Origin of the sequence: Methanosarcina sp. KYL-1, from assembly GCF_024372725.1 — an archaeon.
Classification (GTDB): Archaea; Halobacteriota; Methanosarcinia; order Methanosarcinales; family Methanosarcinaceae; genus Methanosarcina.
On the sequence record NZ_VOUA01000007.1, the window covers coordinates 1 to 57,671 of the forward strand.

A 57,671-nucleotide genomic window follows, 5' to 3' on the forward strand; every position below is an offset into this window, starting at 1 on the left:
TTGCTTATGGCGGCCATAGCGGCAGGGCAACTCCTGTTACCCATCCCGAACACAGCAGATAAGCCTGCCCGCGTTCCTTACTGTACTGAAGTGCGCGAGCCTTCGGGAACTCTGGATCGCTGCCATATTCCCTTTCATTTCTTTAATTCTGTTTTTCTCTTTGTTTTTTCCTTTTTCTGATCCTTATTTCCCTTTTAGTCCGCTTGAGCTTAGCCTCGGCCGATAAATGAACTGCCTGCTTTGCGATTATGTCGCAGCTCCCCTAAATCTCCTTTTTTGCTAACGATGTCCAACTCCGGTTGGTTAAGCGAAGCTTTTTGAAAATAAACAGGGTCCGGTGTCTAACCGCAATTTGTCAGTTCATCCCGGTTCCGGTCCCTGCCCCGCAAGGGGCGCGCCAACCCGCCCGCTGCGGCGGGCGGCTTTAAGCTGGCAAGTGGAATATTAAAAAAATCCAATTCGCAGATAATTAGCAGATTATTTTGTTAAATTTTTGAGGAAATTGGGAATCCTGGATTATAATAGTACCTGAAATCAGTAATTCAAAAAACGCACATGAAACTCATCGAGTAACAGGCACAAATAAATGAAAGCACTTTAAAGCACTTTCATGCCAAAGAAAAGATTGGCTTCAGGCTTAATTTGCTGAAGCCTCAAATTATTTGTTTTCCATCTTTCTGTCTTTTCAAGCAAGCAGCTTTAAAATAACATCCTTCCAGCCCATAACAAATACGACCAGGATGATCAGGGGGAGGAAGTATGCAACATAAGGTTTGATCCATTTAGGGAACTTTATTCCCTCTCCGGTATCCGCTTCTTTTATGAAGTTGCTCCAGCCCCAGCCCAGGTCATTGGTACAGAAAAGTACGAAGACCAGTGCGCCCAGGGGAAGCAGGTTGTTGCTCAGGATGAAATCTTCAAGGTCCAGCACAACGGTGCCTTCTCCCAGGGGGGCAAAGCTGTTCCAGGGGCCGAAGCCAAGCGCACAGGGCAGGGAGAGGGCAAATATTCCTATCCCGTTTATCAGGGCGGCTTTCTTCCGGTTCCAGCCCCATTCGTCAATAGTGAAAGCCATTATGTTTTCAAAGACAGCGATCACGGTTGTCATGGTAGCAAATGTAAGGAACATAAAGAATAGGCTGCCCCATAGCTGCCCACCGAGCATCTGGTTGAAGATGTTAGGGAGAGTTACGAAGACCAGGCCCGGGCCGGTTCCTACGTTCACACCGAAGGCAAAGGCTGTGGGAAAGATCACCATGCCTGCCAGCAGGGCAACCAGCGTGTCCAGTGCCATAACATGCAGGGACTCGCCTGTAAGGGAACGCTCCTTTCCAATGTAGCTCCCGAAAATTGCCATGCCACCTAAGCCGAGGCTCAGGGTAAAGAATGCCTGTCCCATGGCGGCATATATTCCTTCCCATCCGAAGTTTGAAAAGTCCGGTTTCAGGTAGAAGCTAAGTCCTGCATCGGCTCCTGGCAGGGTAACGGCTTTGAAGACCAGTATCAAGAGCATGATAAACATGCCTGACATCATGAATTTTCCTACCCTTTCTACACCTTTCTGAAGCCCCAGGGAACAGACGAAAAAGCCCAGGACCACCACGATGGCCATCCAGAAGATCAGTTCTCCGGTACTGCCAAGGAAGGCTCCGAAAGCGGTTCCTATTTCTTCAGGGGCAAGTCCGGAAAAAGCGCCTGTCAGCTCCCTGTAAAAATAGGCAAAGCCCCACCCTGCGACAGTTGTGTAAAACATCATGAGGATGACGTTTCCTATGATTCCCAGGTAGCCGAAGATGTGCCATTTGCTTTTTGCAGGTTCAAGTGCCCGCATGGCTCCTGCTATGTTCTTACGGCCTGCCCTACCTATCGAAAACTCCATTACCATGATCGGAAGGCCGAGTAATAGCAGGAATGCCAAATACACTAAAACGAAAGCAGCTCCTCCGTATTTACCAGTGATGAAGGGAAAACGCCAGACGTTCCCAAGCCCTATTGCACACCCGGCAGAGATTAGCAGGAAGCCTAACCTGCTTCCTAGCTGCTCACGTTCACCCGTTTTTCTTTCTGACATCTTTTTTCTCCTGAATGCTGTATTTTCTCATTCATTCAGTATTTTCGTGGATGTTAGAGGGGATGCTGGATGAATTCTTAATTTTGGTTTAATTTATTAGTGTTACACAGTTTTATGACGATTGTTACATGGACATTATCTATCCAATAATATATTGAATGGTGTTACGCCATGTCCTACGATTACATGTTATGCAAAATCATGCCACACCGTGCCCAGCAATGTAAATTAATCAGCATATTCGCTTAAAAATATATCTTTTTTATATTGACAGATTCCTGCTGAAAATTGCTGATAAACGAACGCTATTTCCTGATATGTAAAGAGGTTTCTATGCAGGAATATGGACTTGAATCTTGAAATTTTTCATTTCTTTTAATGAATGAGTCTTGAATATAATGAGTCTTAAATGAGATGAGAGTATCATAAGTAATTCTTAAAGCTTCAAAATAATCCTTAAGGTTCCCAAATTGGGCTTCTTTTTAGAAGAGTATAAAATGAAATGGAATCAGGCAGAGGAGAGTGCCACGATGGCTTCTGCCAGATCTCCGTTTGAATTCTTAAGGGCTTCTCGAGCTTCCTCTTCGGAAACGCCGGTCTGCTCCATAACCAGTTTGATATCTTCTGTGGGGATTTCCAGTTCTTTCGGGACTTCCTTTGCATCGCCGACGATCTGGTATGTATCGGAACCCTGGACTCTCATGATGGTTACATTTGCATTTTCGATGATTATCCTGGAGTCCGCGGTGTTAATGATTACTTCCTCAACATTATTGAGTTCCTTGACATCTATCCCCATCTGTTTCATCATCTGTTTCATTTTGGCCGGGTTCATTCCCCGGCCTCCCATTCCTGGAATCATAAGATCCCCTTCTCCTTTGTATTTAGTTTCCCCGTGCTTTTTTCTATTCTGGCAGCTTCATAAGCCGCTGCGCGATTTTTGTGTTATCGATTAGTGGCAGCCACCGCAGGTGCCGCATCCGCCTGCACTGGGGTTGCGGATCAGGAATCCTTTCCCGTTTTCATCCTCTATGTAATCGATGCTGCCCTCAGAGAAGCTTTTCTCAATGTCCTTTGCCATGACGAGTTTGATTCCGTTGCTTTCCACTGTAACGTCATCTTCCCCTACTTCATCGTCAAGGGCCAGCCCGTACTGGACTCCGCTGCAGGCTACACCGGCAACAAATATCCTCAGTGCAAGTTCGGGTTTGCCTTCCTGTTCCAGCAGTGTTTTCAGTTCAGCAGCAGCTTTTTCTGTTACTTCGATCATTGTATGTACCTCTTTTATAGTTTTTTAAAATACTTCATCAGTTGAAGACTATAATCCTGTGGAATAAGCCATCCGTTACAGCTTACTGATAACTTCCAAACGTTAAATAGTCTTGCATTATTTTATAACGCTTATAAACAGTCGGTGCCTGTTTTCTCACCTGAAAATAGCCTGTTTTCAAATAAATCCTTTGTGTGAAGCGTGGATTTCTTTTAGCAGGAATCAGGTTGTTCTACGTAAATACATTAATATATCTTCTATATTATATAATTTTCCCTCTATATTTAATCTAAGGACCGCCCTTTACAGGGTATTCACACAAATTCGGCGTCTTCATCCACCGGCTCTTCCAGCACTTCGGCATTGTAAGCATTTATTTCCAGAGAGTTTCGCTTTCCTTTAACTTCCCAGACCGGAATGTACACAAGTTCTACCTCCAGTTCTATCTCATCGGGTTTAGGGCTGATACTCCTTTGTTCGTAGATGATTGCCTGCCCTTCGGTATTGTTGAAGCGCATTTCCCGCGTGTTTTCTTCTACTATTGAATCCAGAAGAATTTTTTCTGCCTGCTTCCTGTCAACGTTGTGCCTCTTAACTTCATACTGCACTGCAGGGATCCGGGTTGGCGTTCCGAGGCCTTCAAGCTCCAGGTCTTCTTTTGTTTTGTTCAGTGCATTCAGGAAACCTTTCCCCTCTCCCGTAATGGTCAGAATTTTGGACCTGACACGCTTTTCAGCTTCTACGGTGTAGGTGTATTTCCAGAATGGCACAAACTTCAGGACCGCATCTTTGGGGCTGCTCAGGTAAGGTTTGGCAATGATGATTGCCTGCTCCTTGGAAATCCTGGGTTCCACCGATTTTATGTTCAGCACATCGTATGAATCTACCCTGGGAATTTCAACGTGTTCCGGCTTCTTTACAGGTTTTCTGTTTTCATAAGCTCCTTCCGACGGCCTGGGCACAAAAGAGGGTTTTTCCTCCTCTTTTTTCAGTTCCTGCAGAGGCACTAGCCCGGCGTTGAACTCCATTTCTTTTCCTGTATACTTTTCTTCGATTTTTTCAATTTCTTCATGTGCTTTTACAGGGAGTTCGGGGGATGTCCAGGTTTCTTTTTCCGGGATTTCGGGTTCCTGAGGAGGAGCTTTAGCTTTCCTTTCCATGTTTGCAAGAACCGCTCTTCCAATCTGCAGGGCCAGCTCGTCCCTGTCCCATACATAGATCCCGAGTTCGGCCGCGTACTCGTTGAACTCTCCTGTGGTTTTCTGGGTCATCACATAGATTCCGGTGCTACCCTTTATCTCTTCGGAAAATGTTTTTATTTCCTCATAGTCAGGCTGTATCGTACACCTGACGTAAGCCTGATGCCTGTTTTTCTCCACAAGGATCTCACAGGAGCCGGATATTGTGACACTGTATCCGGATGATTTGAAGATGTCCACGAGGATTTCTAAAAGGTCTTGCTTCATGATTCTCATTTGCTTTATATCTTGCACAGCTAAAATAGTTTATGTTTACAATTGAAATATAATAATTTCCAGCTTCATGGAACTGCCGGATTTCTACAGGATATCCATTTTTCCCCGGATTTTCCCTGGAACTACAGCTATATAAGAAATCAAAACCTAATCAGGTAGATATGAGCGGGATAAGGCTTGGGGCCGATTCTTTTTCAAGCTACGAAGCCGGCATAAAGAAGGAGTGGGTCATAGGAAACGGGCTTGGAGGATATGCCTCGTCCACGGTTATAGGGGCAGGGGCAAGGACTTATCATGGGCTGCTGGTTGCGGCTCCCAGGGATTCTCCGGGCAGGGTCCTGCTGCTCTCTTCCCTTGATGAAGAGCTTTCCCGTAAAGAAGATTCCCGCAAAGAAGAAGCCTACAGGCTTGCAACCCATAAATATCCGGGTACGGTCTCTCCCACAGGTTTCAACTACCTTAGCAGGTTTGTCCTTGATCCTTTTCCTATCTGGGTGTTTCGGGCCGGGGACTTTACGGTGAAAAAAAAGGTTTTCATGGTCTACGGCAGGAATACAACTGTCATCCTGTATGAGGTCAGTTGCCGGAAGGAGGGGGGTTTTCTGAGGCTCTATCCCCTTGTGAATTCCCGAAGTTTCCACGGGACCACCCGTTCTCAAAACATGTCTTTTTCCCAGGAAGCGGAGAGGAAAGGAATCAGGATAGAAAGTTCGAATGGCTCTGTTTTCTGGCTTTCATCCAATCTTCACTACCGTCCTGACCCCAGGTGGTACTACAATTTTGAGTATGATACTGAAAAGCAAAGAGGGCTTGCCTTCCAGGAAGACAATTTCAACCCCGGGTGCTTTGAAAGCCAGCTGGACCAGGGAACATCCCGCTTCTTTGTTGCCGCTTCTACTGAGGATATCTCATCCTTGACCCTCGAAGTTGCCGAAGAACTCTATACCAGGGCGGTATACCGCCAGAACCTCCTCGCCTTCAATTCAAGGCTTACCGAACCTTTCGCCCTGAAACTCCTCAGGGCAACTGATGCCTTCATTGTGAAGCAGCCTGCTACAGGTGAAAAGACGGTTATTGCCGGCTATCCCTGGTTTTCAGACTGGGGGCGGGATGCCATGATATCTCTCCCCGGACTGGCCCTCATTACCCGCCGTTTTGAGGATGCCAGGTCTATCCTTGAAAACTTTGCCAGGCACTGCCGGAAGGGCCTTATTCCCAATAGCTTCCCGGCTTTCGGAGGAGAAGCCATCTATAACACCGTAGATGCCTCCCTGTGGTTTATTCATGTCCTGGGACGCTATTTTGCATACACGAAGGACCTCGTTTTTCTATCCGATGTCTGGAGCACCGTGGATGATATCATCGAAAACTACTGGAAGGGCACGGATTTCGGGATTGGAATGGATTCTGATTACCTTATCCGCCAGGGTCCCCAGCTTACCTGGATGGACGCAAAAATCGGAGACTTTGAGGTGACCCCGAGGGAGGGAAAGGCATGTGAAATTAATGCCCTCTGGTACAACGCCCTGAAAACTGCTTCTCAAATCGGAAACCTCCTCGGAAAGGATGTTGCTCCTTACGAGACCCTGGCAGCAGGGGCAGCTTCGAACTTTGAAGAGCTTTTCTGGAACCCGGATAAAAACTGCCTCTTTGATCTCGTATCCCTGGACAAAGGCGGAAATCAGGTCAGGGACCCGGCAGTCCGCCCTAACCAGATCCTTGCAGTTGCCCTTCCTTACACAATGCTCTCCTCCGAAAAAGAAAAGGCAATTGTGGACCGGGTCGAACAGGACCTTTTGACCCCCTTCGGGCTCAGGACCCTCTCAAGAGACCACCCCTCCTATATAGGGCGCTATCAGGGTGACCCCAGGAGCAGGGACCTTGCCTACCACAACGGCACGGTCTGGCCCTGGCTCGTTGGGGCTTACGTGAAAGCCTACCGCAAGGTCCACAATTATTCAAAAGAAAGCCTGGAAAACATGCGGGCTCTCATCAAGGGCTTTGACATGAACCTCGAGTCAGGTGGTATCGGTACCATCTCCGAAGTTTTTGACGGGGATTACCCCTATACTCCGGGTGGCTGCATCGCCCAGGCCTGGAGCGTTGCGGAAGTTTTGAGGGCTTATGTGGAAGACGTGCTCGGGATCAAACCCTGAGGCAATTCTGGGATTTCATAATTTTAAAACTCACTCAGAATCTCATTTTGCGTTTGCTTTTCTATCGTCTACAAAGGCTCTTAATTTGAAGGCGTGCCATTTTCCCTGCTGGCTGCCAAAAAGTGTTAATTGATGTTCTTACAAAATTTGATTTACTCATAACGCTGGTTTACTTCTAAAATCATGTAATTTTCTGTCCCCTTTACTCGCAGAAAAGGTTCTATAATTTTTATTATTTATGTTGAAGTTTTACTTATATATTGGAACTTTTTTAAGGTATATCTGGAGATTTTCAGGGTATAAAGCCTTATTAATTTCCTGAAAAGTCGATTATATAATTCTTCTTGAACTACTCTTTTACATCTTTTTTATAAATAGTATGCAAAGTTTTATAACTTACTTACTCAATGTTTTTATGCTTTATTTATATAATATAACTTATTAATGTCTAAAAAAATTTACTATCTATTCTACTACACATTCTTTTCCAAAGGGGAATTTCTGGTGATTGATCATCGAATTATAAGGATTCTAGGAGTAGTTTTTGTACTCTTGCTGCTGGTTTCCAGCCTTACGGCGGCAAAAAGTTCCGCTTCCGAAGGTTCGGGTAGTGTAAGCGCAACGCCAGGGAACGCAGGTGCCAGAATCAGTCAGGCACCTCTGAGTCCCGAATTTGTGGAGTACCAGATGATGAAAAATAAAGGCCTTGAGATTGCCAGGGAAAAAGCTGTTAACGGCCGTGGATTAGGTCTGGTGCCTTCTCCTGTTTCCCTCTCTTATCCCGGAGTTTTGGCAGGTGATTCAGGTGCAGACCTGTCGGAAGATACGGTACAGCTTCTTTTTTCAGATTCCTCAGATGGCCTGCCAGCCTACTATGACCTGCGTGAGCTCGGAAGGGTAACTCCTGTCAAAAATCAGGGGCCTCTGGGCACCTGTTGGGCATTTGCCACTTACGGTTCTCTGGAATCATACCTGGTTTCCGAGCCTGTGCCTGAAGCAAGGGACTTTTCCGAGAACAACATGAATAATTTGCTTTCAAGTGCTGCTCCCGAAGGTTTTGATTTTGCCGAAGGCGGCAACCAGTTCATGTCAACCGCTTATTTAGCACGGTGGAGCGGGCCTGTTGCTGAGAATGACGATCCTTATCTTTCTTCCTCATACTACGCCGGATATCCGGATTATCCTGAACAGAAGCATGTTCAGGAGGTACTTTTCCTTCCCGGGGCCCAGGGGCCTTCTGCCGATGAGTATATCAAGCAGGCAATTATGGACCGCGGTGCCGTGTATTCAACAATGTACATTTCCAGCAGCTACCTAAATTCGATAACAGATGCCTATTACTACAGCGGTAGCGTATCTTCTAACCATGCAATAACAATTGTAGGGTGGGACGACACCTTTTCCAGGGATAACTTCCTGAGTTCTCCTCCCGGAGACGGGGCTTTTATCGTCAAGAACAGCTGGGGAACTTCCTGGGGTGAAAACGGTTATTTCTACATTTCCTACTATGATTCTCGAATAGGGACTTCCAATGCGGTATTCACTGCTGAGGCAGTCGATAACTATGACTGTATTTATCAGTATGATCCGCTTGGCTGGACTACGAATGTAGGTTATGGGACCGGTACGGCCTGGGGTGCCAACGTATTTACCGCTAATAGTGATGAAGAAATTAAGGCAGTAAGCTTTTACACCACAGACTCTAACACTGCTTATGTACTCTATATCTACACAGATCCTGAAAACGGTCCCCTTAATCCCTCTGGCCCTGTTTGCTCCGCATCCGGCACAATTTCCGGCCCCGGATACCACACAGTACCGGTAAACGGAGTTCAGGTCAGGAATGGGCAGAAGTTTTCGGTGGTTGTGAAACTTACAAATCCTGCGGATAGGTATCCTGTGGCTCTTGAAATGCCATTTTCCGGATACAGCAGCAAGGCGAGCGCAAATGCCGGTGAAAGCTATCTCAGCAGCAACGGGGTTTCCTGGAGTGACCTAACCTCTCTTTCCGGGTTTGAAGAATCCAATATCTGTATAAAGGCTTTTGCCATTGAAAATTCCATGGAGATGCACGATGTTGCAGTCGCGGGAATAAGTGCACCTTCCAGGGTTGTTATGGGTGACTCAGCAACTATTGCCGTGACGGTAGAAAACCAGGGAAGCTTTACTGAAACTTTTGACGTCACGCTCTTTTCCGATAATGCAACTCCAGAAAACGGGGATGACGACTTAATCATCGGGACGCAAACTGTTTCATCTCTTGAAGCAGGTGCTTCGAAAACTCTCACCTACACCTGGAACACAGGAAACTCAGGTACCGGGAACCACATCCTTACTGCCACAGCAGAGACAGTAGCTGGTGAATCTGAAACCCTGGACAATTCCATGGCAGTCACGGTTTCGGTAGAGGAAGAGCTGCATGATGTTGCGGTTAAGGCTGTTAGTGCTTCTTCTCAGGTTATTGTCGGGGACCCGGTAGCTGTGAATGTTGTAGTTGAAAACGAAGGAAACCGGGTTGAAACTTTTGAAGTGATGCTGGTTTCAGACAACGCAACCCCGGATAACGGGAATGACGACTTAATTCTCGGGACGAAAACCGTCACATCTCTTGAATCAGCAGGTTCTGAAACGCTTACTTACACCTGGAACACCGAAGGCTCAAATATAGGGGTCCATACCCTTACTGCAACAGCAGGGGCAGTTGCCGGTGAAAACGATCTTTTGGATAATTCTGGGTCAACAGCTACTGTTGTAAAGGAGGAGAGTGCCGCTCCGGAAATGTACGTTTCTGACATTTTCTTCAAGAAAACAGGACCACACCTGAAAGCCATTGTCACTATCAGCGTTGATTCGGACGCTGACAGCATGCCCGAATCTACGGATGCTCCGGCAGGTGGTGCAGAGGTCAGCTTTACTCTTACGTGTCAGGAGGAACAGAGGGCATATACCGGCATTACCGATTCAAGCGGGGTAGTGGAATTCCAGTGGAAGTCGGCTCCAATGGGGACTTACGTGGCTGAGGTTGTCGGTATTTCCCTTAATGGGTATGTCTGGAACTCGGCTCTTGACCTGGATAACCCGGACTCCTATACAAAATAAGTTGATTCCAAGCAGGCTAATAAGTTGATTTCAAGCAGGATAGAGCTTTTTCAGGCTCAAAATTTTCTTTTTTAAGGCGGTAAATACTTTCTTGAAAACTCCTTAAGCCTTCCATAATTTGCTTGAAAACCGATATTTCACCAAAAAAGTAAAGTTTGGCCTTTTTAACGGGCCAAACATTTCTTGTATATATTACAGAGGATCAAGGATAGGTCCCTGTCCCGGACATGGTGTTTCCGTCCCAGGGGATCGTGTGGCTCATGCCGTTCACGGTAAAGGTAAAAGTCAGTGTCCCGTTTTTGTATTTTACCTCGTCCGAGCGCACGGTCACTTTTCCTGTTGCATCTGTTACGGCAGAATCCAGGTCACCGCTTGCCCCGCTCCAGTAGCCTGAGACTGTGGCTCCTTCAACAGGGCTGTTATTGATATCCAGGATTGTCACAACAGCAGTTGCGGACACGAAAGTGTTTTTGCCGGATATTCTTGAACTCGTTGTTACACTTACGTCAGCAATGTGGAGGACGTTTCCGGTAGCTGCTTCCGTGACTTCCACGGTAGCTGCGTCAGTGTCAACTGCATTCTGGTTGTCCGTTACCGTCAGGGTCACGTTATAGGTCCCGGCGATGGAATAGATATGCTCCGGAGTAACCCCGGAACCTGTACTGCCGTCCCCGAAATCCCATTCATACGTAACAATGCTCCCGTCCGTGTCATATGAAGCTGAGCCGTCAAAGCTTACTGCAGTTCCTTCGCTTCCTGTATACGGGCCCCCTGCTTCAGCCACGGGGGGGGTGTTTGGGATCGGAACGTAGTCCAGGGCAGCTTTTGCATCGACTATCCCATATCCGTATTCCGGGTCCCAGCCTGCAGTGCCCATGTCCCTTGCGGTTGCTTCTATCGCAGTCCTTACAGAATCAGGTCCTTCTTTCCCGCTGGCTATCAGCATGGCTGCAATTGCCGAGACGTGCGGGGTTGCCATGGATGTCCCCTCAAAGAACCAGTATCCAATGACTGTCGGGTCTTTTGTTGTGGGGTTGAAAGTGTTCTGGAGGATTCCGTCCCCGTACCCGTCGCCGTTCTGGTCTATGTCCACATCTCCCCCGGGAGCCATGACGTCCAGAGCTGATCCGTAATTGGAATAGTGTGCGCGGCTTCCGTCATATCTTGTGGCTCCTACAGCGATGCATTTTTCGTATGCTGCAGGATAGTTGACTGTTCCCGTCTCATCGTTTCCTGAGGCAGCTACGGTGGTAACACCGTTGTTGTAGGCGTAGTCAAGAGCAGCATCAAGGGCCGGGCCCGGATAGTATCCCGGTGGGAACCCGAGGCTCATGCTAATGACCTTTGCTCCGTTGTCGGTTGCGAAATATATGCCATCTATCAACTGCTGAAGGGTCCCGTTTCCGTTTACATCAAGGACTTTTACGGGCATTATTATGCAGTTGTAGGCCACACCTGCCACGCCTGCGGCGTTGTTCGTGCTCTGGGCCAGGGTGCCTGCCACATGGGTCCCGTGGGAATGGTCATCATTGGCATGGTCATCGTTATTGACAAAGTCGTAGCCGGGAATGAAGTTCGTGTTTGCGAGGTCAGGAGCTCTAATATAAGGGCCGTAATTTTCGTATGCCACTCCGCTGTCCAGTACCGCAACTATAACTCCTTCTCCACTGGAAACGTCCCATGCAGGTTCAGCATTGATCCCGCCTGTACCGCTTTTGAAGTTCCACTGGTAAGGTGTGTAATAAGGATCGTTCGGTACCATGAATGCATGTGAAACTGCATTGGGCACGGCATATTCTACATTGGGATTTTTGCTGTAGATCTCTATCATTTCTTCAACGGTTTTGCTTTTCGGGACCTTAAGCAGCTTGAATCCTGCATAGGGGCTTTCGTATATTTCCAGGGTCCCTTCCCTGGCATTGATCTCTGCAACCTTTTTCCCCGTGGCTCCCGGTTTGAACTTTACTATGATTTCACCGGGGACATATTCTGCAGAAGGAACGTTTACATAAAGTTCTTCATAATTTGCAGTATATACGCTAAGTTCTTCAAGCCCTTCATCCGAACTCTGGAGGTCCAGTGCTGAAACAGGGGCTACCAATCCTGTAAGTGCTAGGAAAATAACCAGCACTATCCGTATCTGATCTTTTAATTCGGTTTTCGTCCTCCCACTCTCCATGAGGTTTTATTTGCGGCTATGGAGAATTTTATCTTCTCCCAGCCCTTGTTTATGGGGTCTGTTTCCTTCATTATGAGGTAATCAAAAAGATCAGGCCCAACTATTATAAACGATTGAAAGCTACTCTATAAAAAAGTTTTGTAATATAACTTTAGTTCCTTTAACTCCTATTTTTATACTATTCATTAGTAATTTATATTAAATGTTTTCTATTGATAACTTTTTATTGTTGAAATGAATCTCTTTTCCAGGCCAACATCTTGTGGAAAAAATTCTTATATTCTTCTATTTTTTTTCCAGTTTGGCAGCCCATTCGGGGAAAAATTATCCCCTTTACTTTTTATACTAGTCGGGCAATCTATTCCCCATGATTGACTTTGACACTCTTAAATATGAAAACGGCCTGATCCTGGGGGTTGTCCAGGACCAGGCGAGCAAGGAGGTGCTTATGTGCGCCTATATGAATCGGGAAGCTCTTGAAAAGACAGTAGAAACCGGAATTGCTCATTTCTGGAGCCGGAGCAGGAAGAGCTTGTGGAAGAAAGGAGAGACCTCGGGGCATTTACAGAAGGTAAAAGAAATCAGGATCGACTGCGACATGGATTCCGTGCTCCTGTTAGTGGAACAGGTGGGCGGGGCATGCCACATGGGATACAGGTCTTGCTTTTACCGAGACCTTGAGGGAAAGGTTGTCGGGGAGAAGGTTTTTGAGCCGGATGAGGTTTACTGATTTGGACAAATTACTGATTTTTTTCAAATCTCCTATTTTCATTTTTTTCCAATTCTTTCGCGTTCTTGAACTTTTGTTCGTTTTTTCCTGACTTTCGGGGATTTTTGCCTCCTTTTTCCTTTCAGCTTCGTTTTAGTACTCCTTTCATCAGAAAAAAAGCCCCAGAAGTTTTATTATATACCTTCCGGCTCTATATCCCCTTATATGGCTGATGAGAAGCGGACATGGAGGATCGTTCCGGATACTAGCGTGATTATCGATGGGCGGCTTTCTTCCCGGATAAAAAGCGGTGAGTTCAGGGGTGCGGAAGTTATTATTCCCGAAGCCGTGGTATCGGAACTGGAAGCCCAGGCAAACAAGGGCAAAGATATCGGGTTTAAAGGGCTTGACGAGCTTTCCGAACTTAGAAAGCTGGCAGACAGGGAAGAAATCGTCCTGAAATTCAGTGGGGTACAGCCCACCATTGAAGAAATCAAGCTTTCGAAGGAAGGCAGGGTTGATGCCCTTATCAGGAGCACTGCCCTTGAGGTAGGGGGTCTTTTTTTAACCGAGGACCGGGTCCAGTCTATCATAGCAGGGGCAAAGGGCCTTGATGTGGAGTATGTGCCTCCCAAGGTAGTGGACCCTTCGGAACTGGGGCCTCTCAAAATCGAACATTTTTTTGCTGATGATACTATGTCCGTGCACCTTAAAAACGGGGTCTCCCCAATGGCCAAGCGGGGCCCTGTGGGAATGGTGCGCTATGTCAGGATAAGGGATGAGCCTATTACATACCCAGAGCTTTCCAGAATCTCAAAGGAACTTCTCGAAAGGGCAAGGGTCGATCCGGAGTCTTTCATCGAGATGTCTTCTGACGGGGCTACGGTCCTGCAGATCCGGAATATGAGGATTGCAATCACACACCAGCCTTTTTCCGATGACATGGAGATTACGGCAGTCAGGCCGACTGTAATTGTAGACCTTGAACAGTACCGCCTGAGCGATAAGCTGAAGGAGCGCATCGTAAGCCAGCGGGGTATTCTTATTGCCGGGCCTCCTGGAGCCGGAAAATCTACCTTTGCGGCCGGGGTTGCCCGCTACCTGAACGAGCGCGGACAGGTTGTCAAGACCATGGAGTCCCCAAGGGACCTGCAGGTGCCCCCTGAGATTACCCAGTATTCTCCCCTGAATGGGAGGATGGAGGATACCGCAGACCTCCTGCTCCTGGTCAGGCCGGACTACACCATTTATGATGAGGTCCGAAAGACCGGGGATTTCCTGATTTTTGCAGACATGCGCCTGGCGGGGGTCGGGATGATAGGGGTCGTGCATGCAACAAGGGCTGTGGACGCAATCCAGCGCCTGATCGGAAGGGTGGAACTGGGCATAATCCCCCAGGTCGTGGATACGGTAATTTTCATCGACAAAGGAGAGGTTGCAAAGGTCCTTGTGCTCGCCTTTACGGTTAAGGTACCTCACGGGATGACCGAGCAGGACCTTGCAAGGCCTGTAATTACCATTGCGGATTTCGAAACCGGGAGGGTCGAGTACGAGATTTACACCTACGGAGAACAGGTCGTTGTCATGCCCATCGGGACTGCCGTAGAAGGCCGGAAACCCGCCTGGAAGCTTGCTGAAGAAGAGATCAAAAATGTCATAAGCAGGTATGCGAAGGGCCCGGTTGAAGTGGAAGTGACATCGGACAGCAGCGCAATCGTGAAGGTCCGGGACGCGGAGATGCGCAAGGTTATAGGCAAAGGCGGAAACGTTATCGACCGGATAGAAAGCATGCTTGGGCTCCACATAGACGTCCGGGAACTTGAACATGAACCTTCAAGGCCTCCGGGAGGCCGAAAGTACGGGGCTGAGGCCGAACCCCCCTCCTTCAAGGCCAGAGCTGCCGGGCCTGAAGCAGGAATCGGTCCTTCTTCTGCCCACCCCCTCATCGAAATGAACAAGAAACACCTGATCCTTGGGGTCCCAGAACTTGCAGGAAAGGATGTGGAAGTTTATGTCGAAGACGAATACCTCTTCAGCGCGACCGTAAGCCGGCATGGGGACGTAAAACTTCGGAGAATTTCGGACCTTGCCTCCGAAATAATGGAGGCCCAGGAAAGAGGAGAAATCATTGAAATCAGGCAGATCTGATCTGCTGCATTCCTTTTTGTTTTTCCCTTTTATCCGGCTCCATTTCATTTTTTTCTCTTCCCGGCCCCCATTTCATCTTTTTCCTTTTCCTGGAATACCTTTCTTTATTTTGTTTATCTCTTTTAATTTTCTAACAATCAGTCCAAAAATTTATATCGTGTGACTGCCTGAATCCATATAAGATATTTTCAATGGGGGACGTGGTTTAATTGGGTAAAATCAATAAGGGAGAGCCAGAATTCAGGGAAGACCTTCAGGGAAGAATTGAGGTTTTTGACCAGAGCATCCGGAGTTTTGAGAAGCGTCTCAGGGCAGTTGAACGCCGCCTGTCGCTGGAAGAGCCTCCTGCGCCGGGGGCAGGGTCTGACTTTCCCGGCCGGCTTGCCGGATCTTTTCAGAATGGGATCCCCGGGGAATTTGCAGGCGAGACAGCTGTTTCTCCACAGGGCCCTTCCGTTTTCCCGGCTGATTCATTTCCTCTTTCCGGGAGTTCTTTTCTTTCCAGTTCCGTTTCCTCCCTTTCGGAAGGGGATGCTTCGAATCTTGCTTTCAGCACCATGGTTTCTTCTGCAGGGGCTTCGGGTTCCTCTGTGGTTTTTTTGAATTCCTCGTCCGAAGTCTCCGCAGGCACTGAAAAAATAAAAGAGCTCAATGCCCTGTTTTCCAGTTTTTCCGAAAGCCTCAATTCCCTTCAGGAAGCCGTTTCCGAGCTTTCGGATTTTGTACATGACAGCCTGCAGCCTGAAATCGAAAGGCTAGGTGAGGAAGTAGAGGGGGTAAAAAAAGAAGAAACTGCGGTAAAGGAGTCTGCAGCAAGACTCAAAACCCGGATTGAAGCTGCCGAAAACCAGAACAGGTTCACCCTCGGTTCAATCAAGGTTCCCGTGGAAGTCTCGGGGGTTGCAGGGGCTTCGGTCCTTTTCCTTACAGGTGTTCTGGTCTGGTCGGGCCGCTGGGATGTCATAAGGTCTCCTTATTTCTCGATGGGGCTTGCGTTTTTGATGGCTGCAGCTGTGTTCTTGAAGTTTTACATGGTTAACCGGAAGCAAAAATCGATGGCAGTTCAGGAGTAAGACCGTGAATACAAAAAGTGGCAGGCATGTAGTAAGCCGAAGTCTGCAATAAGATAAAACTCCTCTCTTGGAATAGCTTGCAAGTGCTGCAAACAGGACAGTTTATGCAGTGTTACGGAAACCCAAACTTTTTATGCCCCGTGAACTCTGCTTTTCTGTCCCTGCCTTTCTAATTCCCGGTAATCTCTGATGCCATGGGACGGAAAAGTCTCTGATCTAAAAAATTAAACATGATACCCGATGATCAAGTCTCTCTTTTAATCCTCCTTTTCTCTAATGAGGCCAATCCAAACACATTTTTTATATATGACTACTCTCATTTATTTAAGCTATCTTACCCCTCCTGGTGATCCCCATTATAGAGCTGATAAAGGCCCTCATTCTGGGCTTTACGGTAGGCATATCTGCCGCCCTTATCCCCGGCCCCATGATGTTCGCAACGGTTGTTACATCCTTTAAAAAAGGCTGGCAGGCAGGGCCTTCAGTATTCATCGGGCACGCCATGGTAGAGTTTACCATATTCCTGCTCATCCTGGCAGGTGCATCATCTTTTATCGGGAAAGGCATGATTTCGTATATGGCCGTAATCGGCGGCCTGGCAATGGCACTTTTCGGGCTGGTGATGATTAAAGGTGCAAAAGAAACCTCTACAATGGATGTTTCTGCTTCAGTCAGAAAATTGAACCTGTCGGTCGGTCCTTTGCCTGCAGGGATTCTAACCTCTGCATTAAATCCTATTTTTCTCGGATGGTGGTTAACAGCAGGCAGCGCTATCGTCCTGCAGGAATACCTTGCCGGCATCCTTGCAGTAGCCGCATTTGTTGCCGGGCACTGGACAGCCGATCTTGGGGTCCTTGTAGCCGTATCATCATCTTTTTCCAGGGGAAAGGAACTGATCTCACAGCGTGCGCATGAAAAGGTGCTTTACCTCTGCGGAGGACTTATGGTGGCCTTTGGCCTTTATTTCCTGTTCAATTACAACAATGTTTCCGCAATGATGTGAGCTCTTCTTTCCTGCCATTTCCGGCGCCGGAAAACCATCAAAAATAGTTTAAGAGAAATAGAAAGCAAAAACAGCGGCTTTTTGTTCTTTCGGGCCCGGGCAGTTTTTGAAACTTCTCAACTCCGGGTTACCTTATCAATTAACTGTGGGTACTTTACCAATTAACTGAAGGTTACCTTATCAATTAACTCCGGGTCACTTTAACAAAGTAATCGTTTTCAAAATCCCGGTAGCCGGTTCTCATCACTTTTATAGCGACATATCCTTCGGCTTTTCCCTGGGGAAGCTCTGGGTTTGCAAGCCTTATAAGGACATTTCCTTCCGTATCCGTAACTCCAAAAACTGCTTTTTTCCGGTCCGGGCTCCAGGCAATTACATTTGCCTCCCCTATCCTCCTGTTATCCCTGTCAAGCACGGTGACCAGGAGGGTCAGGTTTGCATCAAAATATCCATCTGACGCAGGAGGAAATGAAAAAGTGCTCGCGTTTGTTCTGGCATACATGGGTTCGGGTGGGGAGGGCATGCTGGAAATGGCTGAGATGATTGCATAAAACCCTGCAAGGCCAACAATTGAAAGGACTACAATCCTTATCGGAAGCCCGATAGTCCCTGTTTCGTCCCCACTGAGCTTTCCGGGCAGCATATGCACGACCTCTTACCCGATTTTTATCAAAAATTTAAGTTAAAGCCCGGGTTAGCGGGTCTTTATGATCATTATGGCGTCTTTTTTCTCGTAATCATAAAAGCCGTCTGCTAGGATTTTCAGGTCCATTGTCCCTTCATTCTGGTTCGGGTCGAGCCTGACTTTTGCGTCCTCGGGAGTCGTCAGGACCGTAATCCCGTTGATATCCGTATTGTTTGAGGCCGCGCCGCCGAGGCCCCTCAGGATCACATTTGAATCCCTGACCGGGTTTCCGTCCTGGTCTGTTACCCGGACTTTTACAGTCACTGCAAAGGAGTCCTTTGCGGTATCAGCGCTTACTATTATTGAATTTCCTCCCTGCAGGCTTCCTCCTTCCAGGGCGGCTCCGTCCACAAAAACCGACATCTCTTTTGTAGGAGTCGGTATGATCGCAATGAGTGTGGCAAGGGCAACCATCCCAACGACAAGCATAACCACGATGTTGATCGGGAGTTCCATAGCTTTCTCATCGTTCCTGAAAAATTGAAATTTCTTCATGCTTTTCCCCACTTCTTAGTATTTTCCACAATATTTAATGTAAAATCTTTTACATTTACCAGTACTCGATCCCTGTATATAAAATTATTTAATTTTTAGACCAGCAAGTTTTTTTATTGGAAAACCCTTTTATTATTAAGGGGGTGAGCTATATACTTATATACCAGCCTGAACATAAACACACTGAATATTGCATATTCTCCGAATACTGCATTATTCACATTAATTATGAACGAGGGGAAACAGTTTTTTGACGCAAAAATGTTCTGATGACCCAGAAGAATCGGACCATAGACATAGTTTTTTGTGTGTTTTCGGATTGCACAAGTGGAAACGAAAAGGCGGAGCGTTGTGCTTTTTGCCCAAAGTGCTTGAAAAACGGTATGAATGCGTGCGCTGCGGCAAGTCCAAGGTGATTTTTGAAAGGGCGGCAAAGAATTTATAAATTTTCGCTTATCAGGCATTCTTTTTTATCTGGTGGAGGGCTGTAAAGGCTCTGATACCGGGCTTTTTTATAGCCTGGGTTAATTTGCTCGTAAACTTAATCTATTTTAACTTTATTTGTTAGATCTATGAGGCGAATTGCAATTATCGATTATGGGGTCGGAAATCTCCGCAGTGTCCGGAAGGGACTTGAACAGGTGGGGGCCAGTCCCGTAATCTCAGGGGACCCTGAAAAGATCCTTGCCGCTGACGGGGTGATCCTCCCGGGTGTTGGTGCTTTTGTGGACGCAATGAAGTGCCTTGTCCCCCTTAAAGAGACTGTCTACGAGTATGCAAAATCCGGAAAGCCAATGCTCGGCATATGCCTCGGGCAGCAGTTGATGATGAGCTCTTCCGAAGAAGGAAGGCTGACCGAGGGGCTTGGCCTCGTCCCGGGAAGGGTACTCCGTTTTCCCAAATCCGAATTGAAAGTGCCCCACATGGGCTGGAACAATATCAGGATCAAGCAGGACCACCCCCTTTTTGAAGGCATACCCGAAGGCTCTTTCGTGTATTTCGTGCACTCTTACTACGTGGACACAGCCCCCGAAAATACCCTTGCATCATGCGAATACGGGCTGGAATTTGCAGCTTCGGTCGTAAACTCTGCAGGCAACGTTATGGGGACTCAGTTCCATCCGGAGAAAAGCGGAGCGATAGGGCTGCAAATCCTGAAAAACTTTGTCGGAATGTGCTGAATATACTTTCAAAGGAATATGCTGGCAGGCTTTGTAGCTAAAAACGTTATTTTTTATTTTTGCCTTGCATTTGAGTGGTTTGAAAAACTGCATAACCATATGGGTAAACTTCATTACTTTAAATTACGTTGTGTTAAGTTGCATAAGTTGCATTAGGTTGCATTATTTCGGAATGGTCACATTAAGCTTTTAATTTCCCGATTGATGCTTAAGGTCTTATTAATGCTCGAAATACTCCATCAATGCTTTAATTGAGAATAATGTTTTAACTAACCAGTTAGTGCTTGAATTAACTAACCAGTTAGTGCTTGAATTGCGAATGATGTTTTAACTGATCAATCAGTGCTTGGATTGTAAAATTATCCTGTCCCGTCCCCTTTTGGGCAGGAAAAAAGTTATTCTGCGAGAAGATGGTACCATGGATATAGAAGGCTATGCAAAACGGGCTCTCAGGCAGGACCCTGCAAATGAGGCCGGGCTCGAGGCCCAGCTGGCTTCAAGAATTCTCGAAATCAAGAAAATAAGCCATGAAAACGCCCATGAGATCGCTGCAGCGGTCATTACCGAGGCAAAGGCAACCCTCCAGGTGGAAGGGGACGTGTTAAACCCTACACTCTCAGGTGTTTCCATGGGGGAGTTCGGAGTCGGTTCCAGGGGGACCGGAGATTTCTACGTGCACGCCAAACTCGGAGAGGTTATAGGCCAGACCGGAGCGGTTGTGGACAGCTCTCAGCTGGACGATTCAGGGGTCGTGCGGATAGGCAACGAATACCTGGTGGTCACGGTTGACGGCATTCATTCCCGTTTAAGCGACTTCCCCTTCCTTTCCGGGTTCCATGTAGCCAGGGCAGCCCTCAGGGATGTCTATTCTATGGGTGCCCGTCCCCTGGCCATGCTCTCTGACATCCACATTGCAGATGACGGGGACGTGGCAAAGATCTTCGACCATATTGCAGGGATTACCACGGTCTCGGAACTGACCGGCATCCCTCTCATCACAGGCAGCACGCTCCGGATCGGCGGGGACATGGTCATAGGGGACCGCATGACCGGAGGTGTCGGGGCTGTAGGCGTAACCTCTTCCCTTACCTCGCGGAACCAGACCCGTCCCGGAGATTTCATACTTATGACCGAAGGGGCCGGAGGGGGAACAATCTCCACGACTGCGCTCTATTACGGCATGCACGATGTCGTTGAAGAGACCATCAACATACGGTTCCTGGAAGCCTGTGAAGCCCTGCTGAAATCGGGGCTGCACGAGAAAGTCCACTCCATGACCGACGTCACTAACGGAGGAATCCGCGGGGATGCCAGGGAGATCTCAAAGACCGCAGGGGTAAAAATGGTCTTTGAAGAGACAAAGATCAGGGCTCTTGTAAACCCGAAGGTCCTTTCCATGTTAGAGGGTCTGAAAATTGACTATCTGGGCGTGTCCCTGGATGCCCTGCTGGTCATCGTCCCGCCGGAACATGCGGATGCTATCCTTAAGACCGTCCGGGCAGCAGGGGTTGAGATCGACGTCATAGGCCGCGTGGAAGAAGGAAACGGGGCAGAAATTCTCATAAACGGAGAACTCCGGGACTTTGCACCCAGGTTCAGGGAGTCTGCCTATACTCCTGTGAAAAAGGTTCACGGAGAAGAAAATCCCAGGGACTTTGAGGAAATGAGAGCGGCAATCGACAGGGCGGCTGCGGGCTCTATTGAGAAAAAGCAGAAGGTCCTGGAAAAGATCCTTCAGAAACGCTGAACTGACTAAAGAGCAGTAAATTTCTGAAAATTGTATCCCGTAATTGTAACTATAAATAAATTATTGTGCTCGTTTTACGACGAGCACTTCCCTTTCTTTTCCTATAATTTCCACTTCTTCCTCTTTTCCTATCTCTTCTTCGGACCTGGCTTTCCAGTACTCTCCGCTGTAGCGGACATATCCCTGTTTATCAGGCCCAAGCGGGTCGATTGTCCGGGCGGTATCGCCTATGATTGCTCCTATGACCGGTTTTTTCTTCCTCGACTCGGCTACTTTGTAGACTGCAAAGACCAGGAATAGCCCGAAGACTATTGTGGGAGTTACAATGGTCAGGGTAAGAAGTCTCCGGAATTCGGGGGTGTAGAGGTTTTCGGTTCCCATGGGTACGAGGAAGATGCTTCCTATGACAAGGCTGACCAGGCCGGCAATCCCGAAGACCCCAAAGCCCGGGGACTGGATTTCCATGATCATAAGCACTACCCCTACAAGGATGAGGAAAAAGGCCCCTATATTTATGTCAAAACCTGTCCCTATCAAACCGAGCACAATAGCAATGACCCCGAAAAGTTCGGCTCCGGCTCCGGGGTTTGAGATCCCGAAGATTATCCCGTAGAGTCCTATGGTCAGGAGCAGGGAAGAGAGGACCGGGTTTGAGATAAGTCTCAGGAAAGCCAGAGGAAGCGGAGGTTCGTATGTTTCGGTGCTGGCGCCTTCGGTACGGAGAGTCCTTTCCTTTACCTCCTGCCCGTCTGTCTGGGCAAGCAGGTCCGGAACCGAAGTGGCTACGTATTCGATTACGCCGTACTCAAGGGCTTCTTCTGCATTCAGGTTCTTGTTTTTTGTTATGACCTCTTCTGCAAAAGTTTCATTTCTCCCGTGTTTTCTTGCCGTTTCTACCGAGAACTTCACGAGGGCGTTTATGATCTTTTCATCTTCAACGGGTTTTGTTCCTTCGGCAGACATTTGTACGGGCTGGGCCGAACCGATCACCGTGAAAGGCGCCATTGCAGCGATGTCAGTTCCCATCAGGATCAGGGTCCCGGCAGACCAGGCTTTTCCGCTTTCCGGCACGTACCCGATAATGGGGATGCTGGTGTTTTCAATATCTTTTATGATAATCTGGGTCTCTTCCAGGCCTCCTCCCGGAGTGTCCAGGCTGAGGACAAGAGCCTCGAAATTTTCATTTTCGGCTTTTGCTATTGCATCAGCTATTATGTTGTCGGAAGCCGGAGTGACGGCTCCGGAAATCTCAAGTACGAGCACCTTTTCCTGCGGTCCAGCAGCAGCAGGAGTGCCGAATGCTGTCGCAAGGATGCAGCACAGAAAAAAAACAGGGAGGAAACGGGAAGCCCTTTCCACACTCATGTTTATCGTTCCTTTCTTGTTTATACCACGTTCCTTCTGCCCTTCATTCCATTTTCTTTCCGGAAACTGCCTGGGAAAGGGCGGCTATGTTTCCGGTCTCCACGGTTCCGGACTGTGTTACAACTATGAGATTCTTTTCCCTGGCAATCTCGGCAAGAGTCTGAAGCTCCCTTAGCTTGATGGCCGCGGGTACTCCCTGGTAGAGGGTGGCAGCTTCCTTCATTTTCTGGGCGGCCTGGAATTCCCCTTCTGCAAGGATGATCCTGGCCCGCTTTTCCCTTTCTGCCTCCGCCTGCTTTGCAATTGCCCTTTTCATGGTTTCGGGCAGGGCGACGTCCCGGATCGTGACCCCCGTGACCTTGATTCCCCAGGGGTCGGTATAGGCGTCCAGCAGTTCCTGGATGTCCTTGTTGATGTTTTCCCTCTGCGAGAGCAACTCGTCAAGTTCCATCTGACCCAGCACGTCCCTGAGGGTGGTCTGGGAGAGAGTTGAGGTTGCGAACATGTAGTTCTCGACCTGGGTGATGGCGGCTCCGGGCTCCACTACCTTGTAGTAGACAACGGCGTCAACTTCCACTGTCACATTGTCCCGGGTGATCACCGCCTGTTTCGGGACGTCGATCGTAACTATCCTCAGGTCGATTTTTATTGCCTTATCGACAAAAGGGATAATCAGGAAAATCCCCGGCCCTTTTACTCCGCTAAGGCGGCCCAGCCTGAAAATAACTACGCGCTCATATTCATTCACCATTTTTATTGACTGTGAGAGTATTAATAACACAACTACTAATACAGGAATTAAAAATTGACCGAAAAGACCGTCCATGTATCATGCCCCTTTTATTTCTTTATATTAGAATTGGGCTTATCAATAAATAATTATTCTTTATCCGGGGAATTATGCCTGAAAATTCCTGCTTTTTAAGCATTTCCGGGTCTAAAAGTTTTGAATCGTGGAATCTCCTTTAAAATCCTGCAGATAGATATAAGAATCCTTCCTGATTCCGGATTTTTTCCATAAATGGTGCTTGCCACTCTTTACCGGGTACTATACGGAGCCGGGCCCTGGCAAATAAATTATATTTAGCATGCAGAAGATACTAACATGCAGAAGATACTAGCATACAGAAGATGCTAACATTCAGCGGATATAGGGCGGTGAAGGAGTAGAAGGGCATCGCAGGTGTCTATTTGATCCGGACCAGAACCGGGGTCAGGCAGTGATTTGTAAGCAGGTTTAAAGGCAGATAGCGCAGAATCGTCAGAAGCAATAAAGTTCGAAAGCGAGATTTTGAACTGCAAAAGCCGTCAGGGCAATAAAACGAAGGTTCTAGAGAAGAACCGCCGGTGATATTCATGAGCAAGGAATGTCCAGACTGCCACGGTCGTGGCTATGAAATAATTTCTACCGAGGTCTGTCCTCTGTGTAAGGGGAAAGGCAAGTCGAAATCGATTGATTTTATGAAAATTTCGGAAAAAGATATTGACAGTTTCCTGAAAAACGGTGCGGAATGCGAAAAATGTAAGGGTACGGGAAAAATAGAGGTTAGCAAGCCCTGTGAATCCTGCAGAGGGCTGGGGAATATTTTTTCCTGCAAGGTCTGCGGCACACGCATTTACGGAGCGGAAGAACTCGAGGATGAAATATGCAGTTCATGTTCCCGTTCTCAGTATGTCTATGCCCTGGACGACTCATGCGACCTCAAGGACGTGGAAGCAGGAAAACTTTACCATGGGATAGTGAGCAGCGCAGCCTCTTTCGGGGTCTTTGTGGACCTGAACTCTCACGTAAGGGGACTTATGCACTCAAGCAATGTGGAGGTCCCGCCTGATGTCGGGGATGCCGTGATCGTCCTTGTGAAAAGTATCAAAGCCGGAGGAAAGCTTGACCTTATCCCAAAGACCATTGCGAAGTATGAGACCATCGAGCTTGAAAAGGAACTTCCTGTCAAGAATTCAGCAGAAATCGAGCCCAGCATGAAAGGCAGGCTTATCCGGATTGAAGGAGAGGTCATCCAGGTAAAGCAGACCAGCGGCCCGACCATTTTTACGATAAGTGATGAAGGGGGTTTTGTCCCCTGTGCAGCTTTCGAAAGTGCTGGAAAACGGGCTTACCCCCATATTGATGTGGAAATGGTTGTGTCCATTACCGGGGAAGTGACTCTTCGGGATGAGCAGGTCCAGATCGAAGTCATGAGCATGAAGCTGCTGACCGGGGCAAAAGAGGTTGAGGTCAGAGCCCGGGTAGAGAGGGTAATTGAGGAAAAAGCGGCTCCTGCTGACATTCCCTTCCTTGTTGAAAGCGAAATCATGGAAAAGCTCAAGCCTCAGATGCTCCACGTTGCAAAAGAAATCAAAAAAGCGATTTTCCATTCCAAACCTATCATCCTCAGGCACCACGCCGATGCAGACGGGATTACTTCTGCCATTGCCATTGAGAGGGCAATCCTCCCACTGATTACGGAAATCGGGGGGGCGGATGCAGAATATTACTTCTACAAGCGTGCTCCTTCCAAGGCTCCTTTCTATGAGCTTGCCGATGTTACAAGAGACATCTCCTTTGCACTTGAAGATGCTTCCAGGCATGGGCAGAAAATGCCGCTGGTAATTCTCGTGGACAACGGCTCCACGGAAGAGGACGTACCTTCCATGAGGCAGGCCCGGGTCTACGACATCGACCTCCTGGTAATCGATCACCACCACCCTGATGAGATCGTCGACCAGTTCCTTATAGGGCACGTTAACCCTGCCCATGTAGGGGGAGATTTCGGAGTCACGGCAGGCATGCTCTGTGCTGAAGTCGCCCGCATGATCAACCCGGATGTCAGCAATACGATAAGGCACTTGCCTGCGGTTTCAGCCGTAGGGGACCGTTCGGAGGCCCCGGAGGCTGGAAGGTACATCGGGCTTGCCTCGGATCGCTATACCCTTGCAGATCTGAAGGAAATGGCCCTTGCCCTGGATTATGAGCAGTTCTGGTTGAAGTTCAGCAGTGGAAAAGGCCTCATTGATGACATCCTTGACCTGGGAGACCACAAGACCCACAAGAGACTTGTCTCTCTGCTCTGCGAGCAGGCGAATACCATGATCAAGGACCAGCTTGATACCTGCCTTTCTAACGTCAAGTCCCATAAACTTGCCAACGGGGCTATCATGAATGTGATTGACGTCGAAAACTATGCCCAGAAGTTTACCTTCCCGCCCCCGGGAAAGACCTCCGGGGAGGTGCACGACGTGCTTTGCAAGCGGAACCCCGACAAGCCTGTGGTAACTATCGGTTACGGCCCGGATTTTGCAGTCATCCGCTCAAAAGGTGTGCTCATGAACATCCCGCGGATCGTCCGGGAACTCCGTGAAGAACTCGTGGGTGCCGGGGTCAATGGAGGCGGGCACCTGGTAGTGGGCAGCATCAAGTTTGTGGAAGGGATGCGGACCGAAGTCCTCTCAAGGCTCGCCGAAAAGATTGCATCTGTGGAAGTCGAATTCTAATTACGGCTTCTAAAAACTTTTTTGTTTTTCCCTTCCTTCCCCCTTCCCTTAAACAGGGGAAGGAAATGGGCTGCCTTGAAGGCAAAACCCAGTACTGTTTTACTCTGCACTTTTTTAATGATAGCTTAAAAAAGAATAATGATAGCTTAAAAAAGAATAATGATAGCTTAAAAAAGAATAATGAGAGCTTAAGAATAGAAGAACGAGAGCTCAAAAAATGTAAATTTTTCGGGAAACCTTTCCTGAGAAAGGCTTTCCGCAGAAACAAATTCTTTCTGTCTTTTCGAATTATTTTAGAATTATTTTCGAGTTTTTTTCAAATCCTTTTCGGTATTTTCTACTTTCTTTCCCTGTTTTTCAGTCCACCCGCACAATTCTCACAAGGGACTGAATGGGGACATTGGCAATGGTGTCTGCGCCCTTTTTGTCCACCAGGACTACTACTACCCTGGGCTTTGCATCCATTTCCCTCAGGTGTTCAATCACTTCCATTGTGGTGGAACCGGTGGTGATAACGTCGTCCACGATCACACAGTTCTTGCCTGCAACGCTTCCGAAGTTCCGGCTGATTGTCCCTTTATGGCCGGGCTGGACAACGTCCTGTCCTTTGCGGGAATGGTAGAGAGCAAAGTCCGCTCCCAGTTCGTTTGCCATCATGCTTGCCAGGGGAACGCCGCTTGCTGCAACACCTACAACTACATCCACTTCGGCGTTTGTTTTTTCCAGAGTTTCAAGCACCATGTCGCAGAGGGCGAGGGAAATGTAGTGGAGCCTGGTTGCACTTTTTCCTATGCTGCTCCAGTTTACGGAAATGTCTTTCGGTGCGGGGGCTGTTACATCCTTTTTCGAGCGTGTCAAAAGCCAGGTTACCGTTTCTCTGGAAACGTTGAGTTCGTCGGCAATCTGGCCGGTTACAAGCCCGTTGTTCTGCAGTTCCACAGCTTTCTGGATTAAATCGTCTATATTCTTCATGCCTCCATTCCCACCTTAAAATTGTTTTTTTGTTTTTATAAGCAGTATTTTAAGGCCTATCTTCCGGATGCTCTTAAATACTGTCTGAAAACCTGTAATCCAGGTATCCAATCACTCAGTTACAGACATTATTACACTATCAAGCGTTATATCTTTTTCTTCAGCTTCCGGTCTAACCTTTAACATTCTTTTCTCTTTATTTTTCCTTTTTTCCGGCCCTTCGCTTTTTCCCCTTTCTGTGTTTGCCTTTCAAACCTTTCTCTTTCTTTTCTTTTTCAGAGCTGAACCGCAGATAGGGCAAACCTCGCCTTTTTCAAATGTTTTTTTGCAGCCAATGCACTGCTTCTGCCAGATTATAAGGTCCCTTATTTTTTTCTGGGCAATTGGCTTAACCTGGATTCCCAGCTGCACGGCAACGTTCTGGACCGCATAATCATCCGTAAGCAGCACGGCAGTGTCCCTGTGTTCCAGGGCTTTTGCAAGGATTTCAATATCTGTTTTTGAAAGCTCTTCCACATCCCGGGTGTGCTCTGCCATCTGCTTTATCTCTTTTACCATCTCTGGCTCGGGCCATTCCACCCGGAGTCCCCCTTCCTTTGCAAGGTCAAAGCGAAGAAGGGCATCCCTGCTCTTCAATTCATCCGCAACCGAAGGAACAGTTATCAAAAGGGAACTGTCCACGTCGCAGTTTCCCATTATAAAGACTGCCGAATCTGCTATGTAACGGGTCATTTTCCTCCTCTTTTCTCTTTTAGTATATAATCCATTGGCTCTTCTCCGTTGCCTCCGGGTTTCCTGAAACACCGGGTTTTTAATTTTTCCAGCTTTTTCCGAAATTTGTGGTGTTTAATTGCAGGAGAAATAGGAATCACTTTAGAACGAATCACTTTAGAACGAATCACTTTAGAACGAATTACTTGAAAACGAATCACTTTAGAACGAATCACTTTAGAACGAATCACTTTAGAACGAATTACTTGAAAACGAATCACTTTAGAACGAATCACTTTAGAACGAATCACTTTAGAACGAATCACTTTAGAACGAATCACTTTAGAACGAATCACTTTAGAACGAATCACTTTAGAACGAATCACTTTAGAACGAATCACCTTAGAAAGAATGTCTGTTGACGGAGCCCGGCCGAAAGAATCGGGACAGATGGTATGCGGGTAGTGAATCCCTTTTTCAGAACAATAAGTTCTAATTTATGATACTTAATGGTATATATCTAAACAATTTCAATTTATACATTAAGACCTGCCGTTTCCATTTATCATTTATCCAGGTCTGGTGCTCTATTATTTATAATGGGGATGATGTCGTTTTGAATTGAATTTCATCGAAGGTATCGTAGTTTGACCCGCCTGGGAGTATTTTCTTACGGGCCGGGGTTTATTTTTTGTGTTTTTACTCTTATGGGGGTTCCGGTTGTTGTACAGGGCAGAATTGACGAAGATCTTTCTGAAATTTGTGCTAATTGTAGCCCTGTCCGTATCCGTCGTTTTATCCCTGTTTATGCTGTTTAATTTGCACTGAATGAGGGTGTTGATAAGGAGGGTACAGGAGCAAAAGCTCGTCCAATACTTTTTTGAATCTAAAAAAATGCCTTTTCAGGGAGCTTTTACCTGAAAGCCCTATGAAAAGGCGGAGTGTAAATGAATTGTGGAGTTAAAACAGCTCTCTTAAGGTTTTTCAGTTAAGGCAGATCTTTTCTAGGCCTGAGATGACATCGGACAGAAGTTCAACCGGAATTCCGATAATCATTTCTTCGTCTGCGATTTCGGTATAGGCCCGGCTTCCGCTGCAGCCTACGGTAATTCCGATCTTGCCGTCTCTGTAGGCCTGGACAACGCCGTCGGAACAGATGCTCTGCTTGCCTGCAAAACTGACTTCCAGCCTGCCTCCTATCTTGTACATGATAGCCTGGGTAAGCAGCATGATCTGTTTGGGGTTGCAGATGAGCACCACAACATCGGGGGCAAAGGATGCTTTTTCGAGGGGTGAGTACAGGACAGCTTCCATGCTGTTCGGGGGCAGGGTCGGGGCCATTTCTACGGTGCGCCTTGAGGCACTGGAGGTACTGAAATGCTTCAGTCCTTTGTAGTAGAATTCTCCGCTGGCTACTTTTGCAGGCATTGTGCCAAGGCCCATGGATGCAGCTCCGCCTTTGCACATCTGGTCTTCTCCAAGGGAGTAGAACTCTTCTCCGTTCCTCCTCACCCTGTCGATCATCTGGCAGTGCCGCATGGTCTCACCTACCTTTTTGATCCCTTCGGGGATTTCCTCTCCTGCAGGAATAAGTTTTACTGCAACGGGGGAGGTTTTGAGTTTCAGGCATTCAACCATTTCCTTGCCGTAGCTGTTGATTTCTTTTATGTCCATTTTCTCACCTTTTTTGAACGGTTAATTTTGAAACTAATATAATATATTTTTATTACTTATGTTTGTTCAGTTTTGGATAAACAATACACAACCGTATTTAATATAAATATTCCTAAGTTTATATTTTCTGAAAAGATTTTGGCAGTTCTCTTATTTTTCTTAAGAGTTGTCTGAGGATTGCGTTTTGAATATCACGGCATTCAACATTTTTTAAGGGCATGTCCAGCCAGTATAATCTCCTGTATGTATCCGAAAATGTGTCCAAAAGTGTGTTCGAAACTGTATCGAAACCGGTACTATAAATGAATGGTTTCGGAATGTATTACTCTAATTTGTCAAAGATGATTTCCATCTTTCCCATATCTCTTGCCAGATTCTTGGAAATCATGCCGTTTTCAAGCCAGCAGGCATTCATTACTGCTGCCGGGACCAGACATGTCGGAGTAAGGGGCGCTTCAGCCATTTTCTGGGCAAGAGTGGTGTCAGGGCCGCCCATCAGGTCTTTCATCTCCATGTCAAATTGTGTGCCCCATTTCCTGAGTTTTTCACATGTGGTCTTGATATGCACGTGAGTTTTCTTGCCTTCTTTGGTGGCAACGACCTTTGTCGTATGTCCGCAGACTGTGTTTAAGGAAAGTTCGGTGACCATTATGTTTTCTCCATTTTATGCATTACATGCACTTAGAGCCGGATGGTTCCGGCCTGTGAATGTAATCATGATTTTTTTAAGTTTGTGAAATTAGCTGTTTGCCGATCTCTCACGTTTTTATGCACTTTGTTTTATATTTATTTTTTCCCTCCCTATCTTTTTTATGGATTGGTTTTTATACTTATACTCTATTCTTCCACAGGCCTTTTCCCGGGCATGCCCGACTCAGACTCCGGGTCAGGTTGCAAAAGTCAAGTTTTTATGGGTGCATGATCGTAAAGTTCTTATACGATTCTACTTGTATTGGTAAGTCCAATAGCAAAAATGCTAATTAAACACTCCTATTAATACAATTAATATATTATCAGTGCAATTAGGCTACTGAAGGGTATGCTCTCGCTCTGATCGGGATCACCAGTATTACAGAATTAAAATACGGTAAATCACAATTGAGTACGGTATATCTACAATTTAAATGATGTAAGGCATCAAATAAACAAAATATTAATTGACAAGACATTGATTATAGTTCAGTTCAATCATGAGGTTTTAAAATGAGATGGCAAGGCAATTCCAGAAGGAGAGTGACCGGTGGAAAGGTCATCGCTGCCCGCGGGAAGCGTAAGTTTGAGATGGGCCGCGAATCTGCGGATACCCGTATCAGTGAAGTAAAGAGGAAAAATGTCCCCACAATGGGTGGCAACAGGAAGGTAAGGCTTCTTCAGTGCAACGTCGCAAACGTGACGAACCCGAAGGACGGAAAGACCGTGACCGCCCCAATTGAGACTGTAATTGACAACGCTGCAAACAAGCACTACGTAAGGCGTAACATCCTCACAAAGGGTTCCGTCATAAAGACTCCCATCGGTTCTGCAAAAGTTACTAGCAGGCCCGGGCAGGACGGAGTCGTAAACGCCGTATTGATCGAGTGATTCAAAGAGCCCTGGCCTCCGCATCAGGGGATTCTTTGCCCAAAATTTTTATTCCTTTTTGTGCCGGTGACCCCCATGGACGATAAAATTCGACACATACTGGAGATTCTTGAAAATGATGCCCGGGCAAGCCCGGAAGAGATTGCAACACTTACTGGTATGTCTCCACAGGAAGTTACCCAGACAATCTCAAAGCTTGAAGAGACGGGAGTCATCCGTCACTACAAGACCATTGTCGATTGGGACCTTGTTGGGGAAAACTACGTATATGCAGTGATTGAGCTGAAGGTTACCCTTGAGCGCAACCAGGGCTACCAGGCAATTGCCGAAAGGATCTATAAGTTCCCTGAGGTCAGGTCCGTCAGGCTCCTCTCCGGGGATTATGATATTTCTCTCACTGTCCGGGGTAAGTCCATGAAGGATGTAGCCTTTTTCGTGGCAGAGAAGATTGCAACCCTTGACCAGGTCCAGAGCACGTCTACCCATTTCGTGCTGAAAACCTATAAGGAGGACGGGGTAATTCTCCACGAACCGGAAGCAATTAAAAGGCTCCCGGTCTCGTTTTAAGATGGGGACCCTTAAAGCCAAATTTTTTTATTCCATTTTATATTCTATTTAACTCATCATATTTTTGATCGGGGTGTTTGCTTGAGACCTCCATGTGATCCTTCAAAATTTGTTGCGGAAACAGTTAGAAGTGTCCCGCCCTCAGGGATAAGGCGTTTTTTTGACCTTGTTTCCGGGCTTGAGGACATAATCTCCCTTGGCGTAGGGGAGCCGGATTTCATTACTCCCTGGCACATCCGCGAAATGTGCATCCACTCCCTCGAAAAAGGGCAGACCTCATACACTTCCAATTATGGGCTTCCGGAGCTCAGAGACGAACTTACCAGGACTTATTACAGGCGCTACGGCCTGGACTACGACCCTGCATCCGAAATCCTGGTCACCACCGGGGTTAGTGAGGCCCTTGACATAGCGGTCCGGGCAGTTGTCAATCCCGGAGACGAGGTCATCGTGGTTCAGCCTGCATATGTAGCATATGTACCAGCGGTTGTCCTGGCGGGAGGCAAGCCTGTGATCGTATCCACTCACAGGGACGATGAATTCAGCCTCACCGCAGAAGCCCTCAAACCTGCAATCACCAGCAAGACGAAGGCAATCATACTTAACTTCCCAAATAACCCTACCGGAGCAATAATGGGTCAGGAAGGGCTAGAGGACATCGCCGATCTTGTGGTGGAAAATGACCTGTTCGTGATCTCGGATGAGGTTTATGAATGCCTTACTTATGAGGGCACTCACGTCCCCTTCTCATCCCTTGAAGGCATGAAAGAGCGGACCGTTATGCTGAACGGTTTTTCCAAGGCTTATGCAATGACCGGGTTAAGGCTTGGCTTTGCAATGGGTGCTCCGGAGATTATCCGTTCCATGATGATGATCCACCAGTACTCTATGCTCTGCGCCCCCATAACCGCCCAGGTAGGGGCAATTGAAGCTCTCAGGAATGGAAAAGAGGAGATGGAGCGGATGGTTCGGGAATACGACCGGCGCAGGAACTTTGTCGTCAGGGGCTTTAACAGGATAGGGCTTGACTGCTGCAACCCCAAAGGCGCATTCTATGCCTTCCCTTACATCGGGGATACGGGCCTTTCATCTTCCGAGTTTGCAGAACGCCTCCTGAATGACAAGAAAGTTGTTACTATTCCGGGAGATGTCTTCGGAGAAGCAGGCGAAGGTTTCCTACGCTGTGCCTATGCAGCGTCTATGGATGACCTTAAGAAAGCAATAGATAGAATGGGAGATTTTGTAGACGGATTAAAACGGTGATCCTGGCCGAAATGATTTTTTTCGGTCTTTAATCTTTCTACTTTTTTAAAAACAGTTTAACTCGTTTTTAATTGTCTAATTACTTACTTTTTTCTTAGTTACTTCTTACTTTTTTCTTAGTTACTTCTTAGTTACTTCTTAGTTACTTCTTAATTAATAACTTGTTTTTTTATTTTTAGTGAACGTTTTTTAAAAATCTAATTAGCAGGATTGAAACTTTTGCATTCAGTTCTCTTCGTCATCCATCCTCATTATCAGGGCGCTTACTTTGTCATCCATTTTTTCTATTAATTCGTTCATCTGGCTGTACCATTCGTCCACATTTTTCTTTACCATCTGCTTCATTTCCTGGGGCTCGATGGCTACGTATTCGTAGTAGTACCCACCACTTTCAATGGACCGGGTTTCACGGTAAACAATCCCGCATGAAATAAGGTTCTGCAGGGAACGGTATGCGGTGCTTCTCTCTCTGTTAAGGATTTCCCCCAGTTTTTCGGCTGTGAGAGGGCCGTGTGCGAGCAGGGCCTTGTATGCATCGATGTCAAGGGACTTCAAGCCGAGCACACATTTTACCATGTCCTCGCACCTGAAACTTGCTCTGATCATCTCATGAATAGAATTTGCCATAAAACCACTATTCAAAGGCTGTTTGCCTCTTGTATTCAATTATCATATTCCCCAACCATGCCAGATCAGCACGTCCTGACAGAAGGGCACGGTCTTTTATACTTATTTTTACTCATTCTGGAGGAAGCATTGTTAGCGGATTTCAATTTCACTTCTTTTAGTCGTACTTCCCACTGGTATTGAACGCTATTTTTGTTACTTAGTTATCTTTATTGGTGAATATATTTATAAACTTATTTATCTCTCTTATATTCTATTTTTCTTATTTTATTTTATTGGTGCGGTCGTCCCCAAAATGTACACATCCGATGGGTAATTCCAGCCAGTTAATTATATATATAGTTTCCTGACTCAATTAGCGGTTGACGCTTATGAAACCTATTATTCCCGAAGATGAACGTTCCTCCGAACCTCTTGACACCGAGAGGATAATCTACCACCCGGACATGGTAAAGGCTAATGAATGGATTCTGAGCGAATACGAAGCCCCTTTTCGGGAACTATGTATTTTTGTCCCCTGCGCCAAACGAAAACCCTACCATGAGAGCCCGTCCCATAAAAAATTTGACAGGATCATTTTCGGGGCTGCAAAACCCGAGGATGTGCATATCGTAACTTTCGGGACCTGTGGGGTTGCCCCAAGGGAACTTGATACGCAGTACCCTTTCATGCATTACAGTTTCATGATGGGAAAATGCAACGTAACGCAGATCAAGAGAGATTTCATAAAGATTGAAAGTGAAAGGCTTGCCAGTTACCTTGAAAAGACCCGGGATAATTACAGGCACAGGATAGCTTATTGCATTGGGGATTTCCGGACTGCCATGGAAAAGGCCCTGGAAATGGTGGACGTCAAAGTTGAAGTGGTCCCCAAAGAGTCCACAATCCAGAGTATGCTCCAGCCCGAGAAGTCCTTCATCTACAACAGCCTTTCCAGTAAAGAGTACCTGCAGGACTTTTCAGATGCGATTACGGAAGCATTAAAGCTTCCCAGAAGGAGAGTTGGCCTCCGGGAAGACCTCTCGGTTGACGATACTGACTGGTATCTCCTGTGAGAGTCTCCCGGCCTGTATGCTTGTGAGCCCGGTTCATACAGGGCATTCGCTACGCTGAAAGCAGGGTAACCTACCAGGTTCCCTATATCTGCTCAACTGCAAGCTCTTAATTAAGCTCTTAATATCTGGAGGCAGCTGATAGGGCTGGCAGGTCTCTTCAGTTTTTGCTGTGCTTTTACTGTGCTTTTACTGCTTTTACTGTGCTTTTACTGTTTCGAAGTTTAAAACTGCGAAACAAAGGTCCTTGCCTGCCAGAGGGCAATGACTGCCAGGATCAGGATCAGGACCATCCACATGACGTCCGCTGCGGGTATGAATGAATTTGCCCAGTATGCATTGTACGCTTCCATAGCAGCTGCGGTTTGTACCATCTTTTCCCTCCTTTTCTTTTACACATACCTGAGGCAGGCATCCGAGCCCCGGACTTTCCCGAAGTCGGTAATTATGTATTTATGCAGCAGGAAATCCTTTTTGTAGATCCCTTCCTCGTCGACTTTCTGTTCCACGTCTTTCAGCATCCCTCCGGAGGCAAGTTCGAGGATGTCGAAGTTGATGCTGTCCCTTTGGAAATTCCCCCTCAAGTTGTATTCTTCCTGGATTTTTGAAACGATCTCATAGTTCCAGTGTTCTTTTCCATCCAGGAACAGCTCCAGGATCCTGAACTTTATGGGGCGGTTCTTTCCCATTTTTACTCACCTCTCAGGGTTTCAAGTTCTCCGGCTTCTTCCGTGAACATGATGAAACTCCCGGCAACGCAGAGCGCACCTCCCAGCAGAATTGTCCACTGAGGAACATCTCCGAAGAAGAGGAAGATGAAAATAATGGCACACAGCCCGTAGAGGTTTCCTATCCCCTGGCCTCTGCCGACCCCTATCAGGGGGAACGACTTGTACCAGCAGACGTAACAGAACCCAAAAGTGATCCCTGCAAAAATCAGAACCAGAAGCGTCAGGGGTTCAAATGCCTGGAATGCAAAGGAGTACATCGGATAGCCAACTATTGCCAGAAGTGGGACAATAATGATCCACCAGATGATGTTTTCCCCAAGGAACCGAAGAGTAAGCCCCACATCCGGCTCGGAAATGTCAAGCCCTTTGCCTGCAATTGCACCTTCAATCCCCCAGCCGGCAGCAGCCATCAAACCTCCAAGGTATCCTATCCAGGGGACGTCCCCTGCAGCAATCTCGGTTATAACCCCGCCGCCAAAGATTGTGATCCCACCAAGAATAATGACTACAATTCCGATTGCTGCTCTCTTGCTGATCTTTTCCCCATACCAGTAATAAGCAAGTACCGAGCCGATCACAGGATAGAGAAGGGCAGCAACGGCTGCAAACGCCCCTCCTATAAAGCCCATGGCCATAAAGGAGCCGAGAATTGCTATGGGCCCTCCGAAGATTGAGGCCAGGAAGAACCACTTGGAGCAGGGATGAAATTCCTTAAGTGTCCTCCCCAGTTCTCCGAATTTTCCAAGCACTCCGTTCCAGAGCATTAGGGCCAGCATAACTGTAAGTGCGTTAAATGCGGTAATCAGGGCCGCAGTTACTACCAGGGACACCGCATCTCCGCTGGTCCCGGCAATAACACCATACATTTCGTCAAAGGGGTTTAGTACCCACACAACAGTGCCTGGCAGGTACCAGATCCCCCAGAATATAGCACAAAAAAGAGCCCACATATACCCTTTACTGATTTTCCGTTTGCTTTCCTGCGCTTTCAAAGCTTTGAGATCCACGCCAACTCCTCCCTTTTTAAGGGTTATTTGGGGGGGGCAGGTGTTCCCGGGACCCAGTTCCCAGAACCGGTAAAAACCGGCATTTGAATCCCGGGGCCTCTCTGCTCCCCTCTTCTATATTTTTAGTGCTTAAGGGCTGCCTTTACCTTGCTTACGGCATCAGTTGCACTTTCCCCGTAGATATCTGCCCCAATTTTATCAGCCCAGTCCTGGGTGACCGGAGCCCCCCCTACCATGGTCTTGATCTTATCGCGGATTCCTGCTTCTTTGAGCTGCTCCTCGATCTGGATCTGGTTTACCATGGTGGTGGTCATAAGGGCGGAACTTGCAATAATGTCGGGTTTGAGTTCCTTTGCCTTTTCAACGAAGGTCTTAATGGGCACGTCTCTTCCGAGGTCCACCACGTCAAAGCCCGCAATGTTGAGCATGGAGGCAACTATGTCCTTTCCGATGGAGTGGATGTCTCCTTCGATGGTCCCGATGACGACTGTTCCGAGCTTTGCGGTTTTGGATTTCCGCCTCTCCATCTCGGGTGTCAGAACATCGATTCCTGCTTTCATCGCCTCGGCAGCTGCAAGCACGTGGGGCAGGAAAAGGGTTCCCTGCTCAAACTGTTCGCCTACATACTGCATGCCTGCGGTATAGCCGTGTTCGATAATTTCCACCGGGTCGATCCCGGCAGCAAGGGCTTCGTTTGCGGCTTCAGCTGCAATGTCTTCATCAAAATCGGTGATCGAAGCTTTTGCTTTTGCTATAATCTCTTCTTTGCTAGCCATTTTTATCTCCTCCTTTGTATTAGCCCTCTCTAAAAGCCCTGTCAGCCCTGTCGACAACTGCCTTCATGTCCTTGAGGATGTCCGCATCTATTGGCGGCACCACGTGGTTTTTCAGGACATCCATTACCTTTTCGTTTGCCACTGCTGCAAGGTCCTTGGAGCCGGCTGCGGCCCAGTCCCCAAACATCTTTCTGTCAATTATCATCGGGTCGGACGGGTAATTCACAAGCATCCTGGTCTGCTTGAGGGCCAGGAAGTTGTTTCCGATTCCTACCTTCTGGATGGAATCCACAGCCAGGGTTTCGGTGGTAACCGGAACTCCCTGCATGGCTTTCTTTACCATCCTGACGATATCGTTGTCAATTACCAGCTGTTCCATTGAGAATGTCATTCCAAGCTCAAGCATCCCGGCCCCGTAAATCGTGTTTGCCCCTGAGAGGGCTGGCAGGAGACAGGTCATGGTCTTTTCATGTCCTGCCTGGTTATCCGGGACCTTGGCGTCAGCCTAGGTGCCTGCCACATAGGAAGGGAGGCCGTAGAACTGGGCGAGTTTGGCTACAGATGCGCTGATCAGCCCGAGTTCCGGGGATCCTACCGGGGCAGTTCCTTTCTTCAGGTCAAAGGTTGTGGTGGAACTTCCGTACCAGACTTTGGCTCCCGGTACGGTTAGCTGAGCGAGAGTGATCCCTGAGAGGACTTCGGCATTGTGAGTAACCAGGGTTCCTGCAAGGTAGACCGGGGAAGACCCTCCGGACATTGCCATGCTCAGGACATTTACGGGGATTCCAAGACGTGCCCCTTTAATGATGACCTGGCAGGCGTTGACGCTGAGCTCGAGCGGGCTGGTCGGGCATAGGAGCATGGAGAAGATAGGCTTCTTCCTGGCTTCTTCTTCGTTGCCGCCGTAGTAGGCTTTTGCGATGTCCCAGTAGTATTCGACGTTTTCGCCCACAGGGTCGATGTGGTGGAAGTGTTTGGCAGTGTTTGAAATCGGGGTCAGGGTCTCGTGGACGTCCTGGGCGCCCTTCCCGGCCCAGTCCCTTGCAGAGACAGGCAGGGAGAAGTAGTCGATGTTTTCGGCCCAGTCACAGAGCTTTGCAATGTCTGCAATGTCCTGCTCTACCGAGTCCACGGTTACGTACTTCCCGTCCTTGTACTTGCACATCTTGACACCGGTACCGAAGCAGGTCCAATGTACCTTGCCCCCGGCTTCCTGAACGGTATTGTACTTCTTGTCGCGCCCCCAGAGCACGAATCTTGAGGGTGCGAGCTGAAGGGCTCTTCGGACAAGATATTCCGGGATCTTTACGACCTGGGTCTTATCATCCACCTCACAGCCGTTTTCCTTGAATATCTTCCTTGCCTCGGCATCCGATACCTGGATTCCTGGATTCATCAGGACTTCCATTGTGGCGTAGTGGATTGCCTTGAGTTCGTCCAGGGTGAAAAGGCCCAGTTCCACTCCCTGAAGGGAATTAAATCCTGCAAATGCATTACATTGTGCCATTTTCTCTCTCCTTTTTCTCTAATTTTCTTCTCATTGCTTCCAGTTGTTTTTCATCTTCATTGGGGCAAATCCCTATTTTTCCCTGAGATCTTTTCCTGAAAATTTTCCCTGTGATCTTTTCCTGAAAATTTTTTTCCCTAAAATTTATCCTGAGATTTAGGATTTTTAGCGGCTCTGAATCCTGTAAGTTCCTTTTAAGCTCCTTTTTTACAGTCTAAACTATCCGCTTTATGAGATTTTTTTAATGTCCAGCCTGTTTCCCCTCAGGATAGTCTAAGGAACGCTTAATTCTATTTTTTAAGTACAATTCGGATCTTAAGGCTCTTTTTCCGGATATGCCCCCATGTAAGTTTTTCCGGATATGTATTATAATATTCAGTTTATTTTTAGCCCCGCGTATATATCTCCCTAAAACCTTTTCCTGATCGAAAAATCTTTTCCTGATTTCGCAGGATCCTGATCTCGCAGGGTTATCTGCAGCTTTTAGCAGGGTTATATGCGGCTTTATCTACAGTTTTATCTACGGTTTTCGGGATTCTCCTCCAGTCTTCGGCATCACCTTCCTGTCTGTTTCCTGAAAAGCTCGCAGGAGTTTATCTTGATGCCGAGAAGCTTTTCGATGTTCATCTTTGCGGCGAGGCCCTTGGCTGCGCCGGGCACCGAAGTGATCACTCCGATGTCAAGCTCCTCGCGAAGCTCACGCATGACGTACTCGTCTGCAAGGGATATTGTGTCTACGTTGAGCTTCTTTGCCACGTATTCTTTTGCTTCTTTTATCCTCATGTTCTTTGAGAACTGCATCCTTGCAACCAGGTCTCCTGCAGCCCTCATCCCGGTCATCCCGGAAGCCATTATGTGTGCAATCGGCATACCCAGTGGGTCGCCGACCCCGATCTATATGCCGTCGACGCCTGCAATCTCGACCATTGCCTTACTGGCCCTGGTAACGGCGTCAATGGGCGGGGTCTCAAGCATCGGGATTCCGCCGACTCCCATGCCCATGTCAACGTGGCAGGGCAGGGTTGAGACCTTTACGGCTTCCTTGATGAAGGTCACTGCACGGGCCAGGTTCCAGGCTGAGGTCTTGCTGGTGTTGGTGTTGACTACAGGCCCGAAAACGTTTGCTCCGGCTTTTGCAATCAGGGGTGCCTGCTGGTGCGGCCAGAGCCCGGCAAGGGTTGTGCCGTCGTACTGCAGGCCTCCGTGCATCCCGAGCACCATTTCTCCTGCCATTCCGGCTTCTATATACATGTCCGGGAACTCTTTCCTGAGGGCTTCAATCGCATGCAGGGTGCCGTACATGTCAGCGTCTCCGGCTGCTGCAGTTGTGTCAAAGTTCACCCCGTCTGCTCCGGAAGCAAAGAGCTTCTGCATGATCCAGACCGTGTCTCTGGTCAGGTGATCTGCGGCGTGCTCCATGGAGTCCCAGGCTTCCTGGATCTTGAAGGCCTTCATAAGGTCTCCCGGGTTTTCGAAGGGCCCGTCTGGAGTGTAGTACAGCCCCATGTTGGGCATTGCCCCGTAGAAGAGAGGGATAATCATGTTCTGCTGGCAGACTTCCATTGCCTGGCACTCGTTTGAAACTACGGGCTTGACCGGCTTGTAGCTGTAGTCGATGTGTCCCAGTTCCATGGTGTCTGCGCCAAAAGCCCTCTCGTGCATCATGCAGCCTACCAGGCGGCTGGAAGGGATCCCCACACCGCTGTTGCCCTGGTCCCCGTCGAGCCGGATGGTCCCGATGTCGTGGGTTACGGGCACTTCCATGCCATGCTCAACGCTTACAGCTTTTCCGGGCATCATAAGGATTGCAGCCAGCTTTTCTATCTCGTTCCCGCTCAGCGCAGGAATTTCCCCGAGGTCTGCAGCGTTTGCAGTTCCAGCCTCCAGTTCCTCCATAATTTTTTCTTTTGTCAGGAAGATTCTCTTTCCGTCCCCCATTCTCAAAGCATATTCAGTTGCCATCTCTCTCACTTCCCGACGAGCAGTTCTTTTGCCTTTGCCACGGCTTCACTTGCGTTTTCAGCGTAGCAGTCAGCCCCTATCTTGTCGGCCCAGGCCTGGGTTGCAGGTGCGCCTCCTACCATGACTTTCACCTTATCCCGGATCCCGGCTTCCTTCAGGAGTTCAATAACTTCTCTCTGCCCCTGCAGGGTCGTGGTCATCAGGGCCGAAAGCCCTATCATATTTGCATTTACTTCCTTTGCCTTGTCCACAAACTGCCTGATAGGCACGTCTCTTCCCAGATCGTACACTTCAAACCCTGCGGACTGGAGCATCGTGGAGACGATGGATTTGCCTATGTCGTGCACATCTCCCTCGACAGTTCCGTTAACGATGACTCCCAAGGTCTTTTTCTGGGCTCCTGCCGGCATATCGGCTTCAAGGACCTTGACCCCCGCAGTCATTGCATCTGCAGCCATCATCACATGCGGCAGGAAGAGTTTTCCCCTCTCAAAGAGGACACCTACTTCGTTCATCCCGGCTGCAAGTCCCTTGTCAATAATCTCAGCCGGTTCCATTACCTCTTTTGCCTTTTCAACGGCTGCAATCACCCTGTCCTTCTTGCAGGAAATGATCGCTTCCGAAAGTTCCTGAAGTAATTCTTCTTTGCTTGCCATTTTCATACCCCCTATCCGGGTTCATATCCTCAGGGCAGGAATAGTCTTTTCTCAGGAAAAGAATGTCCTTGCCCCCCTTTCCAAATTAAAAATCCTCCCCAAAAGAAGTTCCTCCATTCAAGGAAATTGGTTTATTTCTTCCTATCTTCCTGAAGGATCGGATTTTTCTTTCCGCAATATAGTCCCAACTCTATATTCGCCTGTGAATCCTTTCCCAGGGTTCACCCCCTTCCTGAAGTTCAACCTTGAGGTGCCAGAAGACTTTTCTCAAGTATCCTATTTTTTCAGGCTTTTCTAACAGTTATTTCGTTATGAATCTCCCGAAAGGCTTCCCAAAAAAGGCTGCCTGGAAGTTTCGTTTTTCCAGGATTTATTTCTCCCCTATTGAATATCTTTTAAATCAATATATTTAATTATATTCTTCTAAAATTTATTTTTTTGATTGTCGATCTTCATGCTTTCTTTCTTTTCTTCACTCATGATTACAGAACTTCATCTATTTTTTACTGCGAATCCTTACTGAACTTCGTTACTAAATTGCTGTTCTCCCTCATGATGCAGTTTTCAGTCCTCAGGATTCGGTAGTCTTGGTATACTTTTCAGTCATGTGAGTATATTTTTTAGTCACACGATTGTACCTTTCAGTCATTTGAGTATACTTTTTAGTCACACGATTGTACTTTTTAGTCAACGAAATACTCTTTTCAGTAATCTTGCTATTCTTTTTGATGGTCAGGATATATTATTATGAAAAAGGCCTTCAGCTTCGCAGCCGGTGAGGGCGTTGGTGCCTGAAAAATAGATCAAAAAAGGTTTTTAAGACAACTGAACGATTGGATTACAGCTACTTTGTCCGGACGGATTCATTTCAGCTTGATTGAAGTTTCAATATATTTTTTAGTACAAAATTGGAATCAATGGGCCAATCAGGTGAAAAATAGTAGCCTGAATAAATAATCAGTTGGTAATTCGTTATAATTGGTTGATATATTCGTTATAATTGGTTGATATATTCGTTATAATTGGTTGATATTATACTATGCTACATATTGAAATACTCCGGCTGGTCCGAGAAATACTTCTCTTAACCAGGATACATTTTTTCAGTCCGGCTGATAAGGAGTGCCTCTGCCAGCTTGCCTTATGGTGCCCCATAATAACGAAATTAAAACCAGATATAAATAATATTAAATAAGAAATTTAAGAAAGAGACATAAAAAACGAGTGATTTTCAGACTTTATTCGTTTCTTTTTTGTTTGCAGCCTTAACTATTTTTTGGTCGCTTTTACATTTTTCCCTTTCTTTTGTCTTCTTTCTTACTCTGTTTTCTTTTTTCCTTTGTAAAGATCGAGCTGATGCCACGGGGCAAAAACGACAATTATATGACGACTTCCGTTTGTAATGGCCAGAATTCAGGAAAAGGAACGGATACGCAGTGAATACAGTGTCGCTTATTTTGTTGCTGCTTTATTCTGTTGCTACTTTATTTTGTTGCTGTTTTATTATTCCTCATCAAGGCCTGAGTTTTCCCCGACTGAAAGCATAAGTTCCCCGTAGAGCAGTTTTTCCAGGGTTTCGGCGACGTACTTTCTCTGCTGGTACTTCTGGATGTCTTCGTGCATCCTGAGGTCCGAATCCACCTGGACCCGGAGGAGGGCGAAGTGGAAGGCTTTTTCGTTTTTTATCTGCAGGGTGTAGAACGTTTCCAGAAGGTGGGGGAGTTTCAGGGGGTCTTCGATGATTTCACTTAAAAGCAGCATTTCTTCGGGGATGTTTTCTGTATGCTCGGATATGTCCTTCTTACCTGTGATAAGCTGCAGGTCTTTCTCGGAATATACTTTCCCGAGGATAATTATCTGGTTGTTTATGTTCCCAACTCCTTTTAGGATCACTCTGTACGTAAAACCGTATCCATAACGGTCTCCTGGGATAAAACCCCGGGTTTTGGAAGTAAAACGGGAATGCCCGGGGTTTCAGGCAAGCATTCCCTTCACGATTACGTCGATTGCATCGTCTTCTTCAAGGCCGCGGGCCATGAGGGTTTCTACTTCTTTTTTGTCCACGCAGCCGATGGCAGCCTCATGGGTCACCTTGGCAAGGGGGTTGTCCACACGGACAATGGGCACGGCTTCGGCTTTTGCGTTGCCCTGGATGACTTCCATACAGTCAACGTGCCCGCGGGCTCTCGGGGCATGGCCCTCCGTAATTCCCCTGAATATGGATTCGGCATTGTCGGTGATGGCAAGCCGGCTTTTAATTACGCTCCTGGCATTTTCCCCGTTAAGGGAGATTTTCTCAAGGATCTTTATTTTGTCGTCCGCTTTTCCGTAGACCTTGGTGACCATTTCGCAGATTGAGTCTTTTTCGGCATCCACACTGTAATCGAATTCAAGGTATCCCACCCTGCCGGAAATTAAGGAAAAGTTTGTGAAATAGCTTCCTCCTTCCTCGATTATTATGTGGGCTTTCGGAAGCACCTGGATGCCACCGTGGGGGCCGTGGAAGTGGGTTTCGGTGTATTTTAAGGATGCGTTCTTTCCGATGACCATCTTTGCGTCCATTTTGTGGACAACTTTTTCAGCGTTAGGGAAGGTGCAGTGGGCGATGAGTTCCACCTCAGAGTCTTCTTCGGCCACGAAGTCCATCAGGATTTCCTGGATCCCGTCTTTGGGGATCAGCCCGAAGCAGAGGTGGACCGGCAGCGGGATTTTGTACCCTTTAAGGATGGTCATTTTAATGTCCACGCCGTGCTCTGTCTCTTTCTTTTCGAGCACAATGCCTTCGGTCCCGTTTGCGCTGAGCACCTTATTCCCGCTTACCACGAGGCTGGAGGCTTCATGGTTGTGCAGGACTGCAGCATCTCCTCCGGCTGCGGTATAGGCTTCGGCAATGTCTTCATCATCCCGGGAAAGCGCGTTCAGTGTTATCCTGGCCATGGTCAGATCACCTTTGGGGGGGATACCCGGCTGTCACAGGGTATGCATCTGTTTTTGAAAAATTCGCTGATTTCCAGGGGGTCTCCGCTCCTGAGGATGGCCCCTTCACACATCAGGGAAGCTTTGTCCGAGGCAGCTGCGATTTCTTCCCTGTGCGTGATCACAAGCACAGAGGAGCCGTTTTCCTTGAGGGTCTGGATAAGGGCTACGATTTCTTTTAAGGAGACAACGTCAATTCCCGAGTCAGGTTCGTCAAGGATGGCAAGTTTCGGCTTCATGGTGATAATGGAGGCAAGCTCGATACGCTTTCTCTCTCCTCCGCTGAGCGCCTCTCCTACTTCCCTGTCCAGGTACTTCTCAGGCTTGAGGTCTACCCTGGTAAGGGCCTCCTTGAGCTTTTCTTCCGTGATTCCGCCGTTATCCCTTGCCCCTATTGCGAGGTAGTCCCTTACTTTGAGCCCTTCGAAACGGGCAGGTTCCTGCCAGGCAAGGGTTATGCCTTTTCTTGCGCGTTCGGTTATCGATAGCTCTGCGATATCTTCCCCGTCAAAGATGACGCTGCCATCCTCGTGTTCATACCCCTGAAGCCCCATCAGGGTATAGGCAAGAGTACTTTTACCTGCGCCATTTGCGCCTATGATACTGTGGATTTCCCGGTCACCTACCTCAAGGTTGACCCCGCGCAGGATTTTTTTCCCGTCACGGCTTAATGTAAGGTTTTTTAAGGTTAGAATCTATGACACCTCTAGCAATTTTTTAATTTGCACATTGCAGCAGTTCCTTGCAGCGCTGCAGGTCTTTAACGGTATTCACATTTATTGCTAGTTTGGGATTATTCAATATCAGATTAAAGTCTTCCTGTTCTTGTCGGATTTGTGAACTGTCCAGGATGTTCACTCCAGTGGGCACTATGAGCTTTCCATCCTTGTTAAAGACCGTATCCGGCCGGATTCCTGCTTCCTTGCAGATATTAATCGGGACATAAACCGAGAGTGCCGGCTTTCCTTCTTCCTTGTATTTCTCGATAACCGAATCGATCAGCCCCGGGTCGAGCAGGGGCAGGTCGGACATGATGACCATCACAGGCCCCTCTGAGCCGGAAGTTTCTACGGCGTAGATCATGTCTGCTACATAGTTCCCGCCAAAGGTTCTGATTACGGGGACTTCCCCTTTATAGCGCTCCTGGATCATGATCTCTGTCTTTGGGGTGACCGGTGAGACTGCTACGGAGACTTTGTCTATATTCTTTGCGGCTCTAAGGGTATCGATTACATAGCTAATAAGAGGTTTTCCAAGCAGTTCAACGCAGGGCTTTTCCCCCATCCCAAGCCTCTGCCCGAATCCCCCTGCCATTATAATAGCGTCCATTCCATGCCTCCAAGGTTTCCGTTTATTGTCAGTTTCAGGATAATTGCAATAGTAATCAGGGCCGCCACCCTGCCGATTTCGTTTGCCGTACCGATTCCGTCGCCGTTTAAGCCCCCAAAGTGTGCATAGCTCCGGTTCAGGAGCACCAGGGACGAGATACATGCTGCAAGGTAAGGGAGCAGCCCGATGAACCCGAAGGGCAGGGAACATACAACTGCTCCGAAAGTGAATCCTATAAGGAAATTCTTCCGGGTTGCCCCGTTTATAGTCATGGCCCCAAGGCCCGGGTAAGCCTGATCTTTCGGGGGAGGAATCGGCTTTCCGAATGCGGCAATGGTGAGCATGGACTGCTTTGCGCTGACCTCAGCGATAAACATGGCTGCAAACAGCAGAAGCGGAAGATCGGAGCCTGAAGCTGCCGTACCTTCTTCCAGGACAGCCCTGATTGAGCCGTAAAGCGTAAGTAACAGAAGAATACAGAAGGATACCCCTCCTGTCCCGAGGGTCGTGTCTTTTAAGGCCTTGATTTTTTTTTCAAGCGACCCATGGGCCATGAAGCCGTCCCCTATATCTGTGACCCCATCAAGGTGGTTAAAGCCCGTAAGATAGTATATGACTGCCATTATCAGGGCTGCAAGGATAGATGCCGGAAAAATTGCCTGCCCTATATATGCGGCTGCTCCGATAAGCAATCCGAGTACGGCTCCCACAACAGGATAGAAGAATATTTTCTTCATAAGTTCATCGATCCCTTCCATGCTGATGCCCACGGGGATCGTGGAAAGGAAGCCAAAACCAGATTTAAAAGCGAGTAAATATGAATTCATGCTGTACCGCCCGTTTTTTATTCATTTCTTGCAAAGTCTGCCATCGCTCTTGAATACATGTTTGAGGACACGCCCCCGATAAGGCCCCCTATTACATCGTCCATGAAGGGGCCCAGTGTAGCAAGGATGCCCGGCTTTTGCTTGTCATACCTGACAAATTCGAATGTGCCTTTAGAGCCGCTGATGTAGTTTGCAATGCTGTTTCCCAACACCTCGTCCGCAATAATAAAACTCAGGTCCCTTTCATAGGAGCTTTTGCTGAGGTTCGGGAGCTTCCCGGCCCGGCCTTCCCGTTCAAGCAGGACCCCGGAGTAAATCAGAAGGCAGAGGTTCGGGTCCGAAAGGGCTATTTTGAGTTCCCTTCTAAATACTTCTTCGGCCTTTTCCCTGGTTTCGAGGCCAGGGTGCGGGACATACATCTCAAGAGCCGTATCAGCAAGGTCCTGTACGCTTATGCCTTCTTCTGCCAGGACATCGAGAATATCGGTGGCGGCTTTTCCCTCTAATTCTTCAGGCTGCCCTTTTTTCAGGTCCCTCTCCTCAATATCGGATAGCTTCATAATGATCACTTCGGGAATTGTCAAAACGGTTATTCAGCTTTACTAAAAGATTACTTGGCTTTACAAAACGGTTAATTCGGCTTTACGAAAAGGTTAATCCGGCTTTACAAAAAGGTTAGTTCGGATTTAAATATTTATGCTGGTTGATATAAATGGGTTCAGTCACATACGGATGCGTTACAGATACGGGTGCTTCACAGATACGGGTGCTTCACAGATACGGATGCGTTACAGATACAGATAGCTCAGGATAGCCGGATAGGTCCCTGAGATCTGGATCACTGCCACGGAGGCGGCAAGTGAGAACCCTGAAGCAATTGCTATTAATTGGGACACCCTTTTTATATCTTTTACTTCCGTAGGGACATATGCGGCTCCGAGCACGTAAGTGTTGGGCTTTTCAAGCTTGACTCCAAGGGCTCCGGCCGTAGCTGCCATCGGGTAGCCGGAATTGGGGGAAGGAGTCTTCATTCCGTCTTCAAGAGCGCTTTTTATGCTGTTCAGGGGGCTTATTCTGCCTTCTTTTCCGGGAATCAGGGCCACGGCAATGGCTGCGGCAAGGATGAAGATGACGGAAATCCGGGCGGGTATCCAGTTCAGTACGTCATCGGACCTTGCTGAGAAATACCCAAGTTCCCTGTAAGGCTCGGTTTTGTACCCTACCATGGAATCCAGGGTACTTATGGCTTTAAACGCATATGCTGCCACAAGCCCGAGTTCCCCGAATATGGCGTAATAGAAAATGGGGCTCAGGATGCCGTCCACGTAATTCTCGGATACCGACTCCACGACTGCCGAAGACATCTGGGTCTTTGTCAGTTTGGAGGGGTCCCGGCTCACATAGATCGGGAGCAGTTCCTTTACTTTTTCAAACCTGTCTTCCTCCAGGTTTTTGTAAATCTCCCGGGCGGGGGTAAGCAGACAGCGGATGGCAAAGGTGGCTTTCAGGAAATAAGCTTCTATGAGGAGCCCGAGGACTGCAGGGACCGCCTGGAGGTTTGCAACATAGAGGACAGCGTAGCCCAGAGAGGACGCAAAAAGCACACAGCAAAGGGCCATTCCCACGCCGTAGAGCTTCCGGTGGGTTTTCGGGGCTGCCTTTTTGAAAAACCCTATCAATTTCCCTATCCACACGACAGGGTGCACGGCAGCCGGGGGTTCCCCTAAAAATATGTCTATAGCTGCCGCAAGCAGGAGTACCAGAGCAAGGTGTCCGCTGTCCGGTAAGATCATAAGATGGGCTCCATCACTTTCTTCCAGGCGACTTTCACAAGTTCGTCAGTGTCCCCTTCCTGCATGAGGCAGTCAAGGACTTGCTGGGCGATTTCCGTTTTGTGGACAAGGTGACAGTCTACACAGCTCCAGACCCGGCCTCCTCTGGAACTCTGGATCCATTTCCCGCCTGTCCGCTCATTTTCACAGGGGTAAAACGGACAGAAACAGAAGGTGCAGTTCTGCCCTTCGAAATGGCAGGGGTAATACTCGCAGGTCTTCCTGCCCCCTATGCCTTCTTCGGCGGCTTTTTCAATCACGTTTTGCAGTTCGTGTTTCGCCTGTTCCCTTCCCCACTGGGTAATCACGTCCCCGAGAGCAGCTATGAGCCTGTCGTTTTCTTCGGCGGTCCTGACTGCGACCCTTATATAATTCTTCCCGAGACCGTGGAAGGACACACAGTCCCGGACAAGGACGCCGCGGGCTGCCATCCTGGCACTTAATTCACTTGAGTCAAGCATGAATTTGCTTATATCGACAAAGATGTAGTTGACGTTTACTTCCCCGGCTTCAAAGCCCCTTATCCTGTCAAGTTTCGCTTTGAGCTTTTCTCCGTCTTCCCGGATCATTGCCCTTGCTTTTTTCAGGTAAGGGTTATCGATCCCCCCTTCCACGTTGAGAAGGGCTGTGCCGACAGCGTTTGCCACTGCCCCCAGGTTCCAGGAGAGCCGGGCGGTGTTCAGGAGTTCTGCCATTCCCGGGGAGGCTATCCCGAACCCCATCCGAATCCCGGGGATTGCAAAGGCCTTGGTAAGGGACCTCATCACGAAAACGTAGTCGTTGCTTGCTGCAAGGTCTGCAACGCTCTGGGCAGGGTCAGAAAGTTCAATAAATGCTTCGTCTACATAGAGCAGGGTCTTATGTGCCCTGCAGCGCTCTGCCAGGGCCTTGATCTCCTCCCTGGTACGGAGTTTTCCTGTGGGGTTGTTGGGGTTGCAGATAAAGAGGATTTTTGCCTTTTCCAGTACTTCATCCGGGAGGGTTTCCACTTCGTCCTGCCGGGGATACTCGATTTTTGCCCCCATTACGCGGCACTGCATTTCGTATTCCCCGAAAGTGGGCCACGGGAGGAGGACGGTGTCTCCTTTTTCTATCACACATTCGACAAGCAGCCGGACAATTTCGGTTGAACCGTTGCCCGGGATTACGTTCTGAGGAGCTATTCCCAACCCTACAAACCTTGCAGCAGCTTCCCTGAACTCAAGGTACCTGTTGTCCGGATATTCCAGGATTTTTCCGAGGCTCTTTTTTAGAATATCATCAAAGTTTAGTCCGCTTTCCGGATATTCAAAGGGGTTTCCAAGCGGGTTAAAGTTTGCACTAAAGTCAAGGATTTCGCTTTCAGGAATCCCGTAAGTCTCCGAAGTTTCCTGGATTAACCCTCCATGCCTGCAGGGCTCCAGGGCTAGCAGATGCTCCCTCAAAGGTACACTTCTTTGCTCTGACACGTTGATCGCAAATATTTAGCGTGAATCATGTATATTAAGTTGTTTATTATATTATTCAGTGCAAACTTGCCTTTATTTGTTCTGGGATTGTTTGATCACGAAAACTGATGCCTTCGGAATCCATTCTACTTTATTTTACAAAATAAATATTTTATTTGTGTCTTGTGATCTTGCCTCAAGACTGTACTTCACCACGGGTCCCGGATGAATATCGAAAAAGTAAAATAGCATGTTTTTGACTACTACCATCCAAAAGAGCTGGAGAAGATTGGGAGACTTTCGGAATTCCTGTGGACCCGTTGTTTATCAGTCTTTTATCCGTCTCTATCAATCGTTTATTAGTCGCTTATTAGTTGTTTATTCCTGCAGGGGTTCTACGATCTTTGCAAGAATTTTAGGGCTCCTTCAGGACTTATGGGCCTGCACTCCAGCTAATCAAGAAATATGCATAACGTACAGTTCAGCTAATCAAGAAATATGTATATTCTCTATACTTCAGCTAATCAAGAAATACATATATATGGTTTACACATATGAGTCGGCGGATTTGCCACCTTGAGGACTTAATCCTTCAAATAATCTTAACATGCTTACTTTAAATCAATCCTTAACCTTTAAATAATCCTTAAAATACTTCAATAAAATCCAATCCGTTGAGACATTCCTTTTAATTCGATAGCTATCAGGTGCATTTAAAAATGACAGTCAATAGGCCAAGAGGGACCCGGGACTTTTTACCTGCCGATACTTCCCGGAGAAGGTACGTGGAAAGCGTCATGCGAAATGTTGCCCGTAACTGGGGTTACAGTGAGGTTATTACGCCCACGTTTGAACATCTGGACCTTTTCACCCTGAAGTCCGGGGAAGGGATCATAGGGGAACTCTACAACTTCACGGACAAAGGAGGCAGGGACATGACCCTCAGGCCCGAACTCACGGCACCTGTCATGCGCCTCTATGTAAACGAGCTCCAGTCCTTCCCAAAACCCCTCAAGTTGTTCTACTTCGAAAACTGCTTCCGCTACGAGCGGCCGCAGAAGGGCCGATTCAGGGAGTTCTGGCAGTTCGGGGTTGAGCTTATTGGAAGCGGGAAACCTGATTCTGATGCCGAAGTCATTGCCCTTGCCGAAGCCCTGCTTAAAGCTGCGGGCATCAGGGGCGAGATGAAGATCGGGAACCTTGCCGTTATCCGTACGCTTTTGAAGGGGCTTGAACCCGAGATCGTAAGCAAGATCATGAGGCTTGTGGACAAGAAAGAGTTTGCAGGCCTGGAAGCCGTGCTCGAAGAGATCGGGGCCGAAGAGAAACTGAAGGCCGACATCTTCAAGCTGATCAAACTGGAAGGCAGGTATATCCTCCCGGAGGTCAGGGAAATTGTAGGCAACATCCCTGAACTCGAAAGTTTTGAAAAGACCCTTACCCGTTTGGATACTTACGGCGTTGAGTACACCCTGGACTTCGGAATTGCCCGCGGGCTTGACTACTATACCGGTATGGTCTTTGAAGTCTACGGCGAAGGCCTGGGCGCCCAGAAGCAGGTCTGTGGAGGTGGCTCTTACCAGCTGATCCAGCTTTTCGGAGGAGGGGACGTTCCATCCACCGGTTTTGGGATCGGCTTTGACAGGATTATGGAAATCTGCGAGCTCGAACCCCCCGAACCGAAAAAACTGGTGATGGTCTCGAAGCCAGATACCCACCTGGACGCGATAAAGTTCGCAAGCAAGCTCAGGGAATACGTGCCTGTCCACATTGACCTGATGGAGCGCAACTTCAAGGCCCAGCTCTCCCTTGCAAACACAATCGATGCTGACTATGTGGTAATAGTCGGGGAAAAGGAACTCGAAGCCGGAAAACTCACCCTGAGGGACATGAAATCCGGAGAACAGGAACTTCTGACTCTTGATGAGATTATTAAAAAGGTTTCGCAGCAGTAAAGCTGCTTCTTTTTTTATTTTCCCAATTTTCTTTCTTTTTCTTATTTTTCTTCCTTTTTCTTATTTTTCTTCCTTTTTTTCCATTTTCTTCCTCTTTTTTCTCTTTTTTCCCAATTCTCTTCATTATTTATTGTCCCGAATTTCTATTTTAATTCAAGTTCGAATTATTTTGTGGATAACTTTTTATATTCTTACAGATTAACATTTCTTATTCCAACCTCGGAATTTTTCCTTTATTCGGGATATAGGGGATAGGTCTACGTCAGTGCAGGGTTTTGTTTCAAGAGATTCAATCGCAGCAGACGAGTCTGCAGTTTTCGGGCTTCCTTTCAGGTTCTCTGTGGCAGGCATCCTTTTTGCATTGCTCCTGCTGCTTTCCTCAGTTTCCATCTCTGACTTTCTGGATGGGGCAAAAGAAAGGGAGGCTCTGGCTGAGATCTCAAAGCTCACAGAAGCTGCCGAACAACTCTCGCTTCGGGGGGAAGGCAGTAAAGTAACTCTTGAGTTCAGGGTCCCTGAAGGTACGGCAGTGGGTTTTGGGGCTCTACCCGGAAAGGAAGGGCAGTGGCCGGAAGATGCGAATAATTATTATGTCAGCATTGAGGGGAGGATTAGCTCTTACTCAGCAGGTGCCTCCTTTTCGAATGCGGATCTGAGGGGGCCTGTGTTTTTCGGTTCTGGCCTGCACAGGCTGGTCCTTTCTACAGGAATCGAACCCGTTTCAGGAAGGCTTTTCGTGCTCGTTTCCGATTCCGGGGATCCGGAGGGGTTATGATAAAAAGAGCTGGCCGGGAAAGGGTTTCCATTCTTGGAGATGAAGGCCTTGTCGTTGAGTCAGGTCTGGTCGTTGAGTCAGGTCCGGTTGAGAAGGAATGTATGGTCAGGGAGAAACATCCGGGGCCTGGTATTCTGGGGGACGAGTCTGCCTGGGCTGATTTTCTGCTCTCGAAAGCAGCCCTTATCGTAGCAAGCATTGTCCTCTTTGCAGCCCTCTTTCACCTGGCTGCCGGTTTCGGAGCCCTTGAGGCCCGGGACCGGCTTGATTTCCTTGCCAGGGACTTCAAAGCTGCCGTTGACGGGGTAGGAACCATGAATTTTCCTGCGGAGCCTTCGGAAGCCGCCTATTCCTTTGAAGAAAATGAGGTGTTTCTGGCTTCCCCTTTCGAGAAAGGCATAGAAGTGTATGTTTCAGGGGAATATGTCCGGCTTGATGGCGAATTTGACGGAAAGGATTTGAGGGCGGTAAAACCCTTCGCTTTCAGGGTCCTGCCTTTCAATGAAACCTTGCTTCTGGAGAAACTTCTTTCCCGGTTCGGGGTAGAGGGAAGGGAAGAAAGTCCGCTGCCTGCAAATTACTCGGAGATTGAGGCATACCTTTCGGCCCTGGGGATGGAGGAAACTGTTCTGGATACGGACAAAACTATCTTCATAAAAAAGGAATTTATCTATGTGCAGGAAGGGGGGAAGGTTTCTGCCTTTGGGTGTGTCCTTGTCTATCAATGACCCGTTTGCAGCGGGCGTAAAATTGCTCAGGATTTTTAGAGTTTCCGGGTCCGGACTGATCAGGGATGAGAGGGGCGTACTTGAGCCGCAGGCCGACCTCCTTTCCACGGCGATTGCAGTTATGGGCTTTGTGGTTTTTGCAGCCCTGCTGTCCCAGGCATACCAGGGGTACGAAGACCGTTCCTTTACCCTGGAAAATTACGAAAGCGCTTCCCTTCTTGCCGGGAACCTGGCCGGGGATCCTGCCTTCAGGGGAGAACACCCTGACCTGCTCTCGGCTGAGGCCCTCGACGGGCTTTCGGGCCCTGAAGGGAAAACGGAACGAGAGCGGCTTTTTGCAGCTTTTTCCGGAAACTACGTTTTCCTTGTGGAAATCAGGACAGGGGACAGCAGGTGGGAGTGGAGGATTGTGCCGGATGATTCGGACCCGGGAATGTTTCTGGAAGGGAAGGACAGGGTTGCTGCCTCCGTGCCCGTAGTCATCGAGTTAAACCCCGCGGAATCGGTCCCCGGAACCTTTACTGTGGTGCTCTATGAATCTGGGTGGATCTAGGTAGATTTCTTTGAATCTGAGTACATTTCTTTGAACCTGGGATGATTTCTTTGAGAATGACTGAAATGAAAATAGATTCCCGCCTCGGGGTGAATTTCGGGGAAGGATGCTGTTCCGCTTATTCAACGGTCTTCGATGCCCTTTTTTTGCTTGTGCTGATCTCGCTTGCCGGCATTCTGCTCATGCCTTCCCTGCAGGCAGAGGAACAGTATGCTGCAGCCGGGTATGTGGCAGGTTCGGAACTTGACTCCTATCTTCTGGAGTCACTTCTCTCCTGCAAGCTGGAAGGCTTTGAGTATGAAATCTCCCCCTTTTCGGTGCTCGGGCTTCCCCTTCCTGAAAACTCTGTTGTTGAAAGCCCTGCAAAAACCCTTTTCGGAAAAGAACAGGGACACAGAACCTTTGCCGACCTGACGGCCGAAAACCTGGCTCTCTCCCTCAAGCTTTCAAATGATGGTTCATCCGTTTCCCTCAACCCTCTGGCTGCCGACTACTCCGACCGGACTTCGGAAGCTATTGGGGCCTACCTGGACAGAAAACTGGCCGGCAGGTTTTCCTACCATTTTGAGGCGTACTGGTATCCCGTGGAAGCTTTTCCCCTGGGAAGCGAACTCATTATAGGGGAGGAAGCGCCTGCGGGTGCAGTCAGGCAGAGTGTGAAGCTTTCCATGCCTCTTTATACGTCCACACCTTCGAGAGACCCTCTCTTTGTCTGTGTGAATGATTCCGTGCTTGAAGCAGCCCTTAATTCTTCCGATGAAGAGGCGGCCCGGACTCTCTCCGAGGCTTTTAATGCTTCCCTGGATGCCGCAGCCCTTGAAGGTGCGGGGACGGTTATAGGACTGCTTTTCCCTTCTGAATACACGGGGTCGGTTTTCGGGGAGGAGGCGGACGAGTCTTTCGAGACCCTGCTCTATGGCGTAAGGGAAGACTCAGGTACCGGAACTTCTCCGTCTCCCGAAGATGCGTTTGCAGGCTTCTTTGCGGGCCTGCTCGGAACCGGGTTCGAAATCGATCCGGAGTTCAGTCCTGAAAATATGTCTTCTTCCGATTTCCTGCTTCTTGAAGACTTGCTGGAAGCCTGTCTGGAAAAGGAGATAAGAGGAGAGCTTGAAGCCGAGTTTTCAGGTGAAATCAACGGCACGGTTTCCGCCATTCTTGAGGCTGAAGACTTTTCGGAAGCGCAGGCCCTCCGGGATGGCCAGGTCGAGTCTATCTACCGGCAGATAAATCCGGGAGGGGCACGAGTAGTCCTGAGCCTCTGGGAGCCTTTTGCATGAATATGCCTTTTGCACGACTGCCTTTTGCGTGCCCCTCCTTTGAAGGACTCACAATTTGAATAAACCTGCTCTTTGAATGAACCCTGAGGGGTGCCTTTCTCCCCTTGCGGGACTTCGGTTTTTTCTTCCCCTTTTAGAACGGGGCTGCTGCTGCTTTTATCTTTTTTCCCCAACACAAACTATATATCACATGTTGTGCTTGGTAGTGACGCTTTTACCGAAAAACCGCTTTTTCAGGAATCCTGTAAAAAGCCATACGGCAACTGTTGCCGTGACGGATTATATTATATATCTCCGATCGATGTGATTGGTCCGTTATAGTCGGTAAAGATATAACTTCATCCCGGATAGTTTTTCGTCCGGGCATCGATCAACTGATATCAGGAGAATGACCAATGGCAAAAATGCATACCAGAAGAAAAGGTAAATCCTGTGCCACCAGGCCCAACAGAACCGAGGCCCCCGAGTGGTGCAAGATGAGTGCAGAAGAGGTTACCACAGTTGTGCTGGACCTCTGGAAGCAGGGTGTCGCAACAGCGGAAATCGGGATGATCTTAAGGGACCGCTATGGTGTCCCCGATGCCAAGCTTGTAACCGGCAAGAAGATCACGACTATCCTTAAGGACAACAACGTCGCCCCGAGTGTCCCCGAAGACCTCTACAACCTTATCGTAAAGGCCCTCAATCTCAGGAAACACCTCTCAATCAACAAGAAGGATGTCCACAACAGGCGCTCCCTCCAGTTGACCGAGTCCAAGATCCGCAGGCTTGTTAAGTACTATCACCAGGAAAAGGTACTTCCGAAAGACTGGTTCTACAAGCCCGAGACCGCAGAAATGATGATTACCAGGTAAAACCTGGAAATCTTTTTTTCAAATTCTTTTTTTCAAAGGCTGGCTTGCCTTCCGGCAAACCTCCTTCTTTTTTTCTTTCGCTTTTTTATAAACGGTGTTTTTTTCTTTATATATGGCTGCCTGTGCAGCCCCATTCCAGGCTTTCTGGAACTATACACCGCATGCCTGCGATTTCTCCTATTACTACCGGCAGGCCGTATACATCTTCTATTACCCGGGGCGTGATAACCTCGGCCCCTCCATAGCTGTGAATTTTTCCTCCTTTTAGAAGGATGAACCTGTCTGCATACCTGAGGGCCTGGTTGAGGTCGTGCATCGTCATCACAGCAGCAATCCGGTGTTCATGGACTATCTGCCGGATAATTGCAAGGATTTCCACCTGATTCTTGAGGTCAAGGCTGCTAGTAGGCTCGTCAAGGAGGAGAACCTTCGGTTCCTGTACGAGCGAACGTGCAATTGCGACTTTCTGGAGTTCGCCTCCGCTCATTTCATCTATGTAGGCCAGGCGCAGTTTTTCCATCGAAAGTAAACGGAAAACCGAATCTACGATCTTCAGGTCCTTTTCGCTTATATCCCATTTGATGTGAGGCCGCCTCCCGAGCAGGACTGCATCAAAAGCTGTCAGCCTCCCGGTTTCCACGCGCTGGGGAACATAACCTATCTTGCGTGCGATCTCCATCATTTCAAGCTCGAGGAGATTTTCCCCGTCGATATGTACGGCTCCTCCTTTTGGCTGGAGGATGCGGTTGAGGCACTTTAAAAGGGTGGTCTTGCCAACACCGTTCGGGCCGAGGATTACGACTATTTCCCCTTCCCCGATGTTGAAGGCTATCTCTTTGAGCACTTCCCGGTTCCTGTATAAAAACCGGAGTTCTTCTACGTTCAGGATCATCTTCGGTACCCCCTGAGAAGTAGATAAATAAAGGTAGGTGCTCCCATGAAAGCGGTGAGCACAGAGACAGGAAGCACATACGGTGCTACTATGAGCCTTGCGGCTGTATCCGATACAAGAAGGAGGATTCCTCCCATCAGGGCAGAGCCCGGGATCAGGAACCGCTGGTCATCTCCTATGACCCGCCTGACCATATGCGGACAGATTAGCCCCACAAACCCGATGACGCCGAGAAAAGCTACGATTACCGCCGAGACCAGAGCCGCAACGATCATGCCGATAAGCCTTATTCTCTCCACATTGACGCCGAGTCCCTTTGCTGTTTCATCTCCCGCATCGATGGCATTATAGTTCCAGCGGTTGGCTACAAAGAATAAGGTAGCCAGCAGGACTACTCCTGCCATAATCCCCAGTTCCGTCCAGTTCACTCTCCCTACGTCTCCAAAGGTCCAGAAAACAACGGCAGCAAGCTGGGTGTCGTCAGCAAAGTACTGCAGGAACATCGTCCCTGCTGTAAAGAGGGAAGAAAGCGCAACACCTGCAAGTACCATCACTTCTGGGGAAGCTCCCCTTATCCGGGAGATTATCAGGATTATCCCTGTGGCGAGGAGACAAAAGAGGAAAGCCGTCATAGTTGTCAGGTAGGGGTTGTTGATCGTTACCGCATTTGCAACAGTTGACTGCATCTTTCCTGTCCCGAGGAGGATCACCGAGACGGCAGCTCCGAAAGCTCCTGCATTCGAGATCCCCAGAGTAAATGGTGACCCGAGAGGATTGCGCAGGATCGACTGCATTATCACTCCTGTCACTGAAAGCCCAACTCCTGCAACTACCGCCGCAAGCGCCTGGGGGAGGCGGATGTTCCAGATGATTGCATCCCACTTGGTAGAGACGCTTTGTCCCAGCAAAGTTTGCATCACCTCGTAAGGGTGAATAGTTACAGCCCCAACAGAGATTGAGTACACAAACATAAAGAAGAGGAGGATGGTTCCTCCCAGGATACAGATGGACT

At 48.1% G+C, this 57,671-nt stretch carries 50 protein-coding genes, 1 rRNA gene and 2 pseudogenes (1 of these 53 running past the window's edge); 20 read left to right on the top strand and 33 right to left on the bottom strand.

Annotated features, from left to right (window positions below):
- The first annotated feature begins 5 nt into the window (after positions 1 to 5).
- A 5S ribosomal RNA gene (rrf, locus tag FTO70_RS07025) occupies positions 6 to 128 on the top strand.
- A gap of 557 nt (positions 129 to 685) precedes the next feature.
- Here rrf and FTO70_RS07030 read toward each other — a convergent pair.
- The 4 genes from FTO70_RS07030 to FTO70_RS07045 form a co-directional block, all read right to left on the bottom strand.
- Complete coding sequence (locus FTO70_RS07030; RefSeq protein WP_255335039.1) at positions 686 to 2,071, bottom strand: sodium-dependent transporter; 1,386 nt, start codon at positions 2,069 to 2,071, stop codon at positions 686 to 688.
- A gap of 508 nt (positions 2,072 to 2,579) precedes the next feature.
- The gene (locus tag FTO70_RS07035; protein WP_255335040.1) at positions 2,580 to 2,933 is read right to left on the bottom strand and encodes a nascent polypeptide-associated complex protein; all 354 of its coding nucleotides are present in this window, start codon (positions 2,931 to 2,933) and stop codon (positions 2,580 to 2,582) included.
- A 90-nt stretch (positions 2,934 to 3,023) separates the two neighbouring features.
- Positions 3,024 to 3,341, bottom strand: a complete 318-nt coding sequence (locus tag FTO70_RS07040) for an iron-sulfur cluster assembly accessory protein (protein WP_255335041.1) — start codon at positions 3,339 to 3,341, stop codon at positions 3,024 to 3,026.
- Positions 3,342 to 3,655: 314 nt separating this feature from the next.
- A complete protein-coding gene (locus FTO70_RS07045; RefSeq protein WP_255335042.1) occupies positions 3,656 to 4,816 on the bottom strand; it encodes a hypothetical protein in 1,161 nt (386 codons plus the stop codon).
- A gap of 161 nt (positions 4,817 to 4,977) precedes the next feature.
- Here FTO70_RS07045 and FTO70_RS07050 point away from each other — a divergent pair, with 161 nt between their 5' ends.
- On the top strand, positions 4,978 to 6,972 hold the full coding sequence (locus FTO70_RS07050; RefSeq protein WP_255335043.1) for an amylo-alpha-1,6-glucosidase: 1,995 nt from the start codon (positions 4,978 to 4,980) through the stop codon (positions 6,970 to 6,972).
- Between the two features lie 504 nt (positions 6,973 to 7,476).
- The gene (locus tag FTO70_RS07055; protein WP_255335044.1) at positions 7,477 to 10,071 is read left to right on the top strand and encodes a lectin like domain-containing protein; all 2,595 of its coding nucleotides are present in this window, start codon (positions 7,477 to 7,479) and stop codon (positions 10,069 to 10,071) included.
- 202 nt (positions 10,072 to 10,273) lie between these two features.
- Here FTO70_RS07055 and FTO70_RS07060 read toward each other — a convergent pair whose 3' ends face one another.
- On the bottom strand, positions 10,274 to 12,250 hold the full coding sequence (locus FTO70_RS07060) for a S8 family serine peptidase (protein WP_255335045.1): 1,977 nt from the start codon (positions 12,248 to 12,250) through the stop codon (positions 10,274 to 10,276).
- Positions 12,251 to 12,617: 367 nt separating this feature from the next.
- On the opposite strand from FTO70_RS07060, the gene hisI reads away from it, so the two are divergent.
- From hisI to FTO70_RS07080, 4 genes are all read left to right on the top strand, one after another.
- Positions 12,618 to 12,980: a phosphoribosyl-AMP cyclohydrolase gene (gene hisI, locus FTO70_RS07065; protein WP_255335046.1), complete on the top strand. Its 363-nt coding sequence runs from the start codon at positions 12,618 to 12,620 to the stop codon at positions 12,978 to 12,980.
- Between the two features lie 204 nt (positions 12,981 to 13,184).
- Complete coding sequence (locus FTO70_RS07070) at positions 13,185 to 15,107, top strand: PINc/VapC family ATPase (protein ID WP_255335047.1); 1,923 nt, start codon at positions 13,185 to 13,187, stop codon at positions 15,105 to 15,107.
- A 209-nt stretch (positions 15,108 to 15,316) separates the two neighbouring features.
- On the top strand, positions 15,317 to 16,180 hold the full coding sequence (locus tag FTO70_RS07075; RefSeq protein ID WP_255335048.1) for a hypothetical protein: 864 nt from the start codon (positions 15,317 to 15,319) through the stop codon (positions 16,178 to 16,180).
- 346 nt (positions 16,181 to 16,526) lie between these two features.
- A complete protein-coding gene (locus tag FTO70_RS07080; RefSeq protein ID WP_369694345.1) occupies positions 16,527 to 17,183 on the top strand; it encodes a LysE family transporter in 657 nt (218 codons plus the stop codon).
- A gap of 184 nt (positions 17,184 to 17,367) precedes the next feature.
- Here the strand turns inward: FTO70_RS07080 and FTO70_RS07085 are convergent, their stop codons facing one another.
- Both FTO70_RS07085 and FTO70_RS07090 read right to left on the bottom strand, forming a co-directional pair.
- On the bottom strand, positions 17,368 to 17,826 hold the full coding sequence (locus tag FTO70_RS07085) for a hypothetical protein (RefSeq protein WP_255335049.1): 459 nt from the start codon (positions 17,824 to 17,826) through the stop codon (positions 17,368 to 17,370).
- 51 nt (positions 17,827 to 17,877) lie between these two features.
- Positions 17,878 to 18,363 carry an Ig-like domain-containing protein gene (locus tag FTO70_RS07090; protein ID WP_255335050.1) on the bottom strand — a complete coding sequence of 162 codons (486 nt, stop codon included), beginning with the start codon at positions 18,361 to 18,363 and terminating at the stop codon, positions 17,878 to 17,880.
- Positions 18,364 to 18,935: 572 nt separating this feature from the next.
- Here FTO70_RS07090 and hisH point away from each other — a divergent pair.
- The gene (gene hisH / locus FTO70_RS07095; protein WP_255335051.1) at positions 18,936 to 19,544 is read left to right on the top strand and encodes an imidazole glycerol phosphate synthase subunit HisH; all 609 of its coding nucleotides are present in this window, start codon (positions 18,936 to 18,938) and stop codon (positions 19,542 to 19,544) included.
- Positions 19,545 to 19,962: 418 nt separating this feature from the next.
- Complete coding sequence (locus FTO70_RS07100; protein ID WP_255335052.1) at positions 19,963 to 21,291, top strand: AIR synthase-related protein; 1,329 nt, start codon at positions 19,963 to 19,965, stop codon at positions 21,289 to 21,291.
- Between the two features lie 60 nt (positions 21,292 to 21,351).
- Here the strand turns inward: FTO70_RS07100 and FTO70_RS07105 are convergent, their stop codons facing one another.
- Entirely contained in the window at positions 21,352 to 22,656 is a 1,305-nt protein-coding gene (locus FTO70_RS07105; protein ID WP_255335053.1) for a nodulation protein NfeD, read from the bottom strand.
- Positions 22,657 to 22,699: 43 nt separating this feature from the next.
- Positions 22,700 to 23,482 (bottom strand): slipin family protein, encoded by a 783-nt coding sequence (locus FTO70_RS07110; protein WP_255335054.1) that lies wholly within the window; start codon positions 23,480 to 23,482, stop codon positions 22,700 to 22,702.
- Positions 23,483 to 24,012: 530 nt separating this feature from the next.
- Here FTO70_RS07110 and FTO70_RS07115 point away from each other — a divergent pair.
- A complete protein-coding gene (locus FTO70_RS07115; RefSeq protein WP_255335055.1) occupies positions 24,013 to 26,145 on the top strand; it encodes a DHH family phosphoesterase in 2,133 nt (710 codons plus the stop codon).
- A 357-nt stretch (positions 26,146 to 26,502) separates the two neighbouring features.
- On the opposite strand, the gene FTO70_RS07120 is transcribed toward FTO70_RS07115, so the two are convergent.
- The 5 genes from FTO70_RS07120 to FTO70_RS07140 all read right to left on the bottom strand — a co-directional run bounded on the left by FTO70_RS07120 (position 26,503) and on the right by FTO70_RS07140 (position 30,151).
- On the bottom strand, positions 26,503 to 27,117 hold the full coding sequence (locus FTO70_RS07120; RefSeq protein ID WP_255335056.1) for an orotate phosphoribosyltransferase-like protein: 615 nt from the start codon (positions 27,115 to 27,117) through the stop codon (positions 26,503 to 26,505).
- Between the two features lie 249 nt (positions 27,118 to 27,366).
- Positions 27,367 to 27,849: an NOB1 family endonuclease gene (locus FTO70_RS07125; RefSeq protein WP_255335057.1), complete on the bottom strand. Its 483-nt coding sequence runs from the start codon at positions 27,847 to 27,849 to the stop codon at positions 27,367 to 27,369.
- A complete protein-coding gene (locus FTO70_RS07130) occupies positions 27,846 to 28,214 on the bottom strand; it encodes a hypothetical protein (protein ID WP_255335058.1) in 369 nt (122 codons plus the stop codon). Before FTO70_RS07130 ends, FTO70_RS07125 begins: the two co-directional genes overlap by 4 nt.
- A gap of 598 nt (positions 28,215 to 28,812) precedes the next feature.
- The gene (locus FTO70_RS07135; RefSeq protein WP_255335059.1) at positions 28,813 to 29,502 is read right to left on the bottom strand and encodes a DUF169 domain-containing protein; all 690 of its coding nucleotides are present in this window, start codon (positions 29,500 to 29,502) and stop codon (positions 28,813 to 28,815) included.
- A gap of 322 nt (positions 29,503 to 29,824) precedes the next feature.
- On the bottom strand, positions 29,825 to 30,151 hold the full coding sequence (locus FTO70_RS07140) for a hypothetical protein (protein ID WP_255335060.1): 327 nt from the start codon (positions 30,149 to 30,151) through the stop codon (positions 29,825 to 29,827).
- 554 nt (positions 30,152 to 30,705) lie between these two features.
- Here FTO70_RS07140 and FTO70_RS07145 point away from each other — a divergent pair.
- The 3 genes from FTO70_RS07145 to FTO70_RS07155 all read left to right on the top strand — a co-directional run bounded on the left by FTO70_RS07145 (position 30,706) and on the right by FTO70_RS07155 (position 32,913).
- A complete protein-coding gene (locus tag FTO70_RS07145) occupies positions 30,706 to 31,083 on the top strand; it encodes a 30S ribosomal protein S8e (protein WP_255335061.1) in 378 nt (125 codons plus the stop codon).
- Positions 31,084 to 31,158: 75 nt separating this feature from the next.
- Positions 31,159 to 31,650, top strand: coding sequence for an Lrp/AsnC family transcriptional regulator (locus FTO70_RS07150; protein WP_255335062.1), 492 nt, complete (start codon positions 31,159 to 31,161; stop codon positions 31,648 to 31,650).
- Between the two features lie 81 nt (positions 31,651 to 31,731).
- Complete coding sequence (locus FTO70_RS07155; RefSeq protein ID WP_255335063.1) at positions 31,732 to 32,913, top strand: aminotransferase class I/II-fold pyridoxal phosphate-dependent enzyme; 1,182 nt, start codon at positions 31,732 to 31,734, stop codon at positions 32,911 to 32,913.
- A 225-nt stretch (positions 32,914 to 33,138) separates the two neighbouring features.
- Here FTO70_RS07155 and FTO70_RS07160 read toward each other — a convergent pair whose 3' ends face one another.
- Positions 33,139 to 33,540 carry a helix-turn-helix domain-containing protein gene (locus tag FTO70_RS07160; RefSeq protein ID WP_255335064.1) on the bottom strand — a complete coding sequence of 134 codons (402 nt, stop codon included), beginning with the start codon at positions 33,538 to 33,540 and terminating at the stop codon, positions 33,139 to 33,141.
- Between the two features lie 371 nt (positions 33,541 to 33,911).
- Here FTO70_RS07160 and FTO70_RS07165 point away from each other — a divergent pair, with 371 nt between their 5' ends.
- Positions 33,912 to 34,595, top strand: a complete 684-nt coding sequence (locus FTO70_RS07165; protein WP_255335065.1) for a DUF5591 domain-containing protein — start codon at positions 33,912 to 33,914, stop codon at positions 34,593 to 34,595.
- A 221-nt stretch (positions 34,596 to 34,816) separates the two neighbouring features.
- Here the strand turns inward: FTO70_RS07165 and FTO70_RS07170 are convergent, their stop codons facing one another.
- The 15 genes and pseudogenes from FTO70_RS07170 to cobD all read right to left on the bottom strand — a co-directional run bounded on the left by FTO70_RS07170 (position 34,817) and on the right by cobD (position 49,643).
- The gene (locus FTO70_RS07170; protein WP_255335066.1) at positions 34,817 to 34,966 is read right to left on the bottom strand and encodes a hypothetical protein; all 150 of its coding nucleotides are present in this window, start codon (positions 34,964 to 34,966) and stop codon (positions 34,817 to 34,819) included.
- Between the two features lie 18 nt (positions 34,967 to 34,984).
- A complete protein-coding gene (locus FTO70_RS07175; RefSeq protein ID WP_255335067.1) occupies positions 34,985 to 35,281 on the bottom strand; it encodes a hypothetical protein in 297 nt (98 codons plus the stop codon).
- A gap of 2 nt (positions 35,282 to 35,283) precedes the next feature.
- Positions 35,284 to 36,330, bottom strand: a complete 1,047-nt coding sequence (locus tag FTO70_RS07180; protein WP_255335068.1) for a DMT family transporter — start codon at positions 36,328 to 36,330, stop codon at positions 35,284 to 35,286.
- Positions 36,331 to 36,452: 122 nt separating this feature from the next.
- Positions 36,453 to 37,106 (bottom strand): B12-binding domain-containing protein, encoded by a 654-nt coding sequence (locus FTO70_RS07185; RefSeq protein WP_255335069.1) that lies wholly within the window; start codon positions 37,104 to 37,106, stop codon positions 36,453 to 36,455.
- Positions 37,107 to 37,125: 19 nt separating this feature from the next.
- Positions 37,126 to 38,613: pseudogene (mttB, locus tag FTO70_RS07190) on the bottom strand ([trimethylamine--corrinoid protein] Co-methyltransferase).
- Positions 38,614 to 39,168: 555 nt separating this feature from the next.
- Positions 39,169 to 40,575 (bottom strand): annotated as a pseudogene (gene mtbB / locus FTO70_RS07195) ([dimethylamine--corrinoid protein] Co-methyltransferase).
- Positions 40,576 to 40,580: 5 nt separating this feature from the next.
- Complete coding sequence (gene mtbC, locus FTO70_RS07200) at positions 40,581 to 41,231, bottom strand: dimethylamine corrinoid protein MtbC (protein ID WP_255335070.1); 651 nt, start codon at positions 41,229 to 41,231, stop codon at positions 40,581 to 40,583.
- Positions 41,232 to 42,734: 1,503 nt separating this feature from the next.
- The gene (locus tag FTO70_RS07205) at positions 42,735 to 43,124 is read right to left on the bottom strand and encodes a hypothetical protein (RefSeq protein WP_255335071.1); all 390 of its coding nucleotides are present in this window, start codon (positions 43,122 to 43,124) and stop codon (positions 42,735 to 42,737) included.
- 81 nt (positions 43,125 to 43,205) lie between these two features.
- The gene (locus FTO70_RS07210) at positions 43,206 to 44,168 is read right to left on the bottom strand and encodes a SufD family Fe-S cluster assembly protein (protein ID WP_255335072.1); all 963 of its coding nucleotides are present in this window, start codon (positions 44,166 to 44,168) and stop codon (positions 43,206 to 43,208) included.
- 2 nt (positions 44,169 to 44,170) lie between these two features.
- Positions 44,171 to 44,902, bottom strand: coding sequence for an ABC transporter ATP-binding protein (locus tag FTO70_RS07215; RefSeq protein WP_255335185.1), 732 nt, complete (start codon positions 44,900 to 44,902; stop codon positions 44,171 to 44,173).
- Between the two features lie 22 nt (positions 44,903 to 44,924).
- Positions 44,925 to 45,536: an NTP transferase domain-containing protein gene (locus tag FTO70_RS07220; protein WP_255335073.1), complete on the bottom strand. Its 612-nt coding sequence runs from the start codon at positions 45,534 to 45,536 to the stop codon at positions 44,925 to 44,927.
- Complete coding sequence (cobS, locus tag FTO70_RS07225) at positions 45,521 to 46,363, bottom strand: adenosylcobinamide-GDP ribazoletransferase (RefSeq protein ID WP_255335074.1); 843 nt, start codon at positions 46,361 to 46,363, stop codon at positions 45,521 to 45,523. Before cobS ends, FTO70_RS07220 begins: the two co-directional genes overlap by 16 nt.
- A gap of 17 nt (positions 46,364 to 46,380) precedes the next feature.
- A complete protein-coding gene (gene cobZ / locus FTO70_RS07230) occupies positions 46,381 to 46,923 on the bottom strand; it encodes an alpha-ribazole phosphatase CobZ (RefSeq protein ID WP_255335075.1) in 543 nt (180 codons plus the stop codon).
- Between the two features lie 228 nt (positions 46,924 to 47,151).
- Positions 47,152 to 48,156, bottom strand: a complete 1,005-nt coding sequence (locus FTO70_RS07235) for a cobalamin biosynthesis protein (protein ID WP_255335076.1) — start codon at positions 48,154 to 48,156, stop codon at positions 47,152 to 47,154.
- On the bottom strand, positions 48,153 to 49,643 hold the full coding sequence (cobD, locus tag FTO70_RS07240; protein WP_255335077.1) for a threonine-phosphate decarboxylase CobD: 1,491 nt from the start codon (positions 49,641 to 49,643) through the stop codon (positions 48,153 to 48,155). The genes FTO70_RS07235 and cobD overlap by 4 nt, the downstream gene beginning before the upstream one ends.
- Positions 49,644 to 50,341: 698 nt before the next feature.
- On the opposite strand from cobD, the gene hisS reads away from it, so the two are divergent.
- On the top strand, positions 50,342 to 51,577 hold the full coding sequence (hisS, locus tag FTO70_RS07245; protein ID WP_255335078.1) for a histidine--tRNA ligase: 1,236 nt from the start codon (positions 50,342 to 50,344) through the stop codon (positions 51,575 to 51,577).
- Here hisS and FTO70_RS07250 read toward each other — a convergent pair.
- The gene (locus FTO70_RS07250; protein ID WP_255335079.1) at positions 51,555 to 51,701 is read right to left on the bottom strand and encodes a hypothetical protein; all 147 of its coding nucleotides are present in this window, start codon (positions 51,699 to 51,701) and stop codon (positions 51,555 to 51,557) included. The genes hisS and FTO70_RS07250 overlap by 23 nt on opposite strands.
- 141 nt (positions 51,702 to 51,842) lie before the next feature.
- Between FTO70_RS07250 and FTO70_RS07255 the strand changes: the two genes are divergently transcribed.
- From FTO70_RS07255 to FTO70_RS07275, 5 genes are all read left to right on the top strand, one after another.
- On the top strand, positions 51,843 to 52,352 hold the full coding sequence (locus FTO70_RS07255; protein ID WP_255335080.1) for a hypothetical protein: 510 nt from the start codon (positions 51,843 to 51,845) through the stop codon (positions 52,350 to 52,352).
- Complete coding sequence (locus FTO70_RS07260) at positions 52,349 to 53,080, top strand: hypothetical protein (protein ID WP_255335081.1); 732 nt, start codon at positions 52,349 to 52,351, stop codon at positions 53,078 to 53,080. The genes FTO70_RS07255 and FTO70_RS07260 overlap by 4 nt, the downstream gene beginning before the upstream one ends.
- A complete protein-coding gene (locus FTO70_RS07265; protein ID WP_255335082.1) occupies positions 53,067 to 53,633 on the top strand; it encodes a hypothetical protein in 567 nt (188 codons plus the stop codon). Before FTO70_RS07260 ends, FTO70_RS07265 begins: the two co-directional genes overlap by 14 nt.
- A 56-nt stretch (positions 53,634 to 53,689) precedes the next feature.
- Positions 53,690 to 54,913 (top strand): hypothetical protein, encoded by a 1,224-nt coding sequence (locus tag FTO70_RS07270; RefSeq protein ID WP_255335083.1) that lies wholly within the window; start codon positions 53,690 to 53,692, stop codon positions 54,911 to 54,913.
- A 395-nt stretch (positions 54,914 to 55,308) separates the two neighbouring features.
- The gene (locus FTO70_RS07275) at positions 55,309 to 55,767 is read left to right on the top strand and encodes a 30S ribosomal protein S15 (protein ID WP_255335084.1); all 459 of its coding nucleotides are present in this window, start codon (positions 55,309 to 55,311) and stop codon (positions 55,765 to 55,767) included.
- A gap of 106 nt (positions 55,768 to 55,873) precedes the next feature.
- Here the strand turns inward: FTO70_RS07275 and FTO70_RS07280 are convergent, their stop codons facing one another.
- Together FTO70_RS07280 and FTO70_RS07285 are read right to left on the bottom strand one after the other, a co-directional pair.
- Complete coding sequence (locus FTO70_RS07280) at positions 55,874 to 56,659, bottom strand: ABC transporter ATP-binding protein (RefSeq protein ID WP_255335085.1); 786 nt, start codon at positions 56,657 to 56,659, stop codon at positions 55,874 to 55,876.
- A protein-coding gene (locus tag FTO70_RS07285; protein ID WP_255335086.1) for an iron ABC transporter permease crosses the window boundary here: on the bottom strand, positions 56,656 to 57,671 show its 3' portion. Its footprint extends 55 nt past the window's final position; only the last 1,016 of its 1,071 coding nucleotides appear in the window; the start codon falls outside the window, past its right edge — the gene reads right to left on this strand; the stop codon is at positions 56,656 to 56,658. The genes FTO70_RS07280 and FTO70_RS07285 overlap by 4 nt, the downstream gene beginning before the upstream one ends.

What these genes read in the sequence shown, in the direction of transcription:
- FTO70_RS07090 (WP_255335050.1), bottom strand. Translation starts at nt 18,363, where the DNA reads ATGAAGAAATTTCAATTTTTCAGGAACGATGAGAAAGCTATGGAACTC.
- FTO70_RS07060 (WP_255335045.1), bottom strand. Translation starts at nt 12,250, where the DNA reads ATGGAGAGTGGGAGGACGAAAACCGAATTAAAAGATCAGATACGGATA.
- FTO70_RS07050 (WP_255335043.1), top strand. Translation starts at nt 4,978, where the DNA reads ATGAGCGGGATAAGGCTTGGGGCCGATTCTTTTTCAAGCTACGAAGCC.
- FTO70_RS07210 (WP_255335072.1), bottom strand. Translation starts at nt 44,168, where the DNA reads ATGGCCAGGATAACACTGAACGCGCTTTCCCGGGATGATGAAGACATT.
- hisH (WP_255335051.1), top strand. Translation starts at nt 18,936, where the DNA reads ATGAGGCGAATTGCAATTATCGATTATGGGGTCGGAAATCTCCGCAGT.
- FTO70_RS07235 (WP_255335076.1), bottom strand. Translation starts at nt 48,156, where the DNA reads ATGATCTTACCGGACAGCGGACACCTTGCTCTGGTACTCCTGCTTGCG.
- FTO70_RS07145 (WP_255335061.1), top strand. Translation starts at nt 30,706, where the DNA reads ATGAGATGGCAAGGCAATTCCAGAAGGAGAGTGACCGGTGGAAAGGTC.
- cobS (WP_255335074.1), bottom strand. Translation starts at nt 46,363, where the DNA reads ATGAATTCATATTTACTCGCTTTTAAATCTGGTTTTGGCTTCCTTTCC.
- FTO70_RS07185 (WP_255335069.1), bottom strand. Translation starts at nt 37,106, where the DNA reads ATGGCTAGCAAAGAAGAGATTATAGCAAAAGCAAAAGCTTCGATCACC.
- FTO70_RS07175 (WP_255335067.1), bottom strand. Translation starts at nt 35,281, where the DNA reads ATGGGAAAGAACCGCCCCATAAAGTTCAGGATCCTGGAGCTGTTCCTG.
- FTO70_RS07070 (WP_255335047.1), top strand. Translation starts at nt 13,185, where the DNA reads ATGGCTGATGAGAAGCGGACATGGAGGATCGTTCCGGATACTAGCGTG.
- FTO70_RS07100 (WP_255335052.1), top strand. Translation starts at nt 19,963, where the DNA reads ATGGATATAGAAGGCTATGCAAAACGGGCTCTCAGGCAGGACCCTGCA.
- FTO70_RS07160 (WP_255335064.1), bottom strand. Translation starts at nt 33,540, where the DNA reads ATGGCAAATTCTATTCATGAGATGATCAGAGCAAGTTTCAGGTGCGAG.
- FTO70_RS07085 (WP_255335049.1), bottom strand. Translation starts at nt 17,826, where the DNA reads ATGCTGCCCGGAAAGCTCAGTGGGGACGAAACAGGGACTATCGGGCTT.
- FTO70_RS07045 (WP_255335042.1), bottom strand. Translation starts at nt 4,816, where the DNA reads ATGAGAATCATGAAGCAAGACCTTTTAGAAATCCTCGTGGACATCTTC.
- hisS (WP_255335078.1), top strand. Translation starts at nt 50,342, where the DNA reads ATGACAGTCAATAGGCCAAGAGGGACCCGGGACTTTTTACCTGCCGAT.
- FTO70_RS07040 (WP_255335041.1), bottom strand. Translation starts at nt 3,341, where the DNA reads ATGATCGAAGTAACAGAAAAAGCTGCTGCTGAACTGAAAACACTGCTG.
- FTO70_RS07170 (WP_255335066.1), bottom strand. Translation starts at nt 34,966, where the DNA reads ATGGTACAAACCGCAGCTGCTATGGAAGCGTACAATGCATACTGGGCA.
- FTO70_RS07250 (WP_255335079.1), bottom strand. Translation starts at nt 51,701, where the DNA reads ATGAAGAGAATTGGGAAAAAAGAGAAAAAAGAGGAAGAAAATGGAAAA.
- FTO70_RS07260 (WP_255335081.1), top strand. Translation starts at nt 52,349, where the DNA reads ATGATAAAAAGAGCTGGCCGGGAAAGGGTTTCCATTCTTGGAGATGAA.
- FTO70_RS07140 (WP_255335060.1), bottom strand. Translation starts at nt 30,151, where the DNA reads ATGGTCACCGAACTTTCCTTAAACACAGTCTGCGGACATACGACAAAG.
- FTO70_RS07280 (WP_255335085.1), bottom strand. Translation starts at nt 56,659, where the DNA reads ATGATCCTGAACGTAGAAGAACTCCGGTTTTTATACAGGAACCGGGAA.
- FTO70_RS07165 (WP_255335065.1), top strand. Translation starts at nt 33,912, where the DNA reads ATGAAACCTATTATTCCCGAAGATGAACGTTCCTCCGAACCTCTTGAC.
- FTO70_RS07035 (WP_255335040.1), bottom strand. Translation starts at nt 2,933, where the DNA reads ATGATTCCAGGAATGGGAGGCCGGGGAATGAACCCGGCCAAAATGAAA.
- FTO70_RS07030 (WP_255335039.1), bottom strand. Translation starts at nt 2,071, where the DNA reads ATGTCAGAAAGAAAAACGGGTGAACGTGAGCAGCTAGGAAGCAGGTTA.
- FTO70_RS07220 (WP_255335073.1), bottom strand. Translation starts at nt 45,536, where the DNA reads ATGGACGCTATTATAATGGCAGGGGGATTCGGGCAGAGGCTTGGGATG.
- FTO70_RS07120 (WP_255335056.1), bottom strand. Translation starts at nt 27,117, where the DNA reads ATGAAGAATATAGACGATTTAATCCAGAAAGCTGTGGAACTGCAGAAC.
- FTO70_RS07115 (WP_255335055.1), top strand. Translation starts at nt 24,013, where the DNA reads ATGAGCAAGGAATGTCCAGACTGCCACGGTCGTGGCTATGAAATAATT.
- mtbC (WP_255335070.1), bottom strand. Translation starts at nt 41,231, where the DNA reads ATGGCAAGCAAAGAAGAATTACTTCAGGAACTTTCGGAAGCGATCATT.
- FTO70_RS07150 (WP_255335062.1), top strand. Translation starts at nt 31,159, where the DNA reads ATGGACGATAAAATTCGACACATACTGGAGATTCTTGAAAATGATGCC.
- FTO70_RS07270 (WP_255335083.1), top strand. Translation starts at nt 53,690, where the DNA reads ATGACTGAAATGAAAATAGATTCCCGCCTCGGGGTGAATTTCGGGGAA.
- FTO70_RS07110 (WP_255335054.1), bottom strand. Translation starts at nt 23,482, where the DNA reads ATGGACGGTCTTTTCGGTCAATTTTTAATTCCTGTATTAGTAGTTGTG.
- hisI (WP_255335046.1), top strand. Translation starts at nt 12,618, where the DNA reads ATGATTGACTTTGACACTCTTAAATATGAAAACGGCCTGATCCTGGGG.
- FTO70_RS07275 (WP_255335084.1), top strand. Translation starts at nt 55,309, where the DNA reads ATGGCAAAAATGCATACCAGAAGAAAAGGTAAATCCTGTGCCACCAGG.
- FTO70_RS07105 (WP_255335053.1), bottom strand. Translation starts at nt 22,656, where the DNA reads ATGAGTGTGGAAAGGGCTTCCCGTTTCCTCCCTGTTTTTTTTCTGTGC.
- cobZ (WP_255335075.1), bottom strand. Translation starts at nt 46,923, where the DNA reads ATGAAGCTATCCGATATTGAGGAGAGGGACCTGAAAAAAGGGCAGCCT.
- FTO70_RS07125 (WP_255335057.1), bottom strand. Translation starts at nt 27,849, where the DNA reads ATGACCCGTTACATAGCAGATTCGGCAGTCTTTATAATGGGAAACTGC.
- FTO70_RS07135 (WP_255335059.1), bottom strand. Translation starts at nt 29,502, where the DNA reads ATGGACATAAAAGAAATCAACAGCTACGGCAAGGAAATGGTTGAATGC.